This window comes from Actinomadura sp. NBRC 104425 (assembly GCF_030269545.1).
GTDB classification, from domain to species: Bacteria; Actinomycetota; Actinomycetes; order Streptosporangiales; family Streptosporangiaceae; genus Spirillospora; species Spirillospora keratinilytica.
In genome coordinates, this window is record NZ_BSTN01000027.1 from 1 (window position 1) to 55,691 (window position 55,691).

Below are 55,691 nucleotides of genomic sequence, written 5' to 3' on the forward strand. Positions count from 1 at the left end.
GCGGGTTGCGGGCGCGGTCGTGGGCGGACGGGCACGGGATGCCATCGCGGGTCAGGCCCTCGGCGATGGCGAACAGGCCCTTCTCGATGGAGTCCTCGAGGCCGAGGAACTCGCGGAAGATGCGTTGCGCCCCCTGTCGGTGGTGATCTCCACCCGGACCGGTGCCTGGTCCAGCCTCCCGACATCCGTGCAAAGGGCGCGGGGCGCGCGGGGCGCGCCCGGCGGCCGGGTGGAGATCACCATGACGACCAGGGCGGGACGGGCATCGGTGTCCGTCGTCGACACCGGCCCCGTCTCCACCCTTCAGGTCGTGCGCAGGGCCTCGGTTGGGGAGAGGCGGGCGGCGCGAAGGGCGGGCAGGAGACCGGCGACGGCGCCGATGAGGACGGCCGAGCCTATGCCGCCCACCCACGCCTGGACGGGAATGACGATGGTCCAGCCCCGCAGACCGGCGTACACCGCCGTCGCGGCAGCACCCGCCACCACGCCCGCGGCGCCGCCGAGTACCGACAGCAGGATCGCCTCCGCCAGGAACTGCGTGCGGATCTGGTTCCGGGTGGCGCCGAGCGCGCGGCGCAGGCCGATTTCCGAGCGGCGCTCCAAGACGGAGATGATCATGATGTTGGCCACGCCGACCGCCCCCACCACCAGGGCGACCACGCCGAGTCCCAGGAACAGGCTGTTGAAGGCCCCCTGCGCGGCGGCGCGGGCGGTGAGCGCGTCGGAGGGCTGGCTCACGTTGACCTCGTTCGGCGCCTCCGGGTTCGCGGTTTGCGCAAGCACCCGCTGCACTGCCTCCACCTTGGCGGTCTCGGACCGTACGTAGAGGGTGCTGGGCGGGCCGTCCACGGGTTCGCCGCGGACCATGGCGATGTGGCCGAGGTAGCGCCGTGCGGCCGGGTATCCGACCAGGGCGCTGGAGTCGATGTCCGGTGCGAGTGTCGCCGGGGTGAGGATCCCGGCGACGTAGAACCACTGCCCGCCCAGCCACACGCGCTGCCCCGGGCGGACGCGGTCGATGCCCAGCCGCCGCGCGGCCGTCGCGCCGAGCACGACGGCGGGCTGTGTCGCAGTGGCCTCGTTCAGCCAGCGGCCGTGAGCGACCGAGGCCCCCGCGACCTGCGGCAGGTTCAGGCTCGCCGCCTGCACCTTCAGCCCGTTGGTGTTGATCGCGGGAATGAGCGGGCTGCGGTACACCATGGCGTTCTCGACGGTGCCGGTGTGCGCCACCTCCTCCACGGCGCCGAGCCGCGCGACGCGGGCGGGCGCGGCGACCGGCATGACCGCCCGCTCCTGGGTGAAGCTCTGGCCGGCGCTGGCGGTCAGCAGGTTCGTGCCGAGCCGGTCGATCTCGGCAAGCAGCCCGGCCTGCGACGACGCCGACAGCCCGAGGACCGCGACGATCGCCGTGGTGCCGATGGCGATGCCGAGCGCGGACAGCAGGGCGCGCAGCGGCCGGGCGCGCAGCCCGGTGCCCGCCACCCGGAGCTGGTCCCGCAGGCTCAGCCGCGCGGGGACGGGTTGGGACGGATCCGGCATGTGATGCGGCATGTCAGTCCGCCTCTCCCGGTGCCGCGGCGGCCCCGGCGGGGACGGCGGGGCCGTCGTCGGCGACGATCCGGCCGTCGCGCACCTGCACCCGGCGGGGCAGCTGCGCGGCCAGGTCGCCGTCGTGCGTGATCATGACGATGGTGGCGCCCTCGTCGTTCAGCTCCCGCAGCAGGTCGAGGATCGAGGCGCCGGTGGCGCTGTCGAGGTTGCCGGTCGGCTCGTCGGCGAGGACGATCGCCGGGCGGCCCACCAGCGCGCGGGCGATCGCCACCCGCTGGCGTTCGCCTCCGGACATGGCCCCGGGGCGGAAGTCGCGGCGGTGCGCGAGCCCCACGCGGTCGAGGGCCTCGGCGGCGCGGCGCCGCCGCTCACCGGCCTCCACGCCCGCGTACAGCAGACCGTCCGCGACGTTCTCCAGGGCCGTGGAGTGCGCGGCCAGGAAGAACTGCTGGAAGACGAACCCGATGCGGCGGGCGCGCAGGGCCGCGAGTCCGCGGTCGTCCAGCCCGGCCGTGTCGACGCCGTCGATCCGGACCAGCCCGGTCGTGGGCCGCTCCAGCGTGCCCATGACGTGCAGGAGGGTCGTCTTCCCCGAGCCCGACGGCCCGACGACGGCGACCAGCTCGCCGTGCCGGACGGTGAGGCTCACGCCGCGCAGCGCGGGCACGGGCGACTGTCCCCCGTAGGTCTTGGTGACGGCGTCGAGCTGGAGCGCCGGAGGCCGGTCGTGCAGGTCGTGCGTCGTGCTCATGAGGCGGGCACCACCACTCGGTCGCCCACCGACAGGGCCCCGGACACCTGCACGAGGCCGTCGCCGCTGTCGAACATGCCGAGCGTCACGGGGACCAGGCGACGCTTGCGGGCGTCCGCCGGGTCTGCCACCTCGACGGCGTAGCCGCCGCCGTCCCTGCCGAGCAGCGCGGTGACCGGGACGACCAGGGCCTTCGCGACCTTGTCGGTGGTGATCTCCACCCTGACCGGTGCCTGGTCCAGCGTCCCCGCGTCCTTGGGACGGGTGAGCTCGATGGACACCGGGATCGTGGAGCCGGAGGAGTCCTTCTCCTCGTCGACGGGCTTGGCGACCGTCCCGATGCGGCTCACCCGGCCTGGGGTCGTTTTGTTGTCCGGGAGGGTGATCTGGACGCGGTCCCCCGCCTTGACGTGGGTCTGCTGAGCGGGGTCCAGTTCCACCGTCACCTGGCGCCCGGTCGAGGTGGCCTGGGCGACCTGGGCTCCCGGCGCCGCCGGCGCCCCGGTCTTGGCCATCGTCTTCGACACCCGAATCGGGCCGGGGAGGAACACCGCGTCCCCCAGGGCCAGTTCGCCGGTCTCGGCGGCGCCCAGATCGTCCTGGAGTGCGGCGACCGCCTCCGCCGTCTCCCACCCGTAGTAGTCGGAGTCGGGGTCGATCTCGGTCTTCTCGGCGTAGCCGAGCCTCACGAGGTTGGCGTTGAGATCGCGCACCTCGCGCCCTTTGGCGCCCACCGACAGGGCGCGGTAGACGGGGGTTTTGCCGCAGATCAGTACGACCGGCTTCTCGTCCACCCGGTAGAGGGTCCTGCCGCAGCCGATCTCCTTGCCCTCGCCCGGGAGGCGGGTGTAGACGCCCTTGGCCTGGTTGACGACGGTGTACGGGGTGCCGTCGCCCTGGGCCGCGTACGAGAGCGTCCCGCTCCGCGTCACCCGCGTGGACAGCGGCGCCTCCCGGACGGGGACCAGGGTGGTGCCATCGGTGGAGGTTGCGGGCGGGGTGTCCTCGCCGCCGAACGGGCCCGCGACGGCGGCGCCCGCCGCGGTCAGCAGCGCCAGGACTCCCGCACCGGCGAGGACCATCCACCGTCTGCGCCCCCGCGGCCTACGGCGTTCCGTGGCCGGCGGCGCGGGGTCGGTGCCGGCGGCGGTGTGCGGAGTCCGATCGACCATCGCGCTCATCCCCCGGCTCCCGCAGGCCGCAGCGACCGGCACTTCTGCTCGGCCGCCTTGAACTGGGGCGACTCGGGGTCCAGGTCACCGATGTCGAGTCGGCCGTTCTGGGGGTCGGGGAACTGCGACAGTCCGTTCTGGCGCATGCACTGGGCGTACTTGAGCATCTTGGCCTGCGCGTCCGGGTCCTGCCGTCCGCCGGAATGCCAGCCCGGCGGACGCACCGACTCACACGCCTTCTCCGCGGCCTTGAACTCGGGTGTCTCGGGGTTGACCTTCCCCCTCGGCATGAGGAACTTCGTCCCGTCGATGGGGTCGGGCCAGTCGGGGACGCCGTTGCGGCGCATGCACCGGGCGTACGCCAGGTACCGGTCGTCGGCCTTGGCGGTGGACCGCCCGCCGCCGCTGGCCGCCGTACCAGTCCCGCCGGACGAGGCGTCCGACCCGCCGCAGGCCGCGAGCCCCGGCAGCAATATCGACAGCGCCGCCAGCGGCAGCACCAGAGCCCGTCCCGGTCTCGTCGCGGACATCACCTGATCTCCTTCGCGTCGGTGGACGGCTGATGGCGACCAGTTCTACGCGGCGGGCGGTCACACCGCGGTCAGAGCGGCTGTGACCGGGCTGTGACCGCGCCGTTGGTTACCTTGGGGTTGCGATGAGAGTGCTGGTGGTTGAGGACCACGCCGAACTCGCGGCGTCCGTGGCGAGGGTCCTGCGCCGGGAGGGGATGGCCGTCGACGTCGCCCATGACGGCACGGCGGCGCTCGAGCGGACGTCCGTGGTGGAGTACGACGTCGTCGTGCTCGACCGGGACCTGCCCGTCGTCCACGGTGACGACGTGTGCCGGTCGCTGGTGAGCCGGACCCGCCGCACCCGCGTGCTGATGCTGACCGCGTCCGGCACGGTCGCCGACCGCGTGTCCGGGCTGAGCATGGGCGCCGACGACTACCTGCCCAAACCGTTCGCCTACGCCGAGCTGGTGGCCCGGATCCGGGCCCTGGGACGCCGCGCCCAGCCCGCGCTGCCGCCCGTCCTGGAGCGCGGCGACCTGCGGCTGGACCCGGCTCAGCGGATCGCGACCCGGGCGGGGATGCGGCTGGCGCTGAGCCCGAAGGAGTTCGCGGTCCTGGAGTACCTGCTCGGCGCGGACGGGCGTGCCGTGCCCGCCGAGGAGCTGCTGGAACGGGTGTGGGACGAGGCCGCCGACCCGTTCACCACCACCGTCAAGGCGACGGTGAACCGGCTGCGGGCCAAGCTCGGCCCGCCCCCGGTGATCGAGACCATCCCGCAGGGCGGCTACCGGATCGGTGACGACCGTGCGCCTTCCTGACGCCTTCCGCACCGTGCGGATGCGCCTCACCGCCCTGTACGGCGGACTGTTCATGATCTCCGGTACGTTGCTCCTGGCGCTCAACTTCTGGCTGTTCAGCCGTTCCAAGGTCGGACTGGTGGTCATCACCGACCACGGCAACCCGCGGCAGTTCCGCGAGCTGCTGCGGGCCGGCCGGGACGCACAGCTGCGGGAGCTTCTGCTCCAGTCCGGCACCGCCCTGGCGGTCATGGTGGTGGTCTCGATCGCGCTGGGGTGGCTGGTCGCCGGGCGCGTGCTGCGCCCGCTGCGCACGATGACCGCCACCATCCAGCGGATCTCCGCCAGCAACGTGCACGAGCGGCTCGCCTTCGCCGGGCCCCGTGACGAGTTGAAGGACCTCGCCGACACCGTCGACGGCCTGCTCGAACGGCTGGCGGCCGCCCTCGACGCGCACAAGCGCTTCGTCGCCAACGCCGCGCACGAGCTGCGGACGCCGCTCACCCTGGAGCGCGCGCTGCTGGAGGAGACCCTCACCGACCGGGAGGCGACCCTGCACTCGTACCGGGCGACCTCGGAGCGGCTGCTGGAGATCAGCCGGGACCAGGGGTCGCTGCTGGAGGCTTTGCTCACGCTGACCGGCAGCGAACGCGGCCTCGACCGCCGGGACCCCTTCGACCTGGCCGACCTCGCCCGCCGGGCCGTCGAGGCGACCCGCACCGAGGCGGACGGGCGCGGCATCCGCGTCCACACCCGGATCGAGCCCGCGGCGTCCACGGGCCACCTCGCGCTGGCCGCCCGCCTGGTCGCCAACCTCGTCGAGAACGCCGTCCACCACAACGTGCCCGGCGGCCGCGTGGAGGTCGCCACGGAGACCAGGGCGGGTCGGGCGTCGGTCTCCGTCGTCAACACCGGTCCCGTCATCCCGCCGGACCAGGTGGACCGGCTTTTCGAGCCCTTCCAGCGTCTCGGTGGACGCTCCTCGCACGGCAACGGCCACCACGGCCTCGGCCTGTCGATCGTCCGCGCCATAGCCACGGCCCACGACGCCACCCTCACCGCCCACGCCCTCCCCGACGGCGGCCTCCTTGTAGAAGTCGCGTTCCCCACCTGAACCGTGAGCCGAACAGCGGGCACTTGAGGTGGATCCGCTCGCCCTCCGTGCCGAGCGTCCTCCCCGAGCAAGCGGGGGTGTTTCGGCAGGCGGTCGGCCCGGACGGGACGGTGTCGCCGTCCTCCCTGCGCGAGCGGGGGGTTCCGTGCTCCGCAACGTGTCAGTGAGCTGGAGCAGAAGGTCAGGTTTCCCCTGCGCGAGCGGGGGTGCTCCGGCGTCAGGAGTCGCTGATCGTCAGGACCACCTGGACGACGGCGTCGGTGTCGGTCAGGTCGGGCAGCACCAGTTCGGCCCCCGCTGCTCGCAGCGCCGCCTCGTCGCTGGCGCCCGTCGCTACCGCCACGACCCGAGAGCCGCCCTCGTGCCCGGCCCGCACGTCGTTAGGGGTGTCTCCGATCAGGACGGTCGTGGCGGCGTCGAACGTCTCACCGTACTTACGGGCCGCGCGCTGCTGGGCGAGCTTCACCAACGGCGGTCGCTCAGCATCATCCAGGCCATACGACCCGATGTCGAAATCCATGAAGGGCGCCAGCTCGAAAGCGGCCAGTTTGTACAAGGCGATTTCCTTCATGTTGCCGGTCAGCACGGACTGGATCACGTCCGATTGATCGGCGAGCGCCCGCAACGCCGCCCGCGCCCCTGGCAGGACACGGCCGCGCGCCCTGATGTCTTCCTGGCGCACGGAAAAGGCCTCCGCCAGCATGCGCGCGAACCGGGCCATGATCTCGGCTGTCGGCTCGAGGCCGTGCAGTCGCAGCGTGTCCGCCATGATTGCGCGGTCCGTACGGCCTGCCATGTCCGCCAACCGCTCCAACGGGTGGCCGGTGACCTCGCGGAACACCTCCCCATAGATCTCACCGCTCAGTTGCCTGACGCTGACGAGCGTGTGATCGATGTCCCAGAGCACAAGCGTTCGCACGGACGCATGGTAGGCGACGCCCTCGCGAAGGTGGCCTCGCCCAAAAGCCCCCGACACGCCAACGGCCGACACTGAAGCTGATCTTCCACGTGTGACCGTGCACAGCCCCAACGCATCCTCGGCGTGTGCAAGCACTGGCGGTGCAGGAGGAGGCACGTGGCCTGGCGATCCTCGGCGACACAGCCGGCACCGACCGCGGGTTCGACGAAGCGCGTGAGCTGATCGCGCAGGCCGCCGCGCATCCTGAGGACGAACCGCCATGGATTCACCTCTTCGACCCCGACATGCTCACCATGCAGCACGGGCTCGCCTACCAGTACCTGGGCGGATAAAGAGGCGGTCGAGCTGCTGACGGCTGGACTCGACGGGCTGCCGGCCGAGGTGCGTCACGCCGTATGGGTGCTGTACTTCCGCCCTGATCAGGCGCGGTCTCTGCGAGCACTGCACGAGGATGCCGCAGCCGAATGAGTCATAGAGGAGGTCGCCGACCGCGCCGAGCGTCTCGGCGCGGCGGGGCTCGCCCGTCAGGCGGCGGCACTGCGCTGACACGGCGACGCCCCGCCGCAAGCATCGCGAAGAGCGTCGCCGCGATCCGTCATCAGCCGGTGTATCCGTGGGACCACACGCGGCACCGTGCACGTTGCCGGCGTTCCCCGACCCGGTCGCACGTCCGCGATACCGACGCTCGGCTACTGGCCACCGGCAGCCGGCCGACCGAGCAGGTCCGCGCTTTCGATCAACGATCCACCAGCACAATGACGAAACATCAGACGGTGCGACCGGCGCAGCCGGGCGGATGGGAAACAGCCGGGTCGCGGGCTTTTCGTAGCCTGGCTCATCCGTTGGTGAAGAAGTCTTCGTCGATCTTCTTGATCGTCACAGTCTGGGCTTCCTGGACGCCGCAGTCGTAGGCGACCATGAGCTCACCGAGGCGGCGACCGTCGATCAGGATAATTCGGGATGGCACCTTTTCGGCAAAGTCGATGGCGCCCGGCGAGAAGCGCGTGGTGGCGATGAAGATGCCCCTGGAGGCTTGGGCTCCTTGGAGCGCGCCGGCGAACGCCTGCACGTCGGGGCGGTGGACGGTCCGGTCGGCGGCGTAGCGCTTGGCCTGGACGTAGACGACATCCAGGCCGAGGGGGTCTTGGCGGATCAGTCCGTCCATGCCCTCGTCGCCGGGACCGCCGAGGTGACGTACCTCGCCTTCCGGGCCGCCGTAGCCCATCCGGGTCAGCAGCTTCAGAACGCAGTGTTCCAAGAAGTCCGGAGGTGCTTGCCGGAGCCGTTCCACCAGTTCGTCGGCCAGTGCGGTGTGGGCTTCGGCGACGAGTTGCGGAATGAGCTCCAATGGTGGCGCGTCGGCCGAGGACATGTCCGATTCGGCTGTCTGCCCGTTGGCCGGCTTGCCGGACCTGCGGCGTCGCACTCGGAACTCGCGGTACTCGGCGAACTGGTTCAGCACTTTCATGTCCAACCGGTCCGGGTACTCCGCCAAGACCTTCTGCCCGCGTACGGTGATGCGGGTGACGCCCCGGCGAGGCCGCTCCAACAGCCCGGCCTGTGCCATGTGGGTTACGGACCAGGCGATCCGGTTGTTGAACAGCTTCTGCCCGCCCGACGGCAGCATCTCCGCCCGCTCGTCCGCACTGAGCTCGAAGTGATCGGCCATCGCCGCGACCACCGCCGCCGACTCGTGATCAGCACCGTCGGCATGAAGCTCCAGGACAGGTCGCATCAGGGTCTGGAAGTCGGGGATCGGCACGGCACTCCTTCGGCGAGAGAACCTCCGCGATCAGGACAGCATCCTTCATTCTCGAGCCTCAGACCAGCGATCGGGCCGGGGTTGCCGCAATCGTCACCCACTTCCCAGCAAGTGCGGCAGGCCGGTCACCCGTGGGCAACTGCTCCCAGGCGGAGCGAGACGACATAAGGTGGTTCGCACCTTTCTCACCACTGTCTTCTATATCGCTACTTGTGCACGGTTACGTGCCGATCGTGTTGCCATATGGGGCACCGATGGAGGTGCCGGGGCATGTGCGAATGGTTGTGATCGCTTCCTCGGTCGTCGGCATGCGGGCCGACACGGCGTCGACGTGGTAGCGCTGCGGCGGCACCAGTTCCGCCGGCACCCGCGGGGGCGCCGCCGCGGATCCTGCCCGGCGCGGCGAGATCGGTGCCGCGCGCCAGGTCGAGCGGGTGGTACGACCAGTCGAGCTGCACCGGTCGGCCGCCGTGCCGAAGCAGGCGGCGGCGCAACAGGACCGGTTCGCCGGCCTCCAGCCCGAACGCTCTGCGACCTCCACCACTTCGTAGCAGTGGCCGCCCGGCGTCGGCGCGAGGTAGGTCTCGGCTTCCACCCGGTCGCGGACGAACACGCCCTTGCCCTGTCGACTGGTCGCTCGCGAAAAGCATCATGGCGACGCCGCACACGTCCGGCTGGGTGCGTGGTTTGGACGGTGAGGTTGCGTGTTGTGCGCGGGCGGTGGGGGTGTCCGGTGGGACGCAGAGGGGGGCGAGTCGGGGGCCCTGGATGAGCTGGGCGGGCAGGTGGACGGTGTTCACGGGTGAAATCAGTCTGCGCGAAACGCGCGAGGGGTATTGCGTGAATCGCGCAATCGTGCCATGGTGACCGACACCACAGCACATCCCACCCCTAGGGCGTGAAACGCCTGGTGGCAGTGCCGGACAGCGTCGACCGGCCTGCCCTCGACGTCGTGAGGTCTTCGATGAGCCGACTTCCTCCCAGCCCGGTGCTCAGCCGCCGCGCGATGCTCCGTCTCGGCGCCGGTGCGGGCGCGGGCCTGGCCCTCGGTCCGCTGACCGCCGCCTGCGCGGGGCCGACCGGGGCGCCCGGGCCGGGCACCATCTCGCTCGGGCTGAACCGGTCGCTGGTCAGCCTGGACAACAAGCTCAACCAGTTCGACGCGGCGGTCACCGTGCAGCGGGCCGTCCGGCAGGCGCTGACCAGCATCGGCACCGATCTCAAGCCGCGGCTGGTGCTGGCCGACCGGTTCGAGCTGACCCGGCCCACCGAGTGGACGGTGCGGCTGCGGCAGGGTGTGCGCTACTCGGACGGCACACCGGTCACGGTCGAGGACGTCGCCACGGCGCTGACGATGTACCAGCAGGTCAACGGCTCGTACATCATGGGGCTGTTCCCCGAGGTACCGACGGTCGAGAAGATCGACGACCGGACGTTCAAGCTGCACACCAAGGTGCCCGTGGCCACGCTGGACTACCTGATGGCCAACATCCTGATCACTCCGGCGGCGGCCAACCGGCCGCAGGAGCTGAGCAGCGGGGTCGGGACGGGGCCGTACCTGGTCACCGCGGCGGACGGCGGTTCCGGGGAGTACTCGCTGGCCGCCAACCGCGCGTACTGGGGGCCGCGGCCCCGCGTCGAGCGGGTGCGGGTGCGGTTCGTGCCCGAGGAGGCCGGCCGGGTCGTGGCGATCCGGTCGGGCGAGCTGGACGTCATCGACTCGATCTCCCCCGACTCGGCCGAGCAGCTGGCGGGCCTGCCCGGCGTGCGCATCGAGCGGATCGCCGGCACCCGCATCAACCAGCTGTTCTACAACTTCCGCAAGCCGCGCGGGCACCCGCTGGCCGACGCCCGGGTGCGCGAGGCCCTCACCTACGCCATCGACGGCAAGGCGCTGGCCGACGACGTCATGACCGGGTCGGTGGAGCAGGCCGAAGGCGTCGTGCCGCCCGCGCTGCAAGGGGCGGTCAAGGTCGGCCGGTACGTCCACGACCCGGCGCGCGCCCGGCGGATGCTGGACGCGCTGGGCGTCCGCGACCTGCCCATCACGATCATTTGGGAGTCGGGCGAGTTCCCCGCCGACACCTCGGTGATGGAGGCCGTCGTGGAGATGCTGCGCGACGTCGGCGTCCGGCCGAGCCTGCGGCAGTTCGAGCCCGGCGGCGACATCCTGCAGTGGCGGCAGGGCAGGCGGGGCGACTGGGACGTGCTCGGCAACGGCTTCGGCAACCAGACCGGGCTCGCGCTGACGTCGCTGCAGGGCATGTTCGGCGGGACGCCCGAGAAGGAGCGCACCCGCGACACCTACCAGGGCTACGTCTTCCCCGAGATCGCGGCGAAGCTGGCCGAGGCGTCGAGCGAGACCGATCCGCACAAGCGCGACCGGATACTCGCCGACGCGCAGAAGGCCATCTGGGCGACCTGGCCGTGCCTGTGGGCGTTCGTGCCGAAGGCGGTGCTGGCCCGGCGGGTGCGGGTGCGCGACCTGGCGCTGGCGCCGACCAACTCCTACGACCTCGCCTCCGTGCGGCTGGAGGGCTGAGCGATGCTGCGTTATCTGGCGCGCCGTGTCGGGCAGAGCGTGCTGACCGTCTTCCTGACGGTCTCCACGGTGTTCGTGCTGATCCGGATGGCGCCCGGCGACCCGGCGGCGGCGATGGCCGGGCCCAATCCGTCCACCGAGGACCTGAACCGGATCCGCGAGCAGCTCGGGCTGACCGAGTCGCTGCCCGCCCAGTACTGGATCTTCATCAAGGACCTGCTCGGCGGCGACCTCGGCACCAGCTACGCGTTCCGGGCGCCGGCGCTGGACGTGGTGCTCGACCGGGTCCCCTACACCGTCACCCTGGCGATCTCGGCGATCGCGGTGACGACGGTGCTGGCGGTGCCGCTCGGCGTGTGGATGGCCCGCCGCGCCGACACCAAGCGGGAGCTCGGCGCGAGCATCATGACGATCGCCGGGCAGTCCATGCCGGACTTCTGGATCGGCGTGATGCTGCTGACGATGTTCGCCGTGGTGGTCCCGGTGCTGCCCGCGTCCGGCTTCACCACCTGGGGCGGGCTGGTGCTGCCGACGGTGACGGTCGCGACGCTGCAGCTGGCGCTGATCTCCCGGCTGGTGCGGCGCGAGATGGCGGCGGCGCTGGCGTCCCCCTACGTCACCGTGGCCCGCTCGCGCGGGGTGTCGGAACGGGCGCTGACCTGGCGCTATGCGATGCGCAATTCGGCCATCCCGGTGCTCACGGCGCTCGGCACCCGGTTCGCCGCGCTGCTGAACGGCGTGGTCGTCGTCGAGGTGGTGTTCGGCTGGCCCGGGGTCGGGTCGCTGGTGGTGCGGGCGCTGGAGACCCGCGACTACCCGCTCATCCAGGCGACCGTGCTGGTGACCGCCAGCCTGGCGATCCTCGTCCAGCTGTTGATCGACCTGTGCTACCCGCTGCTGGATCCGCGGGTGCGACTCGGAAAGGCGGCCTGAGCCATGAGCATCGCTGCTGAAGGCGCGCCGGGCGCCGGGGCCCGGCCCGAACCGCGGCCCAGCGCCGTCACGCCCCGGCTGATGGCGAAGGCCACCGCGACCCGGCGGCGCCGCGCCGCCCGGCTGAAGCTGTGGATCGGCTCGGCGTGCACGCTGGTCGTGGTGGTGCCGATCGTCCTGGCCGGCGTCCTGCCGCTGCCCGGCCCCAACGAGCAGGACCTGTCGAAGCGGCGGCTGCCCCCGCTGACCGACGGGCACCTGTTCGGCACCGACCAGCTCGGCCGGGACCTGCTGTCGCGGGTGCTGCACGGCGGGCAGGTGTCGCTGTCGATCGGGCTGCTGGCCGTGCTGGTGTCGGGGATCATCGGGATCGTCGCGGGCGCCGCGGCCGGCTACTACGGGCGCTGGGTCGACACGGTCGTCTCCCGGCTGCTGGAGGCCCAGCTGTCGCTGCCGCTGCTGATGATGCTGCTGCTCGTGGTCGCGCTGTTCGGACCGTCGGTCACCGTCATCACCTGCGTGATCGCGGTCGCGCAGTGGCCCGAGGTGGCCCGGCTGACCCGCTCCCTGGTGCTGGTCGAACGGGAGAAACCGTACGTGGCGGCCGCCCAGGTGCTCGGTTTGCGCAAGTTCGCCATCCTCATCCGGCACATCATCCCCAACATCGTCCGGCAGGCCACGCTCGTGGTGCTGCTGCTGCTCGCGCAGGCGGTGCTGCTGGAGAGCGCGCTGAGCTACCTGGGCGCCGGGCCACAGCGGCCCTTCGCCACCTGGGGGCGCATCATCTCCGACGGCCAGGACTACATCACCACCTCCTGGTGGCTGGTCACGCTGCCCGGCCTGGTGATCGCGCTGCTGGTCATCGGCGTCAACCTGGTGGGCGACGGCCTGCGCGACCGCACCCGCCGCCGCACCCGGACGGAGGCCGACCGATGAGCAGACTGCTGGAGGTCGAGGACCTGCGGGTCGAGCTGATCACCGACCACGGCGTGGTGCGCGCGGTGGACGGCGTCTCCTTCACCATCGACCGCGGCGAGACCGTGACGATTCATCGGGGAGTCCGGGTCGGGCAAGTCCACCACCGCGATGGGCATCCTGCGGCTGCTGCCCGAGGGGCTGGCCGTGCTGTCCGGCAGCGCCCGGATCTCCGGCGTGGACGTGGTGGCCGACCCGAAGGCCGCGGCGAAGGTGCGCGGACGCAGCGTCTCGCTGATCCCGCAGGACCCGATGACCGCGCTCAGCCCCGTGCACACCGTCGCCGCCCAGCTCGGCGAGGCGATCCGGCTGCGCCACCCCGGCCTGTCCAAGGCGCAGGTGCGCGAACGCGGCGTCGAGCTGCTGCGGCAGGTGCGGATCCGCGACCCCGAGAAGCGGTGGAAGGCCTACCCGCACCAGATGTCGGGCGGCATGCTGCAACGCGTCCTCATCGCGATCGCGCTGGCCGCCGAGCCGGGCCTGCTGGTGGCCGACGAGCCCACCTCGGCGCTGGACGTCACCGTCCAGGCGGGCATCCTCGACCTGCTGCTGGAACTGCAGGAACGCACCGGCGTCGGCATCTGGATGATCACCCACGACCTGGGCGTGGCCCGCCTGGTGTCCGACCGCATCCACGTCATGCGCGGCGGCCGGTTCGTCGAGTCCGGACCGGTGGAGCAGATCGTGGACGCCCCGTCCGAGCAGTACACCCGCGACCTGCTGGCCGCCGTGCCCGCGCTGGGGCCGTGGGACGAGACCGTCACCGAGGAGGGCCCATGAGCGGGGAGCCGCTGCTGTCCGTCCAGGACCTGGTCGTGGAGTACCCGGTGCGCGGCGGGACGTTCCGCGCGGTCGACGGGGTCGGCTTCGACGTGCCGCGCGGCGGGTCGCTGGCGATCGTGGGCGAGTCCGGCTGCGGCAAGTCGACCACCGCCCGCTCGATCGTCCGGCTGCTCAAGCCGACGTCGGGGCGGATCCTGCTGGACGGCGTCGACCTGGCGGCGCTGCCGGAGAAGCGGCTGCGGCCGCTGCGCCGCCGGGTCCAGATGATCTTCCAGGACCCGTACGGGTCGCTGGACCCGCATCTGACCGCCGAGCAGATCGTCGCCGAGCCGCTGCGGCTGGCCGGGGTGCGCGACAAGGCCGAGCGGTCGCGGCGGGCCGCCGAGCTGCTCGACCGGGTGGGGCTGCCGTCCAGCGCGCTGCACCGGCGGCCCGCCGAGTTCTCCGGCGGGCAGCGCCAGCGCATCGGCATCGCCCGCGCCCTGGCCGGCGGCCCCGACCTGCTGGTGTGCGACGAGGCCACCTCCGCGCTGGACGTGTCGGTGCAGGCCCAGGTGCTGGACCTGCTGCGCGACCTGCAGGCGGAGACCGGCCTGACCTACATCGTCATCTCGCACAACCTCGGCGTCGTCCGCGAGATCAGCTCGCGGGTCGTGGTGATGAAGGAAGGAAGGATCGTGGAGGAGGGACCGACCGACGCCGTGCTGTCCGCCCCGTCCCACCCGTACACCCGCGCGCTGCGCCGGGCCGCCCTCGACCCGGCGACGATGCAGGGCCGCAAGCCCCGCGCGATCGTCTCGTCCCTGCGGAGCTGAGCCATGACCTTCGACGAGCGGTGGGAGACGTTCCTGCCCGCCCCGGCCGTGCAGAACCACGCCGCCAACCTGACCGTCCTGCCGTCCGGCGAGGTGGCGTGCGTGTGGTTCGGCGGCACCCAGGAGGGCATTCCGGACATCTCCGTCTGGTTCTCCCGGCTGTCCGGCTCCACCTGGAGCGAGCCCGTCCGGCTGTCGGACGACCCGGAGCGCTCGGAGCAGAATCCGCTGCTGTTCCCCACGCCGTCCGGCGACCTGTGGCTGCTGTACACGGCGCAGCGCTTCGGCGACCAGGACACCGCGGAGGTGCGAGTGCGGGTCTCCGCGGACGGCGGCGCCACCTGGTCGCCGCCGCGCACGCTGTTCCCGGCGGGCGAGGCCGGCGGGGTGTTCATCCGGCAGCCGGTGGAGGTGCTGCCGTCCGGCCGCTGGCTGCTGCCGATCTTCCGCTGCCCCCGCACGCCGGGCGCCAAGTGGGTCGGCGACCACGACACCAGCAGCGTGATGATCAGCGATGACGGGGGCGGTTCGTGGCGCGAGCGGCCGGTGCCGTCCAGCACGGGGCTGGTGCACATGAACGTCCACCGGCTGCCGGACGGCCGTCTGCTGGCGCTGTTTCGCAGCCGCTGGGCGGACTGGATCCACGCGTCCTGGTCGAGCGACGACGGGGAGACCTGGAGCGCGCCCGTCCCCACGGAACTGCCGAACAACAACTCGTCCATCCAGTACGTCCCGCTGCGGGACGGCCGTCTCGCCCTCGTCTACAACCACAGCAGCGCGGCGGAGGCGACCGGCCGCCGCGACTCGCTCTACGACGAGATCGACGACGGCAGCGGCGATGCGGCCGCGCAGCCGCCGGCCCGGGCCTTCTGGGGCGCCCCCCGCGCCCCGATGACGCTGGCCTTCTCGTCGGACGGCGGCCGCACCTGGCCGGACCGGCACGACCTGGAAGTGGGCGACGGGTACTGCCTGACCAACAATTCCCGCGACGGGCTGAACCGAGAACTGTCGTACCCGACCATCCGGCAGACCCCTGACGGCACGCTCCACATCGCCTACACCCACCACCGGAAGGCCATCAAGTACCTGCAGATCCCCCAGCCTTGATGACCTCCGCCTGCGTGCCCGGCCGCGGCACCGGGCACGCAGGCGGCGTCCACTGCGAAGTGATCCGGATCACTCGCTCATATATCGCGGGACGATGTATCGAATAGTGATATATCGTCCCGGGTATGGTCAGACGATCGACAGTGATGAGCGAGCCCACGTACTTCGTGCTGGCCGCGCTGCTCGACGGCCCGCTGCACGGGTACGGGATCATCAAGCGGGCTGGGGAGCAGTCCGGCGGGCGGGTGCGGCTCGCCGTCGGCACCCTCTACGGCGCGCTCGACCGGCTCGCGGGCGACGGGCTGGTCGCCGTGGACCGCGAGGAGACCGTGCAGGGCCGTCCCCGCCGCTACTACCGGCTCACCGAGGACGGCCGCCTGGCGCTCGCCCGGGAGGCGGCACGCATGGAGCAGGCCGCCCGGGTCGTCACCGCCCGGATGGCGCCGGGCACGGCGGGCGCATGAGCGGGACGTTCACCGAGGGCTGGTACCGGCTCTTCCTGCGGGCCTTCCCGCGCGCCCACCGCGAGGAGTACGGCGCCGAGATCCTCGGCACGCTGATGCACGACGCGCCCCGCCGCGTCCCGTCCCTGCGGGAGACCGCCGGGCTCGTCACGGCGGGCTTCGCCGCCCGGGCCCGCGCGGCCGCCGAGGGGCCTGCGCCGTGGTGGGCCGACGGCACGCAGCTCGGCCTGCTGACGCTCGCCCTGGCGAACCTGGCGTACGGCGTCGGCGACCACGCGTCACCGTGGTGGCTGGCCGCTTCCGCGATGCTGGTGATCGCGCTTCTGCGCGGCTGGGCGTCGGCGGCGCTGCCGTTGGCCCTGGCCGTGGCGTTCTCGACGAGCCGGGCCATGGTCTTCGGAGCCGAGGCGACGCACTGGGCGCCGTTCTTCGGCCCGGCATACCACGACTGGATCTCGCTGGCGCCCTACGGCCTGCTGGCGGTCGGGGCCGTTGTCCTCGCCGCCGCCCGGCCGGGGCGCCTGCGCACCCGGCCATGGTGGTGGCTGGCGATCCCGGCGGCCGCTTTCGTCCTCGTCTACATGCCCGGTGTGCGGGAGTACGGCACGGTCTGGCAGCTGGTCAGGGCGGGCACGGAAGGCGTCCTCCTGCTGGCCGGGGTGTGGGCGACGGCCGTCGCGCGCAGTCCGCGCTGGGCGCTGGCGGCGGCGGTCTACGTCCTGCCGGACATGGCCTACGCACTGCTGACCGGCCTGCCGACGAGCGCGCAGGACGCCGGGTACCGGCTGACCCTCGCCGGCCTCCTGCTGGTCATGACGGCGACCGCGATCAGGCCCGCGGGCAGGGCTCTGAACTCGTCCCCCGGCTGAGCGACACGACCCCCAGGCCACGAACGCCCCTGGCCCCGCGCCGTGCCCCGCGGGGGCGGGCAGTGGCGGCGCGGCATGTTCCGCGGCGGTGAGGGGGGCCGACCCGGCCGCCCCTCACCGCCTCGCACGGGGATCGTCCGTCGAGCGGGCGCGTCAGCCCACCGCGCGCTTGAGGAGGGCGGCGATCCGCTCCTCCACCTCCGGGGTCACCTCGGTCAGGGCGAACGCGGTCGCCCACATCGGTCCGTCGTCGAGCTTGGCCGGGTCGTTGAAGCCGAGCGTGGCGTAGCGCGCCTTGAACTTCGCCGCGGCCTGGAAGAAGCAGACGACCTTGCCGTCCAGCGCGTAGGCGGGCATCCCGTACCACAGCCGCGGCGCGAGGTCCGGGGCGGTGGCGGTGATGACGGCGTGGACGCGCTCGGCCATGATCCGGTCCGAGTCGGGCATCTCGGAGATCTTCTGCAGCACGTCCCGCAGCGCCTCCGCCGCCTTCTCCTCGCGCGAGGCGCGGCGCGCCGCCTTCTTGCGCTCCTGGGCGTGCTCCTTCATCGCGGCCCGCTCTTCGGCGGTGAAACCCTCGTAGCCGCTGTCGGCGCTGCTCATGAAATGTCCTCTTCCTGGTGTTTTGGGCGTTGATAGAGCACCCTATGGTCCTGTGCGTGGGCCGACCGACCCCGGGACGTGCGGTCATGCCGGGCGGCGCGCCCGGCCGGGGCGTCAGCCCAGCCAGACGCCGCCGCGCATCAGCTCGCGGCCGGGCAGCTCGTTGGCCTCGCGTCACGCCTGGACGCGGCGCGGCCGGACGCGGAACCACCGGTACGGCGTGTCCGGCCCGCGCGGGTCGAAGCCGGCGCGCGCGGCGAACCGGTCGCCCCGCTCCGGCGGCAGCGCGCCGATCTCCAGCACCTCGACCCGGCCGTCGATCACCGTCACGTCGCGGGTGTGGCCCAGCCCCAGCCGGACGACCCCGGTCGCGGCGAGGTTCCGGCCGGTCGGGCTGCCGGCCGGCGTGGCCATCAGCAGCGTCTCGCCGTCCCAGTCGAACGACAGCGGCACCAGATGCGGCGCGCCGTCCGGGGCGGCGCTGGCCACCCAGACGTCGGTGTCGTGGGCGAGCCGGTGCTCGGTGTCACGGCGGCGCCGGGTTCGGGGGCGGGGAGCGCCGCCCGCGGATGGGCACTCGGGGGCGGTCGTCATCATCACTCCTGTGGTCGTCGTGCCGCGATCGCCCCGGTCCGTCCCGCCGGGCCCGATCGCCGGAATCACAGCCTCGCCCGTCCGATATGCCGGACGCATCCGTGCCGACCACGGAGAACACCACGGATAATGAGTCGGTGTCCAGGCCAGCGATCTCGGCCCGGGAGGCCGACGTTCTGGCGCTGCTCGGGGAGCACCTCAGCAATGCGGAGATCGCCGCACGGCTGGTCATCTCCGTGCGCACCGTCGAGTCGCACGTCTCCTCGCTCCTGCGCAAGCTCCAACTCCCCGACCGGCGGGCGCTCGCCCGGTACGCGGCCGAGTTCATGCGCGCCGAGCCGGCACCCGCCCTGCCCGCACCGCTGACGACGTTCATCGGCCGGGTGCGGGAGCGCGCCGAACTGGCCGACGCGGTGAAGGCTCACCGGCAGGTCACCGTCGTCGGGCCCGGCGGGGTGGGCAAGACGCGCCTGGCGCTGGCGGTGGCGGCGGACGTGGCGGGCGACTACCCCGACGGGGTGTGGTTCGTCGACCTGGTGCCTGTCACCGAGCCGGGCCGGGTGGGCGCGGCGGTCGCGGCCGCCATGGGCGTGGGCGAGCAGCCCGGCCGCGACATCGACGACGCGGTGCTGGCCGCGCTGGCCGATCGCCGGGCGCTGCTGGTGCTGGACAACTGCGAGCACGTCCGCGACGGGGTGGCGCCGTTCCTGGAGCGGCTGCTCGCCGCCTGCCCGCGGCTGCGGGTGCTGGTGACGAGCCGCGCCCGACTGATGGTGCCGTTCGAGCGGGTCTTCCCCGTCCCGCCGCTGTCGCGGGACGGCGGCGACCGGTCCGAGGCGGTGGCCCTGTTCATGGACCGGGCGGCGGCGGTCGGCTCCCCGCCGGGACCGGCGGCCGGCGACGGCGTCGTGGCCATCTGCGAACGGCTCGGCGGCATGGCGCTGGCGATCGAGCTGGCGGCGGCCCGGTGGGCCACGCTCGGACTGGACGGCCTCCTGGCCGGCCTCGCCGACCCGCTGCGGATCCTCACCGGCGGCCCCCGCGCCGACGACCGGCACCGTTCGGTGCGCGCGGTGCTGGACTGGAGCCACGACCTGCTGGAACCGCGGGACCAGGCGCTGCTGCGCCGGGTGTCGGTGTTCGTCGCGCCGTTCACCCCCGACGCCGCGGCCGACGTCGCCGGATTCGCCCCGCTGAATCCGGCCGCGGTCGTCGACGGGCTCGGCCGGCTCGCCGAGCAGAGCCTGCTCGCCGTCACACCGTCGCAGACCGGAACCCGCTATCACGCGCTGGAGACCGTCCGCCAGTACGGGACGGAGCGGCTCGCCGACGCCGGTGAGCTGACCGACGTCCGCGCCCGGCACCTGGACTGGTGCCTGGCCGCTGCGGCCGCGCTCAACGGGGCCGCGGGCGCGGACTGGCGCGTCCGGTTCGACGCCGCGGCGCAGGACATGCGGGCCGCCCTCACCTGGGCCGCCGACCGGCCGGAGCGGCGCGCGGACGCCCACCGGCTCGCCCTGGCCATGGCCGAGCTGGCCTTCGCCCGCACCCTGCTCGGCGAGGCCCAGCAGCGGTTCGAGCAGGCGGCCCGGCTCGCCGACGCGGCCGAGGCGGCCGAGGCGCTGCGGCACGCCGCCGCGGTGGCCGGGTGCCGCAGCCTCGACGGCGACATGTACCGCCTGCACCGCGCCGCCGCCGACGCCGCCCGCCGGGCCGGTGACCCCGCCGGCGCCGCCCGCGACCTGGCGGCCGCCGCCACCGTCGCCTACCGCTTCTCCACCTCGTTCGCGCGGACTCCCCGCGCGGACGAGGTGGCCGCCATGCTCGCGCAGGCCCGGGAGCTGCGCGGCGACGACCCGGCCGCCGAGGCCGCCGTCGCGCTGGCCGAGGCGGCGGTGGAGGCCGACGCGTTCGGCGCCGTCCAGGGCGCCCCGGACAACACCGCGAAAGAGACGGTCGCGCGCGCCGAACGGGCCGTCGAGCTGGCCCGGCGCACGGGCGACCCGGTGGCGGAGTCCGCCGCGCTCGACGCGCTGTCCGGGGCCCAGAGCTGGGCCGGAGACTCCTTCGCCGCCGCGGCCGCAGCCCGCCGCCGCATCGACATCCTGGCCTCCGCACCGACCGCGCCCGCCGCCACGCATGAGCTGATCGACGCGCTCGCCATGGCCGCCGGAACCGCCGTCGGCGTCGGCGAACTGCAGCAGGCCCGCCGGTGGGGCAGGCGGCTCGCCGACCATCCGCTGCTGGCCGAGGCGGGCCACCACGCCACGTCCTGGCTGCTGGTCGCGGACGCGTTCACCGGCGACGCCGACGAGGCGCTCGCCGTCGGCACGCGGTTCCTCGACGCCTGGGAGCAGAGCGGCCGCCTGCGGTCGCGCTCCATCGGCCCCGCCGCCGCGGCCGTCGCGATGATCCACGGCCTGCGCGGCGACCGCGACGCGCGGGCCCGCTGGCTGGCGATCGTCGACGAGGCCGGCGTCGAAACCGACCACCGCCTCGGCTACGGCGCGGTCTTCGACGCCACGGTCCTGCTCCACCACGGGGACGCCGACGCGGCGTTGGAACGCGTCGCGCCGGCGCCCGACCAGGTGTGGAAGTGGGTGTGCTGGGTCTGGCTGCACTGGTACGCGGCGCTGCGCGCGGAGGCGGCCGTGCTCGGCGGGCACCCGGACGCCCGCGGCCGCATCGCCGCCGCCCGCGCCGTGGTCGCCGGCAACCCCGTCGCGTCCGCCCAGGTGGACCGGGCGGAGGCGGTGCTCGACGGCGACGTGCCGCGCCTGCTCGCCGCCGCCGAGAAGTTCGACGCGGCCGGCTGCCGCTACCAGTCGGCGCGCACGCTGCTGCTGGCCGGAGGCGAGCACGCCGCCGCCGGCGCCGCCGCGCTCGCCGGCCTCGGCCTCGCCCCCATGGCCGTCCGATGATCATGCCCGTGAGAAAGGTGAGTATGGAGCCGCACGTCTACGTCCCCCGGCTGCTGACCGACGCGGCGATGCGCGAGGTGCGCAGTCTCGGGCGCCCCGTCGTCGCGGGCGGGGAGGACCCGCCGGACCGGGCCACGCTGCTGCGGGACGCGGCGGGCGCCGCCGCCGTCGTGTGCACGTTGACCGAGCGGATCGACGCCGAGTTCCTCGACGCGGCCGGCCCGCAGCTCAAGGTGGTGGCGAACACGGCGGTCGGCTACGACAACATCGACGTGGCCGCCGCCACCGAACGCGGCGTCCGAGTCACCAACACCCCGGGCGTGCTGGACGGCGCGACCGCCGACCTGACCATGGCGCTCATCCTGGCCGCGGCCCGGCGCGTGCTCGACGGCGACCGGCTGCTGCGCGACCGCACGCCGTGGGTGTGGGGGCCGCGCATGCTGCTGGGGATGGACATCAGCGCGGGCGCCACCCTCGGCATCGTCGGCTACGGCCGGATCGGGCGGGCCGTGGCGCGGCGCGCCCGCGCGTTCGACATGAAGATCGTGGCGACGCCGTCGCGGTCGGCGCCGCCGGACGACGACGTGGAGTTCCTCGAACTGCCGGACCTGCTGGAACGCAGCGACGTCGTCACCCTGCACTGCCCGCTGACCGAGCGCACCCGGCACCTCATCGACGCCGACGCGCTGCGCCGGATGAAGCCGACGGCGATCCTCGTCAACACCGCGCGCGGCGGGATCGTGGACGAGGACGCGCTGATCGAGGCGCTGCGCTCGGGGACGATCGCCGCGGCCGGGCTCGACGTGTTCGAGGACGAGCCGAACGTCGACCCCCGGCTGACCGAACTGCCCAACACCGTGCTCACACCCCACCTGGGCAGCGCCGGCGTGGCGACCCGGGAACGCATGTGTCGCCTGTCGGTGGCGAACGCGGCCGCCGTGCTGGCCGGGAAGGAGCCCCCCACCCCGGTCAACTGACGCCGCGGGAGCCGGGCGCCTGCCCGCCGTGCACGGGTCGCCGAGCCCGCGCGACGACGCCGGCCGCATCCGCGCGCGCCGGCACCTCGACAAGGAGAAAGCCGCAATGAGCACGCAACTGCCGCCGTTCCATCTGGCCATCCCCGTCGACGACCTCGACGCCGCCCGCGAGTTCTACGGGACGGTGCTCGGCTTCGGCCAGGGCCGGTCCGACACCAGGTGGATCGACTGGAACTTCATGGGCCACCAGGTCGTCACCCACCAGGTCGGCGACGGGCCCTCGGACAAGCCCCGCGACGGCATCGCCGGGACCAATCCCGTCGACGGCCATCAGGTGCCCGTCCCGCACTTCGGGCTCGTCCTGCCGGTCGAGGAGTTCCACCGGCTCGCCGACCGGCTGCGGGCCGCCGGCACCAAGTTCGTGATCGAGCCGTATGTCCGTTTCGAGGGCGAGCCGGGCGAGCAGTGGACGATGTTCCTTCTCGACCCCGCGGGCAACGCCCTGGAGTTTAAAGCGTTCGCCGACCTGAACCAGCTGTTCGCCACCTGATCGCCGCACCGGCCGGGCCCGCCGTCCGGGCGGCGGGCCCTCCCGGGCGGCGCGGGTCGTGCGTTAGTGTCGTCGCCATGGCGGACGACGATTCGGTGCGGATCGACGTGTGGATCTGGGCGGTGCGGCTGCTGAAGACCCGTTCGATGGCCACCACCGCGTGCCGGGCCGGGCACGTCCGCCTCAATGACAAGCGCGCCAAGCCGTCCGCCCTGGTCAAGCCCGGCGACGAGGTGCGGCTGCGGCACGACGGCCGGGAACGCGTGGTGGTGGTGCGGCGCATCATCCGCCGCCGCGTCGGCGCATCCGTCGCGGCGGAATGCCTCATCGACAACAGCCCGCCCCCGCCGCCGCGCGAACTGCTCGCGCCCGTCGTCCGCCGCGACCCCGGCACCGGCCGCCCCACCAAGCGCGACCGCCGCGAGCTGGAACGCCTCCGCGCCCAGATGATGGCACCCCACGTCAACCGCCACCTGCCCCGCCCGCCCCGCCGCGGCTGACGGCTTGCGGCGCCCCCGGCTCGCCGTCCCGGACGGCCCGGTTCCTCGCGGCACATCGGGCGATGCTACAAATAGTAGCGATGTAGTCACTTTATGTGCTGATCGTGGGGGGAGCCATGTCTGTTCTGTCCGGACGTCTCGTGCGGTGCGGTCTCGCCGGGCCGCTCGTCTTCGCCGGCGTCACCGTCCCGGCCCCTGCGGCCGACTCCGCCCTCGCGTCCCCGCCATCGCCCGCCCAGCACCGGGCACCCGCCCGGTACGGGTCGCTGACCTGCGCGGCCGCCACCACGCCCGGCAGGCCGATGAGGTTCCGCCCGCCGATCCGGCTGCGGCGCCAGCACGTCACCACCCGCGCCAGGCTGGTCCTGCGCGACTGCACCTCGGCCGATCCCCGCCGGTCCCGCATCGCCTCCGGAGTCATGACACTGACCGGCACCGCCTATGCCAACTGCCTCGGTGTCAGCGACCTGCGCGGCCGCGCCACCGTCACCTGGTACGACGCCTACGGCCGTCCGCTCGCCCGGTCGGTCCTGCGCACCGGCGGCGCCCAGAGCAACCGCGCCCGCACCGACGCCCAGCTCAACGGCCGCGTCACCGCGGGCTACCTGGCAGGCCACTCCTTCTACGGCAGCGTCCGCCCGAGGGGCCGGGTGGCCCGCTGCTTCACCCGCCAGGGCATCCCTTCGATCCACGGCACCGGCCGCCTCACCATCGACTGACCGCAACCACCGCCCGAAACCGCACCAGCCCGCGCCCCCGAGACACCAGCGAAAGAAACCGCTGCTGCGTCGAGAGGGGGGCGGGGGCTGGTGGCGGTCGGGTGTCACATCGTCGTGGTGTGGACGGGGAGGCCGAAAAGCCTGGCTGCGTTCTCGTGGCACATGGCCCGCAATTGCTCGGCGCTGGGGGACACCTCCTCCAGGGCGCGCAGGCCGTCGCCGACGACGTCTGGCAGCGGCGGCGAGTCGGTGCCGAACAGGATGCGGTCGGAGCCGAAGACCGCCAGGGCGGCGCGCAGCGCCACGCGGCTGGGGGTGGCCGTGTCGACCCAGATCTGCCGCAGGAAGGTGCTCGGCGGGCGGCTGATCGGCCAGCCGCCCTCGCCGCGCGGGCGGCCGCCGCCCCAGTGCGGCGCGTGGTAGGCGCGGTCCAGCCGTTCCACCAGCAGGGCCAGCGCGCCGCCGGCGGCGGTGGCGATCAGCCGCAGCCCGGGGTACTTCTCCAGCCAGCCGCCGAAGATGACGCAGGCGGTGCCGGTGGACACGTCGTCGAACCGGCCGATCCCCTCCAGCAGCAGCGGGTCCGTCAGCCCCGCCCCGGCGGCGGGCCAGGCCGGGGCGTGCAGCATCACGGGCACGTCGTGCTCGGCGGCCATGGCGAAGAAGCCGTCGCAGCGCGGGTCGTCCAGGTAGCGCCCGGCGACGCTGGTGTTGATGATGAACCCGACGAACTCCGGGTTCGCCAGCGTGCGGGCGGCGGCCGCCAGGTGCGCGTCGTCGCCGAACGGGTTGACGTAGACCAGCGCGCGCAGGTGCTCGGGGTGGTCGGCGACGGTGCCGCCGAGCCAGTCGTGGAAGGCCGCCAGCTGGTCGACGGTCTGCGCGTAGTTGTCGACGCCCGGGATCGGCGCCATCACACCCGCGCCGACCGGGCTGCCGACGATCGACATCCGCACGCCCCTCGTCAGCTTGTCCTCGATCATGCCTTCGACGTCGCCGAGGCCCGGCGGCATCGGGAAGCGGCGCACCATGTCCGGCGGGCTGATGTGCGCATGGCAGTCAATGGTCATTGCATGCCTCCACAAGACGGGACGTTGCGGACGGTCCCCGCGGCGTATGCGCGGCGGTCGGCGGTCAGCGCGGCGTCTCGGTGGTGGCGTGCACCGCGAAGCGCAGCGACTCGCGTTCGGCGGTGTGCCTGATCATGGGTGCGACCATCCGCCGGTGCGCGGGGTCGCCCTCCCAGGCCAGGAAAAGCTCCTCGCTGGCCCACTCACTGGTGATCAGCCACTCCGACGGGTCGCGGGTGGACTGGCAGAGCTGGTCGCGCACGTGCCCGGGAACCTCGGCGACCCGCCACCGGATCTGCTCGTAGGCGCGGCGGAACGCCTCCTGCTCAGCGGGATCGACCCGCATGAAGAACAGGACGCGGTAGCGGGCGCCGGAATCGGCGCGGTAGGCGGACGGAACGGCCTGCTCGCTCGTGCTCATGTGCCCTTCTCCCTGCTGCTCGTTGCGAACACCGTCAGAGAATCGGGCGACCGGCCACGGAAATGCGTGCTGCGCCCGCGTGCGCGGAACCGGTCTCCCGGCGGCTCACTACCCCGCCGACCTGCCCCTAATCACGAACAGTCACCATCAACAACGACGTGTCACCGCGAACGGGAAATGACCGGTGAATACCGAGGCGGAGAAGGGGCACGGCTCGCCCGGCAGGTCAAAGATTGCGGAGATCCCACGCGGTCGGCCGATGCGTTCAGCGCAATATCCGCGCACGCGGGCGCACAACAAGACCCGCCGGGTTTGCGCGGGTCCTGTGACGTGCCGTCGTGCGAAGGGCCGGTCAGGCGATGGCCGGGGGAGCGGAGGCCGCCAGCGAGCGGGCCTGCGAGACCACCTGCGCCGCCCACGCACCGGACTCCGGTCCGGGCGGCAGCTGGACGGCGTGGTACAGCCCCTGACCGGTGACCGAGATCGTTACGAAACCGGTGTAGCGGCGCTGCTTCATCAGCAGAAACAGCAGCCCCAGCAGGCAGAACCACACGAAGATGATGGTCAGCACGATCGCGACCGGTGGAATTCCCTCGTGCACCTGGGTGGAGTCCTGCACGGCCCAGACCGTCCCGTGCAGCGGGTAACGGCCATGCGGGACTATCACGTGGGTCTGGGTGATCGCCATATCTCCGATGGTCAGCAGAACCTGTTCGTTGCCGGGCGGGTAATAGCCCACAGACCACCGTCCCTTGACCGAGGTGCGCTTCGGGGAGGAGGCAAGCATAGCCAGCCCGCAATGAACACGACCAGCGACGAACCACAAGCGCAGCGAAAATGGGATGTCCCGATTACGGGCGACCTGTACGGTGCCGCACCATGAGCGACGATGCACGGGAACTCCTGCGGGCCGGCGACATCCCCGGGCTGCTGCGGCACCTGCGGTTCAATGCCGAGGACATGCAGCAGGCCGAGGTGGCGCGGCTCATCGGAGAGGCCGCCGCCCGGTCCGGGTTCGACGACCTCAGGCAGGCGGCCGCCGCCGTCGCCACCGATCCGGACGACCCGAGGAAGCTTTACGACTACGGGTACGCGTGCGTCGAGCGAGGGGTGTCCTACCTCGCCGTTCCGGCGCTGCGCAGGGCCCTCGCCCTGGCGCCCGGGGCGCCGGCGCTGCTGACCGAACTGGTCGCCGCGCTGGAGGACGAGGCCCGGCACGCCGAGGCCGTCGCCGTGCTGGACGAGAACGCCGCCGCCCTGCAGCCCTGGCCCGGCCGCTACCTGCTGGCGTACAACGCGCTCATGGCCGGGGACCTGGACCGCGCCACGGCGGAGGCCCGGCGGCTGCCCGACCCCGAGGACCGCGACTGGCTGCCCGCCCGCGACCGGCTCAACCGCATGCTCGACCGCGCCCACGCCGTCCGCGCCGTCAGCCCGCTCGACCGGCGCGACCTGCGCGGCTGGCACTTCGCGCTGACCGGCGGCGTGCTGGCCACCCTGTCCCCGTTCGGGTTCGACGAGGGCATGACCGGCCGGTACGCCTACACGGGCGACGCGTTCGGCGGCTGCCGCCGCTCCCTGGACCGGCTCCGCCTGATCCTGGACGCGGCCGGGCGCCGGCCCGAAATCGTCGCGCTGCTCCCCGACCGTTCCAGCCACATCCTCGGCCTCGCGGCCGCGGGACTGCTCGGGCTGCCCGCCGAGCCGTTCGACCCGGCCCGCCCCGACGCCCTCGTCGTGGCCTACGACCTCAACGAGATCGACGCGGGCCAGCTGTGGGACCGCGCCCCGGGCCAGGTGCTGTTCGAGCACGCCACCTGCTGGACCGACCCGCCGCAGGTCAGCGCGGACGTCAGCGGCTTCCTGCACCAGACGGTGACGCCCCCGTGGGGCGAACGGCTGCACGCGGACCCGGACGGCTCGGTGCGGCGGCTCCCGCCCGACGAGCGGCCCGTGGAGGAACTGGCCGCCGAGATCGTCCACGCCGCGCCCCTCACACACGAGGGTGAAGACGGCGCGCCCCCCGACACCGACGAGGCGCTCGCCCACCTCGTCGCCTCCGTCCGCGACCAGTGGCTGACCGGCCCCCGCCACCGCGTCGGCTCCCCCGGCCCCGTCCCCAGCTCCCGCTTCCTGTGACCCGCGCCACCAGCCCCGCCCCCGACGCGATGGCACCGACGGCGGGTGGGCGAGCCAGTCCGTCAGCGCGACGAACCATCGCGAAGGCGGCCCCCGGCGAGCGGCGGCGGAAGCAGTTGACCTCCCGCCACTGACCCTGCCCGGGCTCAAGAGCGGTGTGTCTGGAACGGCAGCCGCCCCAGCCGCTGGGCCACGAAGCACGCCACGTACCCGGCGAACAGGTGGTACAGCAGCGGGGAGAACTCCTCGCGGACCTGCCCGTGCACGGGCAGCGCGGCAAGGGCATGGCGGGCGACGGCGGTGTCGCCGCGGCCGGTGACGGCGATGACCCGGCGGCCCAGGCCGCGTGCCCGGGCGGCGACTCCGGCGGCCAGGTCGTGCGAGCGGCCCGGCGGGGCGATGACGAACACGGGCATGTCGTCGGGGTAGGCGAACCGTTCGACATGGCTCCACTCCTCCAGGTCCTGGCCGACGGCGAAGACGCTCGCTCCCTCCACCATCTTGGCGGCGGCGAACAGCGCGGTGCCGTAGGAGGGGCCGCTGCCCAGCATCACCATGGCCGGGGCGTCGGCGACCAGGCCCGCCACCCGCCGGCACTCCTCCTTCAGCGTCTTGGCGGTGGCGTCCACCTGGTCGGCGAGCACGGCCGGTTCCTCGTGCGCGACGCCGGCGTCCCGGCCCAGCCGCGGCGCGATCGACAGCAGGCCCAGCAGGCTCGCCTGGTAGGTCCGGATTCCGGGGGACGGCTCGCCGTCGGGCAGATCGACCAGCAGCGTGCGGTCGGCGACCTGCGTCACCGGGCTGCCGGGCGTCCCGGTCACCGCCACGGTCAGCGCACCGTACCGGCGGGCGGCGTGCAGGGCCTCGATGACGCGTTGCGTCCCGCCCGAGGCGGAGATCGCGACCACCAGTACCCGTCCCGGCGCGGCGGGCCGCATCCACTCGGCCGCGTAATGCGCGAACCGCATGGCGCTCAGCGGCTCGCAGGCGACCCCGCCGATCGATTCGAAGGCCATTTCGGCGGCGCAGGCGGCATGGTAGGAGTCGCCGTCCCCGGTCAGGAACACCCGCTCGACCTGGGCCCACTGCGCCGGGTCCAGCAGGCCGCAGGCCCGTTCGCCGAACCGTCCGGCCGACGCGCGGATGTCCTCCGCCAGCGCTTCGACCTGCCGGACCATCACCTCGGCCTCCACCCGCACCCTCCCATCTCGGCAGCCTGGGGACTCGCGGCTCAGGGCTCCAGGGAGCGGACGATGTCCATGTACGCCTTGACCCGCTCCACGTCGATCCGGCCGCCCCAGCCGCCGACCTCCAGGCAGGTGCCGACGAACGCCCCGTCGGCCGCCGCCAGCAGCCGCGCGGCGTTGCCGTGGTCGGTGTACCCGGCCAGGATGACCGGCAGGCCCGGCGCCGCCCGGCGGACCGAGGCGACCATGTCCAGGGCGGTGGCCTCGTCGGGGTGGCCGACCGCCACCGCGTCCGCGCCCACCTGCATGGCCGCGCGCGCCACCTCCCCGGTCGGTTTGGGCTCGCCGAACCATGTGAAGTGCATCGAGTCCACGTCGGCGATGACCTTGACCTGCCGGGCGTTGATCTTCCGCCGGTATTCGGCCACCGCCAGCGGGTCGGCCTGCACCAGGCCGTGCGCGGTCAGCGTCGCGCCCACCAGCGCGCCGGCGCGGATGTAGGAGCCGCCCGCCACCTTCGCCACCGCCAGCGACGCCTTCAGCGCGTTGCGCATCAGCTGCACGCCGATCTGGAAGTCCGGGCGGGTGGCGGACGCGATGGCCGAGGTGATCAGCCCGATCGCCGTCGTGCGTGCGGGGTCGGAGTCCTCGCCGGTGCCGTAGACGCGGTCCACCGTCTGCACCAGGCACCCGTCCGCCCCACCCTCGTCCAGGGCCCGCGCCGACTCCACCGCCGTGTCGAGGATCTCCGGGAAGCTGCCCTCCTCGTACAGCGGCGTCCCGGGCAGCGGCCTCAGGTGGACCATCCCCAGGACGACCTTGCGGCGGCCGAGCGTGTCGAAAACGCGCATCGAGCACCCTTCCCCGTGGGCGGCGGCACGGGCATCGTAGGTTCGCCGACGTCGCCCGGCGCAAGCTTTCCACCGGACCGGAACCGGCCGCGGAAACCGCCCGAACACCCGGCAGGGTGCGTAAAAACGGAAGAGGGCCCCCTCACCCGAGGGAGCCCTCCCGGTTCATTTGCTCACTTCGCGAAGTACTTGGCGATGTACTGCTCGACCTGCTCGCGGTTGTAGACCGCCGACTCGCGGGCGCGTTCCTCCCAGGCGAACACGCACACCGTGAGGATGCCGTCGAAACCGATCTCCGCCAGGCTCTGGAAGGTCAGGTCCCAGTCGACCTCGCCCTGCCCGATGTCCAGGTGCTGGTGGACGCGGATCTGGTCGGCCAGGCTCGGCGGGTTGACGATGTACCGGTTGCCCGAGGACGCGCGGTGGTCGAAGGAGTCGGCCACGTGCACGTGCGTCAGCAGCGACCCGGCGCGCCGCATGATCCCGGCGATGTCGCCGCCCTGGTGGAAGGTGTGCGGCGCGCAGTACACGAACGACACGAACTCGGCGTCGATGGCCCGCACCAGGTCGACGGCGGCGTGCCCGTCCTCGACGAAGTCGTAGGGGTGCGGCTCCAGCCGCAGTTCCAGCCCCTCCCGCTCGAAGATGGGCAGCAGCTCCTCCAGCGACCGCCAGAACTGCCGTTCGCTCTCGGACGACGCCACCGCCCGGCCGTTGAACTCCGAGTTCATCACCGGGCAGCCCAGCTCCACCGTCAGCTCGATGGCGCGCTTCCAGTACCGCACGGCCGCCTGGCGGTTCTCCTCGTCCGGGCAGGACCACTCGTACACCGGCAGCACCGAGGACACCTGCACGCCGGCCGCGTCCAAGGCCTTGCGGAAGGCGCGCACGGCGGCCTTGTCGGCGCGCGGGTGCAGGTAGAAGGGGATGAAGTCCTCGCGGGGCGACAGTTCGATGTACTCGTAGCCCAGCTCGGCCACGACGCCGGGCAGCTCGGTCAGCGGCACGTGCCGCAGCATGAACGGGTCCAGGGCGATCTTCATCGCTGCTCTCCGGTGTAGAACGCGGGACGGGAGACCATGTCGACGGGGACGACCCCTCCGGTCTTGAGCGCCTCCACGGCCGCGTCGCCGACCGCGGTGGCCGCGTAGCCGTCCCAGGCGGAGGGGCCGGTGGCCGTGCCCTCGGACGCGGCGTCCACCCATGCCTGGAACTCGGCGTCGAACGCGGCGCCGAACCGCTCCCGCCAGTCCGCGGTGACGGCGGTGCTCTCCCGCCCGTCCTGGCGCACCGCGGGGCGGGCGGGGTCGGCCAGCCGGGCGGCGCCGGTCTCCCCGACGATCTCGCAGCGGATGTCGTAGCCGTACCGGCAGTTGACGAAGACCTCCACGTCGATGCGGGCGCCGCCGGAGGTCTCGAACAGCATGATCTGCGGGTCCTGCAGGTGGTCGAACCGGTGGCGGGTGGGCCGCGGGGTGAGCACCTGCGCCGAGACGATCTCCTCGTCCAGCAGCCAGCGCAGCACGTCCACCTCGTGGACGGCGGTGTCCAGCATGGCCATCTCGGAGGTGTAGGAGTCCGGCACGCCGGGGTTGCGGTGGGCGCAGTGCACCATCAGCGGGGTGCCGATCCGCCCGGCGTCGACGAGCTGCTTCAACTGCCGGTAGGCGTCGTCGTAGCGGCGCATGAACCCGACCTGGACCAGCCGCTTGCCGTGCTCGGCCTCGGCCGACATGATGCGCCGGCAGTCGGCCGCGTCGGTGGCGAGGGGCTTCTCGCAGAACACCGGCTTGCCGGCCGCGATGGCGTTCAGCACGTGCTCGGCGTGGGTGGGCCCCCACGAGGTCACCAGCACGGCGTCCACCTCGGCACTGGCGATCACCTCGCTGCCCGAGTCGTACACCCGGGCGCCGGTCTCGGCGGCGATCGCCTCGGCCCGGTCGGCCGCCAGATCGGTGACGGCGACCACCTCGGCGCCGGTGACGACACCGGACAGCCTGCGGGCGTGCTCCTGGCCGATCATTCCGGCCCCGATCACTCCGACGCGCAGTGGCATCGCGAGTCCTCCTGTTCGCAGTGGTCTGGGTGTGTCTCGGGCGGCCGCGGGCGGCGGCGCGGCGGCGGGAGCGGACCGGCCGCGCCCGCGCCGGAGCCGGTGCCCGCGGCCGCGGCGGTCATCGCGAGTACCTGGCGCGCAGTTCGGTCTCCAGCGCCTCCAGGGAGCGCCCCCGGGTCTCGGGCACGTACCGGGCGACGAACAGGATCGCGGCGATGCCCAGCGCTCCGAACAGGAAGAACGTGGTCGAAATCGTGATCTTGTCGACCAGCACCGGGAAGGTCAGCCCGACCAGGAAGTTGGTGATCCACAGGGTGAGGCCGGCCAGCCCCAGGCCCAGGCCGCGCAGCTTCAGAGGGAAGATCTCCGCGAGCATCAGCCAGGTCACCGGGGAGATGGCGCCCTGCTGGAAGGCCAGGAACGTGACGGTCATGGCCAGCACGACGTACGCGCGTCCCGGCCCCTCGGGCATGGCGAGGGAGATGACGCCGATCAGAAACAGGCTGCCGGTCGTGCCGATCTGCCCGGCCAGCAGCATGGGCCGCCGGTTCACCCTGCCCAGCAGGTAGATGCCGACGACGGTGGCCAGCACGGAGATCACGCCGTTGGCGATGTTGGCGGTGAGCGCGCTGTCGGTGTCCAGCCCGGCCTCGGTGAGGATGCTGGTGCCGTAGTACATGATCGAGTTCACGCCGGTGATCTGCTGGACGACGGCGATGCCCAGCCCCACCAGGACGAGCCGGCGGATCCACGGCGTGGCCAGGTCGGACCAGCGGCCGCTGCGGGCGGTCTTGTCCTCCAGGGCGAGCCGCTTGACCTCGTCCAGCTCGGCCGCGGCGCGTTCGGCGCCGCGCACCTGCCGCAGCACCTCCAGCGCCTCGGAGAAGCGCTCCCTGGAGGCCAGCCAGCGGGGGCTCTCGGGCATGACGAGCATGCCGAACCACAGCACGACCGCGGGGATCGACGCGATCGCGAGCATGTACCGCCACACGTGCCCGGCCTCGCCGAACGCGTTGCCGATGACGGCGTTGGTGGTGAACGCCAGCAGCTGGCCGCTGACGATCATCAGCTCGTTCTGGGTGACCAGCCGTCCGCGCCGTTCGGCGGGGGAGACCTCGGCCAGGTAGACCGGCACCGTCACCGAGGCGCCGCCGACGGCCAGGCCGAGCACGAACCGCGCCACCACCATGATCTGCGTGGTCGGCGCCAGGGCGCAGCCCAGCGCACCGACCAGGAAGATCACGGCCAGCATCAGGATGTTGCGGCGGCGGCCGCGGGCGTCCGACAGCCGCCCGCCGGAGACCGCGCCGAACGCCGCGCCCAGCAGCAGCGAGCTGGTGACCAGGCCCTCGGTGAACGAGCTGAGGCCCAGGTCGTCCTTCATGTACGGCAGGGCGCCGTTGATGACGCCGGTGTCGTAGCCGAACAGCAGGCCGCCGAAGGTGGCGATCACCGTGATCAGCTTCAGCCGGCGGGAGTGAGGCCCGGTGATGTCGAGCGGGATGGGTGGCGCCCCGGGGGCGCCGCTCTGGACATGGGACATGGGGACGGACCTCGCTACCGGATCGCGGGACGGCGGCTGCCGGACAGGCCCTGCCCGGCCAGGTATTCACGGGTGCGGACGGCGATGGGAAGCGGGACGTCCGGCTCGCACGGGTACAGGTCCTGCTCCACGATCACGAACAGCTCGGCGTCCAGCTTGGACAGCTCGGCGACCACCTCGGCGGGGTCGGGCACGCCCGCCGGGGGCGCGACGCACACGCCGCGCCGGACGGCCTCGCCGAACCCGAGGTTCTCGGCGCGGACCTGGACCAGCACATCCGGGTCCATCTGTTTGATGTGGACGTAGCCTATGCGCTCGCCGTACCGGCGGATGAGGTCGACGGCGTCGCCGCCGCCGTAGGCGACGTGCCCGGTGTCCAGGCACAGGTTGACGTAGCGGGAGTCGGTGCCGTCCAGGAGGCGTTCGATCTCCGGCTGGGTCTGGATGTGGCTGTCGGCGTGCGGGTGGACGACCAGCCGCACGTCGTGCTCCTCCAGGAGGATCTTGCCGAGTCTGTCGGCCGCGGCGGTGAGGGTGCGCCACTGCTCGGCGGTGAGGGTGGGCTCCTCGGTGAACTCGCCGGTCTTCTCGTCGCGGAACATCGGTGGGATGAAGACCAGGTGGTGGGCGCCGGCCGCGGCGGTCAGCGCGGCGACGCGGCCGACCTGGGCGAGCATCGCGTCCCACTCGCCGGGCCGGTGCAGGGCGCCGAAGGTGGTGCCGCCGGACACGCTCAGCCCGCGCGCGCCGACCTCCTCGGCGAGCCGGTCGGGGTCGGTGGGCAGGTAGCCGTACGGGCCGAGCTCGAGCCACTTGTACCCGGCCTGCGCGAGCTCGTCCAGGAAGCGGGTGAAGTGGACCTGGCGTTCGTCCTCGGGGAACCACACGCCCCAGGAGTCCGGGGCGGAGCCGAGACACAGGTTGCCCGCGACGGGGCCGGAGATCGTCGTCATCGTCCTTGTCCTTTCCGGGGGTGGGAGCGTTCAGCCGGCGGTCGGGAAGCTGAACGCGGCGGGGGACGCGGAGGTGTGGCGCTGCGGCCACCTGGAGGTGATGACCTTGGGGCGGGTGTAGAACCGCACGCCCTCGGGGCCGTGGATCGGGCTGTCGCCGATCAGCGAGTCCTTCCAGCCGCCGAAGGAGTAGTAGGACATCGGCACCGGGATCGGCACGTTCACGCCGACCATCCCGACGTTCACCGCGCGCTGGAACCGGCGGGCCGCGCCGCCGTCCGCGGTGAAGATCGCGGTGCCGTTGCCGTACGGGTTGGCGTTGATCAGCTCGATGGCCTCGTCCAGCGTCCGCACGCGGACGACGGCCAGCACGGGGCCGAACAGCTCCTCGCGGTAGGCGTCCATGGCGGGGGTGACGTTGTCCAGCACCGAGGGGCCGACGAAGAAGCCCTCCTCGTAGCCGTCCACCTTGAGCCCGCGCCCGTCGACGACCACGGTGGCGCCCTGCGCGGCGGCCTTCCCGACCGCGGCCTCGATGCGCTCCCGCGCCGCCTGCGTGATCAGCGGGCCCATGTCGGTCTCCGGGGCGTCGCCCGGGCCGACGCGGACCGCGCGGGCCCGCTGCTCCAGGACGGCGACCAGCGCGTCGGCGGCGTCCCCGACGGCCACCGCGACCGAGATCGCCATGCAGCGCTCCCCGGCCGAGCCGAACGCGGCGGAGGTGAGCTGGTCGGCGACGAAGTCCAGGTCGGCGTCGGGCAGCACGACGGCGTGGTTCTTGGCGCCGCCCAGCGCCTGCACCCGCTTGCCGCCCGCGGTGGCGCGCTCGTGGACGTACCGGGCGATCGGGGTGGACCCCACGAACGACACCGCGGCGATCCCCGGGTGGTCGAGGACGGCGTCCACCGCCTCCTTGTCGCCGTGCACGACGTTGAACACCCCGTCGGGCAGGCCCGCCTCGGCGTACAGGCAGGCGATCAGCGAGGACGCCGACGGGTCGCGCTCGCTCGGCTTGAGCACGAAGGTGTTGCCGGTGGCGATCGCGATCGGGTGCATCCACAGCGGCACCATGACCGGGAAGTTGAACGGGGTGATGCCCGCGCACACCCCCAGCGGCTGCCGGATGGTGTGCACGTCCACACCGCGTGACACCTGGTCGGAGTGGCCGCCCTTGAGCACCTCGGCGATGCCGCAGGCGTACTCGACGACCTCCCGGCCGCGGACGATCTCGCCGCGGGCGTCGTCGATCAGCTTGCCGTGCTCGGCGGAGACGATCTTCGCCAGTTCGTCCTCGTGCTTCACCAGCAGCTCGCGGAACGCGAACATGATCCGCGTCCGCTGCGACAGCGAGGACTCCCTCCAGGTCTCCAGCGCCGTGCTCGCGGCGGCCACGGCGGCGTCCACGTCGGCCGGGGAGGCCAGCGGCACCCGCGCCCGCTCCCGCCCGGTGGCCGGGTTCCACACCGGGGCGGTGCGGGTGGAGGCGCCCTGCGTGGGCGCTCCGTTGATCCAGTGGTCGATGGTCGTCACGGCGTCTCCTCCGGTGGCGCTGTCAGGTAGTGCCGCTGGGCCTGCTTGGCGGCGGCGTAGGTCTCGTAGGCCGTGCGGGTGCTGTCCAGCTCGGACACCTGGCTGACCGGCACGTCCCACCAGCCGGTGCCCGGCGGGTTCGGGCCGAGCGGGTCGGTCTCCACGTGCACCACGGTGGTGCGGTCGGCGGCCTTGGCCTTGGTGATCGCGGCGCGGAACTCCTCGACGCCGTTGGCGCGGATGACGTCGGCGCCCAGGCTTGCGGCGTTGGCCGCAAGGTCCACGGGCAGCACGCCGCCGTCGAGCAGGCCGCTGTCCGGGTCGCGGTAGCGGTACTGCGTGCCGAAGCGCTGGGATCCCAGGGACTCCGACAGCGACCCGATCGAGGCGAACCCGTGGTTCTGCACCACGATGACGATCACCTTGACGCCCTCGGAGACCATGGTGACGATCTCCTGCGCCATCATCAGGTAGGACCCGTCGCCGACCAGCACGAACACCTCGCGGCTCGGGTCGGCCATCTTGGCGCCCAGGCCCGCGGCGACCTCGTAGCCCATGCAGGAGTAGGCGTACTCGACGTGGTAGGCCTTGGGGTCGCGGGCCCGCCACAGCATCTGCAGGTCGCCGGGCATGCTCCCGGCCGCGTTGATCACCACGTCCCGGTCGTCGGCCAGCTCGTTGAGCGCGCCGAGGATCTCGGTCTGCGCGGGGAGCGGGCCGTGGCCCCGGTGGTAGCACTCGTCGGTCGTGCGCCGCCAGTCCTCGGCCAGGCGCCGGGCGCGCTCGGTGTGCGCGGGGTCGGTGCGCCAGCCGGACAGCTCGGCGGCCAGCGCCTCCAGGCCGCGGCGGGCGTCGGCGACCAGCGGCAGCGCCGAATGCTTCACCGCGTCCAGCCGCGCCACGTTGAGGTTGACGAACGTGACGTCCGGGTTGGCGAACACCGTGTGGCTGGCGGTGGTGAAGTCGCTGTAGCGGGTGCCGATGCCGAGCACCACGTCCGCCTCGGCCGCCAGCGCGTTGGCCGCGGCGGTCCCGGTCGCGCCGATGCCGCCGACCGCGCAGGGGTGGTCCCAGGGGACGGCGCCCTTGCCGGCGTGGGTGTCGGCGACCGGGATCCCCGTCGCCTCGGTGAAGCGGCGCAGCTCCTCGGCCGCCTCGGAGTACACCACCCCGCCGCCCGCCACGATCAGCGGCCGCCGCGCGGAGCGCAGCAGCGCGGCCGCCCGCCGGACCGTCTCGGGCTCGGGCGCCGGGCGGGGCACCTCCCACACCCGGCGGCGGAAGAAGTCGACCGGCCAGTCGTGGGCCTCGGCCTGCACGTCCTGCGGCAGGCACAGCGTGACCGCGCCGGTCTCCGCCGGGTCGGTCAGCACCCGCATGGCCGCCAGCGCGGCCGGGATGAGCTGCTCGGGACGGCTGATCCGGTCGAAGTACTTCGACACCGGGCGGAACGCGTCGTTCACCGACACGTCCCCGGCCCGGGCGTCCTCCAGCTGCTGCAGCACCGGATCCGGGGCGCGGGTGGCGAACATGTCGCTGGGCAGCAGCAGCACCGGCAGCCGGTTGGTGGTCGCCAGCGCCGCGCCGGTGATCATGTTGGTGGAGCCGGGGCCGGTCGACGCGGTGCACGCGAAGGCGGCCATGCGGTTGCGCATTTTGGCGAACGCGCTGGCGGCGTGCACCATGCCCTGCTCGTTGCGCGCCAGGTAGTAGGGAAGGTCGGCGTCCTTGGTGTGCACCGACTGCAGCAGCGCCTGGCCGAGCCCCGCCACGTTGCCGTGCCCGAAGATCCCCCACACGCCGGGGATGAGCCGCTGCGTGACGCCGTCGCGCGCGCTCCACTGGCCGGCCAGGAAGCGGACGAGCGCCTGCGCGGTGGTCAGCCTGATCGTTTCCATCGGTTCAGCCGTCCTTCCGGGTGGGCCCGGCGGCGGAGGTCAGCGGCACCCGCGGGTCGAGCGCGGCGGGGTCCCACGTGCTCCGCACCCAGGCGTGCGCCGGGTCGTCGCAGATGAGCCAGGCCCGTTCGGGGTCGGGGCCGGCCATCACGTTGAGGTAGTACAGGTCGTAGCCGGGGGCGGCCATGGAGGGGCCGTGCCAGCCGTGCGGGATCAGCACCACGTCCCCGCTGCGCACTTCCGCGAGCACGTCGATGGGGCGGTCGGGCGTCCCGTAGACCCGCTGGTAGCCGAAGCCCGGCCCGGCGGGGCCGCCCGCGACCTCGAAGTAGTAGATCTCCTCCAGGCGGCTCTCGCCCTCGCGTGCCTCGTCGTGCTTGTGCGGCGGGTAGGACGACCAGTTGCCGCCGGGCGTCAGCACCTCGCACACCAGCAGCCGGTCGGCCGGAAAGGTGTCCGGAAGGCAGTAGTTACTTACCTGGCGGCTGCAGTCGCCCGAGCCGCGCGGCTCGACGGGCACGTCCTCGGCCGCGCCGTAGCGCACCGGCAGCCGCCGCTCGCAGCGCGCCGACGGCAGCGCGAACCGGCCGCCGTCCCGGCTGCTGATCACGGCCTCGGCGTCGCGCGGCAGGTAGGCGAAGTCGGTGACGCGGGTGAAGACGCATCGTCGGCCGACCAGCTCCAGCGACTCGCCGTCGCACTCCACCCGGCAGCCGCCCGACAGCGGCAGCACCAGATGTTCGGCGTCCCCGGTGGTGATCGTGTGCGAGCCGCCCGGGGGCAGCTCCAGCACGCGCAGCCCGGAGAAGCCCCAGCCCGCCGACTCCGGCGTGATCACCGTCGGGAACGGCCCGTCGGCGGACCGCCCGGCCTTCACATGCAGCTCGACGTCGGCGCTCACAGCAGGCTCACCGCCCGGTCCACGGCGCCCGCCACGTCGTCGTCCGCCGGGTACAGCAGCGAGCGGCCCACCACCAGGCCGCGCACGACCGGCAATGCCAGGGCCTCCTTCCAGGACGCGAAGGCGGCGTCGGCGTCCTTGACCTCGCCGCCGAGCAGCAGCACCGGCAGCGTCGTGGCGGCCAGCACCCGCTCCATCTCCGGGACGACGGGCAGCTTCAGCCAGGTGCGAGCGGAGGTGGCGCCCAGCCCGGAGGCGATCGCGATCGACTTGATCACCGCGTCCGGGGTCAGGTCGTTGCGCAGCCGCCCGTCCTGCCAGGCCGACAGGAACGGCTCCACCATGGCCACCAGCCCCCGCTCGGTCAGCTCGTTCACCGCGCGCGCCGAGTTCTCCAGGATCGACGGGGTGGCGGGGTCGGCCGGCGCGATCCGGGTGAGCATCTTGCCGCCGTCGAAGCCCATCTCGGCGATGGTGGCGGCGTCGTAGCCGGTGAACCGGTCGTCGATCTCGAAGCAGGACCCGGCCAGGCCGCCGCGGTTCATGGAGCCGAACACGGCCTTGCCGTCCAGCGCGCCGAGCAGCAGCAGGTCCTCAAGGATGTCGGCGGTGCCCAGCACGCCGGTGACGCCCGGGCGGGCCAGCGCGACGCACAGCCGCTCCAGCAGCTCGGCCCGGTCGGCCATCGCCATCGGGTTGCCGCCGACCGCCAGGGCGCCGCGCGCCGGATGGTCCGCCGCGATGATCATGGCGCGGCCGCCGCCGCCGAGCGGGGCGGCCGCCTTCACCCGGCGCTCGGCCGCCCGCCTGATCGCGCCGGGGTCGTTCGCCCGGGTCTCGATGATCTCCCGCAGCCGGTCACGCATGGTTCACCTCGTCGTTCGCCTTTCCGTGCACGTCGCCCGGGCGCGCGTCGGGGCACGCGCCGACTCGCTCGTCTCGCCGGGCCTCTTGCCAGGCGCCGAGCCGCGCCAGGACCTGTTCCTCGGTCGGCATGGCGGCCGAGCAGGCAAGCTCGCCGGCGACGTGCGCCCCGGCGGCGTTGGCGAACGAGATCGTCCGCCGCAGGTCCCAGCCCGCCAGCAGGCCGTGGCACAGCGCGCCCCCGAACGCGTCGCCCGCGCCCAGCCCGTTGACCACCTCCACCGGCACGGGCGGGACCCGCACCGATCCGGCGTCGTCGACCGCCAGCACACCGCGCGGCCCCTGTTTCACCACGGCCAGGGAGACGCCGTGGTCGCGCAGCGCCGCGGCGGCCCCGTCCGGATCGCGCACGCCCACGGCCGTCGCGCACTCGTCGAGGTTGCCGACGGCGACCGTCACGTGCTCCAGCGCCTTGCGCACCCAGGAGCCCGCCTGCTCGCGCGAGTCCCAGAACATCGGCCGGTAGTCCAGGTCGAGCACGGTGATGCCGCGCCGTCCCCGGGCCTCCAGCGCGGCCAGGGTGGCCGACCGGCTGGGCTCCTCGCACAGGCCGGTCACCGTCACCCAGAAGATCCGGGCCGCCCTGATCGCGTCGAAGTCGAGTTCGTCCGGCGTGATGTCCAGGTCCGGGGCCTTGGGCGCCCGGTAGAAGTACAGCGGGAAGTCGTCCGGCGGGAAGATCTCGCAGAACGTCAGCGGCGTCGCCAGCCCGGCCGACTCGCCGACGAACCGGGCGTCGACGCCGTAGCCCGCCAGGGTCTGGCGGACGAAGACGCCGAACGGGTCCGCCCCGGTCTTGGTGATCACGGCCGAACGCCGGCCGTACCGGGCCGCGGCCACCGCCACGTTGGTCGGGCTGCCGCCCAGGAACCTGCCGAACGCGTCGACGTCCTGGAGCGGCACCCCGGACCGCAGGGGGTACAGGTCCACGCCGACGCGCCCCATCGTCAGGACGTCGAACGCCCCGGTCTCCTCGGACGGCGGTGGTTCGACCCGGTTCACGTAATGCCTCCCCTGGCGTTGGCCTGCGGCTGGGAACTGTCGCGATCTACTAGAGCGCTCTAGGACCGGTACTATGAGCCTGGTCACTCGGTGATGTCAAGAGTCGGAAACATCCAGTTCGGCGATTCGTAACAGCGGGAGAGAGCAGTGCGCGACGCGGAGGGGGCCGAGCCGGACAAGAGCAGAGGCCGGCGCCCCACGATGGAAGACGTCGCCGCACGGGCCGGGGTGTCGCGGGCGCTGGTGTCGCTGGTGTTCCGCGGCAAGCCCGGCGCCAGCGCGGCGACCCGTGAGCGCGTTCTGCGCGCCGCCGACGAACTGGGCTACCGTCCCGACAACGCCGCGCGCCTGCTGGCCAGCGACCGCAGCCGCACCCTCGGCGTCATGCTGACCGTGCACCAGCCGTTCCACGGCGACCTGGTCGAGGGCATCTACCCCGAGGCCGAACGGCTCGGCTACGACGTGCTGCTGTCGGCCACCGGGCCGGGGCGCGACGAGCGCAAGGCCGTCGAGGCGCTGCTCGGCCACCGCTGCGAGGCGTTGATCCTGCTCGGCCCGAGCGCGCCGGCCGAGCACCTCGACGAGCTCGGGCGCCGCACGGTCACCGTGGTCATCGGCCGCCGGGCGCCCGGCGCCCACGTCGACACCGTGCGCACCGCCGATGCCAAGGGCATCCGGCAGGTCGTCGACTACCTGGTCGAACTCGGGCACCGCGACATCGTCCACATCGACGGCGGCCGGGCCCCCGGCGCCGCCGAACGCCGCCGCGCCTACCGCGCCGCGATGCGCCGCCACGGCCTCGGCGACGCGCTGCGGATCATCCCGGGCGACCACACCGACGAGGCCGGGATCGCCGCCGGCAAGACCCTCCTCGCCGAGGGCCGGATGCCCACCGCCGTGCTCGCCGGCAACGACCGCTGCGCCATGGGCCTGATGCACGCCCTGCGCAGCTCGAACGTCGAGATCCCGCGCGACCTGTCGGTGGTCGGCTACGACGACGTCCACCTGGCGCACCTGTGGCCGTTCGACCTGACCACCGTCCGGCAGAACGCCGACGGCCTCGCCCAGCACGCGGTCCGCTGCGCCGTCGACCGGCTCGAGGACGGCACCGTCCCGCCCCGCGAGATCCTCCTCGAACCCAAGCTCGTCGTGCGGGGCACCACCGGCCCGCCGCCGGACGGGCGCCGGGGTTAGCCCCGGGGCGCGGCGGTGGTGCCGCGGACGACCAGGCGCGAAGGCGGGTGGTTCCGGGTCGGATAAGCCGGGATCGGGCAGGCTCCGGTAGGCGGCGATGACGCGTCCGGCGGCCGGCGACCGGTAGAGGGCGGCGCGCTCGGCCAGCCCGGACGGGATCCGCTCGTCGGGGAGCCCCAGCGCCCGGATGAAGCGCCCGAGGATCTCGGTCGGGCGCACGGGCCGTATGACCGTCCCGGTCATACGGCAACGCCGATCTCGTTGACGTGCCCGCGCAGCCGGTCGGCGCCGCGGGAGCTCCCGGTCATCGTGCTGCCTTCTGGGAGGGGGAAGGAGCTGCATGCCCACGTTCGGAAAACCGGCCTGTCAAGGCGGGGCGCGGTTCCCATGACGGCGTGTCTCAGCACGGCATGGGGGGTTTTCGAGGGGGCTGACGGCGCGGGCGCGGCCGGTCGCGGTCGCCGCCGTCGTGGATCTCAGCGGCGTCCCACGGGGAGGGCGATCGTGCGGGTGCGGCGGAACCTGTGATGAAGTGGGAAACCGTGACGAAGACACCGATTCATCCCGAGGCGCTGTTCGCCGTCGATGGCCTGCTGACCGACGAGGAACGCCAGATCAGGGCGACCGTGCGGAAGCTGTGCGACAAGGAGCTGCGCCCGCACCTGGCCGACTGGTTCGAGGACGGCCGGATCCCCGCGCGCGAGTTGGCCCTCCGGTTCGGCTCGCTCGGCGTCCTCGGCATGCACCTGACGGGGTACGGCTGCGCGGGGCTCGGCGCCGTCTCCTACGGGCTGGCCTGCCTGGAGCTGGAGGCCGCCGACTCGGGCCTGCGCAGCCTGGTGTCGGTGCAGGGCTCGCTGGCCATGTACGCGATCTGGAAGTACGGCACGCAGGAGCAGAAGAACGAATGGCTGCCCGCGATGGCGGCGGGCGAGCGCATCGGCTGCTTCGGCCTGACCGAGCCCGACTTCGGCTCCGACCCGGCGCGGATGCGCACCCGCGCCCGCCGCGACGGCGCCGACTGGGTGCTCGACGGCACCAAGATGTGGATCACCAACGGGAGCGTCGCCGACGTCGCCGTGGTGTGGGCGCAGACCGATGAGGGCATCCGCGGCTTCCTCGTCCCGGCCGGGACGCCGGGGTTCTCCACCCGGGACATCGGGCGCAAGCTGTCCCTGCGCGCCAGCGTCACCAGCGAACTGGTGCTGGACGGGGTGCGGCTGCCCGAAAGCGCGCTGCTGCCCGGCGCGCGCGGCCTGTCGGGCCCGCTGGGCTGCCTGAACGAGGCCCGCTTCGGCATCGTCTTCGGGGCGATGGGCGCCGCGCTGGACTGCCTGGAGACCGCGATCGCCTACGCGGCCGACCGGGAGGTGTTCGCCCGCCCGCTGTCGTCCTTCCAGCTCACCCAGCAGAAGCTCGCGGACATGGCGCTGGAGCTGGGCAAGGGCCTGCTGCTGGCGATCCATCTCGGCCGGCTCAAGGAGGCGGGCACGCTGACGCCCCAGCAGGTCAGCGTCGGCAAGCTGAACAACGTCCGCGAGGCTTTGCAGATCGCCCGCACCTGCCGGACCCTGCTCGGCGCAAACGGCGTGACGCTCGAATACCCGGTGATCCGGCACGCGGCCAACCTGGAGTCGGTGCTGACCTACGAGGGCACGTCCGAGATCCATTCCCTGGTCGTCGGCCGCGCCCTGACCGGCCAGAACGCCTTCGCCTGACGGCTTTCGACGTGCGCGAGTCCGGGGACGCCAATCCCCGGACTCGCGAACCGTCAGTTCACCTTGACGTCAGGTCGGATCAGCCGCCGGCCTTCCACCTGTAGGCGCCGTTCTTGTAGCCGCGGATGATGACGTACGGCTTGTAGGTCTTGCGGTTCCCCGTGTAGTAGAACTTGCCCTGCACGGTGGACGTCGCGTAGCTCCAGTTCTTGGGGTGGGTCACCGACTTCTTGGCCCAGCCGCGCCACACGTACACCTTCTTGTTGGCGGTGTAGGCGGTGAAGGTCGCCTTGTAGGAGCGGACGTAGCGGCCGTCCCAGCACCAGTACAGGCGGTTCTTGACGTAGAACAGCCAGTGGGTCTTCTTGGAGTTCTTGTAGCCGCGGGTGCGTTCGTAGTACCCGCACCGCTGGGCGGCCTTGATGGCCGCGGTCTCCTTGGCGCTGTACGGCTGCCCGGCGCGCTTGGCCTCGGCCAGGAGCTGCCCCTTGGAGATCGACCCCTGGGTCGTGGCGGTCACCTCCTTACCGGGGTTGTCCTGAGTGGCGGCCTGTGCGGCCGGACCCACGGCCAGGAGTCCGGCGGTGAGGGCGCCGGAGACGATCGTCAGCGTGGCAACACGCCGCATGCGTTTCTCCTCCATGCTCGGAGATAGGGGGTTTGAGTGGGCGGTACTACCGTAGAGCGCGCTCGGTACCGCTTCACTCGTTTTTCGCCTTCTCTGATGCGCGCGGCGGGCGGCCGGTTGCAGGCTCCGCGGAACTTTTTTCGTCCCAATCCGGACATATCAAACCTTGGAACAAATCACGGTCATAGCCCTTGCCAACCAACCCCGCGAACCACATCCGGCGCTCGCCGCGCCCGCGCCTCCCGGGACGCCCCGCACCGCGCCGCAAAGCGCGCGGATCTGTCCCAGGGCTCTACGGGACAGATGTCCCTGTCGCCCCGACTAGGCCCCCGCGTACCGTGATTTCGCTCTACGGAGGGAAATCGATGAGACGTACCGTCACGGCCGTCGTGGTGTCCGGTGCCCTGCTCAGCCTCGGCGCCACATGCGAGCCGACCGCGGCCCCGTCGCCCACGGCGTCGGCGACCGCGTCGGCGAAGGCGGCGGGCGCCGAGCCTTCCACCACCGCGAGCACGGCGTCGCCGAAGGTCGACAAGCGCACCGTCACCGAGACCGAGGTGATCCCCTACAAGACCCGGCGGGTGAAGGACCCGAACCTGGCGAAGGGCACCACCAAGGTGAGGAGCCGGGGCCGCAAGGGCATCAAGAAGCTCACCTACGAGCTCACCTTCACCAATGGCAAGAGGACGCGTAAGAAGCTGATCCGCCAGGTGGTCACCAGGGCACCGGTCACCCGGATCATCGCCGTCGGCACCAGGCAGTCCGCGCGCTGCGACCCTAACTACAGCCCCTGCGTGCCGATCGCCAGCGACGTCGACTGCGCGGGCGGCGGGGGCAACGGCCCCGCTTACGTGCGAGGTCCCGTCCGCGTCATCGACACCGACATCTACGACCTGGACAACGACGGCGACGGCATCGGCTGCGACGGCTGACCCCGCATGAGCGCGCCCCTTCCGGTCCGCCCCCGGGAGGGGCACAAGCGCCCAATCCCCAAGCACATCAACCCAGCCAAGACGCAAGCAGCGCAAGCGAACACGTCACACATGCCGCCACCCTGTCCCCGGCCGAACCAGAACAGAGCCGCACCCGTACCGGCCGGCCTGCAGCGCCGCACGCTTCCAGCGGCATGTGCGGCCCCGATCGCCGCAGCGCCATGCGGCGGGCGGCTTCCGCAGCGCACCCACGGGCGGCGGCGGTTTGCGCGGCGGCGTGGGTACGTCGTCCACAGCGCGGGCAGCCCGCAGCGGCGACGCGTTCGGCAGCGTCAGGCCCCGCGGGACGTGGGGCGGGCTCAGTTCGGTGCAGGGGCGACCTCGGATGGCGGGTCTCGGAGACCGCTGGATCGGCCCAGCGGCTCTGCCTTGCCGGTGCGGCCGCCTCGCACGGTGGGCGACGGTCGAAGCCTGGCAGCATGGCCACATGGACCGGATCGATCGCAAGATCCTCCGTGAGCTGCAGGATGACGGGCGGCTCAGCAACACCGAACTGGCCGACAAAGTGGGGTTGACTCCGTCGCCGTGCCTGCGGCGCGTGCGGCAGCTCGAACGCGACGGGGTGATCCGCGGTTACCGGGCGCTGCTGGACGGCGCGGCGCTGGGGCGCGGCTTCCAGTCGTTCGTCACCATCGTGATGCGGCAGGAGGACCAGGCCACGGTGGCCGAGTTCGAACGCAGGGTCGCCGAACTGCCCGAGGTGGTGGAGGCGCACCGGCTGTTCGGCGATCCGGACTACCTGCTGCGCGTCGCCGTGGCCGACATCGCCGCCTACGAGCGCTTCTACACCGACGTGCTCTCCGGCCTGCCCGGCATCGCCCAGCTGACCTCGCATCTGGCGATGAAGGTGGTCAAGTCCGACCGCGGCCTGCCGATCACGTGACGGAACCTGCGGCGCGTTTTGCGTTTCTGCGCAATTTCCTGCCATCGACGCGGCCGACGGCGGCATGATCGGTCATCGCGTGCCAAGCGTTCCCGGTTAGCTTCGGGGGGCATGGACACGCGCGAGCTGCTGCTGTTCCTCGGTGTGGACCTGCTGCTGGTCTGCACTCCGGGCCCCGACTGGCTCTACGTCATCGCCCGGAGCCTCAGGCAGGGGAAGCGGACGGGTCTGGCCGCCGTCGCGGGCATCTGCGCGGGCTATACCGTCCACACTGCGGTCGCCGCCGCCGGGCTGGCCTCCGCGCTGCGGAGCGTTCCGGCCGCGCTGCCGGTGCTGCGCTACGCGGGCGCCGCCTACCTGGTCGTGCTCGCCGTGCGCACGCTGCTGGCACTGCGCCGCCACGCCCCCGGTGAGGCGGACGGCTCCGCGACCGCCGACCCACGGCACCCGCTGGCGGAGCCGACGCGCGTCGTGCTGCGGCAGAGCCTGGTCATCGCCCTGCTCAACCCCAAGGGACTGCTGCTGTACCTGTCGCTGATGCCGCAGTTCGTCTCGCCGGACGCGGCCGTCCCGATCAGCGTGCAGTTCGCCACGCTCGGCTGCCTGCACGTCGCGCAGTGCGCCTGCGTCTACGGGGCGGTAGCCGTCGCGGCGGGACGCGCCGGCGCCGCGCTCACCGCCGACGCCAGGGCGTCCCGGCGCATGACCGCCGTCTCGGCGACGCTCCTGCTGCTGGTGGCCGCGTTCTCCCTCGGCGCCCAGTGATCCGGGCCGCCGGGGCCGCCGCCTGCTACCGGCGGTCGGGGTAGCGGCGGCGCAGGTCGGATTCGGTGTAGCGGCGGCACTTCTGGTGCCAGTTGAGGATTCCGGCGAGCCAGTTCTGCAGGTCCAGGACGTAGCCGTCGAGGAGGGCGCGCGCCTCTGCGTCGAGGTCGAAGTCGTCGTAGAGCACCGGCAGTTCGAAGTTGGCGGCGCGCTGGAACTGCCGCAGACGCGCGTTCAGCAGGTCGTGGACGATGAGCACGGCGGTCGGGTAGTCGCAGCCGAAGAAGTTCTCCACCACCAGGCCGGCGTTGTGCAGGTCGCCCTCGAACTCGATCTCCTTCTGGTAGGAGAACAGGTCGTTGAGCAGGCACGCGACGTCCATGGCGGCGTTCTCCAGCGACCGCATGGGGCTGGTGTCGTAGATCTCCGGGGGCACGTGGTACCAGCGGCTCAGCCTGCACAGCGAGATGGTCAGGTCGGAGCCGAAGGTGCGGCGCCGCATCTCGATGTAGTCGACCGGGTCGGGGACGCGGTTGTGCGCCTGGTTGTCCAGCTCCCACAGCCAACTGTCGATCATGTATTCGACGGCGGTACGGAGCCGCCGGCGGGCTTCGACGGCCATCGGGCCCGCGGTGCGCTTCCACAGGTCGGCCAGCGACCGCTCCAATGCGTTCACCGCATGCGGCACGGCCTCGGGGTCCTCCACCGGCATGAACAGGCGCAGGCGCTCGTTGCAGGCCTTGGCCCCCGCCAGGTCGCGGAACCGGCCGAACACCACGGGGTAGTAGTCGTCGCCGTAGGTGCCCCAGGTGAGCCAGCAGGACGCCAGGGTCAGCTCCTGCGGGGTGGCCCGGGGATGCAGACCGGCCGCGCACAGCGGGAGGTCGAAGTCGCGCAGGTCGCCCTCGCTCCAGATGTCGGAGAACGGGACGCCCGGCTGGGCCCGCAGTATGCCCATGCGTTCCGCCCACTCCACGACCTCTTCGCGCGACCGCTCCAGGTGGGGGCTCAGCGTGAGGGGGAACGGGATGTCGATGTCGGGGACCAGCGACGGCCCCGCCTTCCGCGGGGCGAAGGTGTATGTGCGGGCGCGGCGCAGCAGCGTTTTGAGGTTGAGCCCCGACGTGCCGAGGCCGCGCAGCGCCCCGGGACGGCCGACGTCCAGGTCCTTGTTCATGTAGCGGCTGGAGCGCATGTGCCACTCGTGCCCGCCCGCCTGCCAGTCCTGCAGGCCCTTGGCGTAGGCCAGGACGCGCGCGCAGCCCTCCGGGTCGAGCCCGGTGTCGGCGAACAGCGGCGGCAGTTCGGTGGCGGCGGTGTGCTCGAACTGCTGCAACCGCGACGTCAGTACGTCGTTGACGGCGTCGGCGGCCTCCTGCGTCGAGCATCCGAAGAAGGTCTCCAGCACCAGCACGCCGTTGTTGAGCTCGCCCTCCTGCTCGGTCTCGCGCTGGTAGGAGAACAGGTCGTTGCGCAGGTGCACGCCGTCGGAGAAGGTGTCGCGCAGCACCCGCAGCGGCCGCGAGTACGCCACCAGCGCGGGGACCTCGGCGTTGGCGGCGTGCTCCACCAGGCACGCCGACCAGGGCGCCCCGCCGACGCGGCGGCGCATCTCGATGTACTCGACCGGGTTCGGCACCCGGTTCTGGTCGATGTTGGCCAGCTCCCACAGCGACTCGTTGAGCAGGTGGTCGGTGTGCTCGCGGAACCGCACCCGCCAGGCGCGGGACATGGCGGGGATGGTGCGCGCCCACAGGTCGGCCAAGCCCGCCTCGACGGGGTTGCGCGGCTCGGGCGTCGGCCCGCCGTCCGGCGGCATGAACAGCGGCAGCCGGTCGAGGTGGGCCTTGCCGCCCTCGCGGTCGCGGGTGCGTTTGTACTTCTCCAGGAAGTGGTCGTCGAAGAAGAACACCCATACGTACCAGTCGGTGATGAGACTCAGTTCGTCGGCGTCGCAGTCGGGGTGGGTGTAGGCGCACAGCAGCGCGTAGTCGTGGTCTTCCAGGTCCTGGTCGGTCCAGACACCCGAGCCCTCCAGCATCTGCATGTCGCGGGCCCACCGGCGGGCGTGGACGCGTGCGGCGTCGACATGCGGGTTCAGCCGGGCCGGGTACGGCATGTAGAAGTCCGGCAGTTCGAACGGCTTGCCGCCGGCGGGCTCGCTCGTGCCCGCCTCCCGCCCCCGCGCGGCGAGGCGCGCGGCGGAGGTGCCCAGCCCGGTCGGCCCCGCCGGCCGGCCGTTCCGGACCGCCGTCTCCTCACCTGAGGTCGTCTGGAACACGCTCATCGCCACATCCCTGCCGATTCGGGGCCGCCGGACCAGTGATTCGCCTCAAGTATTGGCACGTGCGCACTCTGTGACCAGACGCGTAAGGGGCGGTGACGGTGACATTGCGCTGCCGTCCGCTAACGAACGTGTCACGCCGAGGTGATTGTGTGTTCCAACGGTGCAGGTGAGGCCGCCGTTGCTAGGGCGACGGGTGTCTACAGGCCTGGCCGCCATCCCACCTGGGACCGGCCGACCCACGTCACCTCGTCCCGGCCCCGGCACCACGCGGCGGGCTCGGGCCGCGGCGGCGGGCCGGGGGCGGTACGGCCCGCCAGGGTGAGCAGCACGGCGACGACGGCCGCCAGCTCCTCCTCGTCCGGGTGGCCGCGCACCACCTTCAGGACGGTCACTGCGGCTGGTTCCCGTGCTTGCGGCTGGGCAGCTGGGCGTATTTGGCGCTAAGCATCTCCAGCGCCCGGATCAGGGTCCTGCGGGTGTCGGCCGGGTCGATGACGTCGTCCACCAGGCCGCGCTCGGCGGCGTAGTAGGGGTGCATCAGCGCGGCCCTGTACTCCTTGACCATCCGGGCGCGCATGGCGTCGGGGTCGTCGGCGGCGGCGATCTGCTTACGGAAGATCACGTTGGCCGCGCCCTCCGCGCCCATCACCGCGATTTCGTTGGTCGGCCAGGCGTAGGTGAGGTCGGCGCCGATGGACTGCGAGTCCATCACGATGTACGCGCCGCCGTACGCCTTGCGCAGCACGACCGACACGCGCGGCACGGTGGCGTTGCAGTAGGCGTACAGCAGCTTGGCCCCGTGCCGGATGATGCCGCCGTGCTCCTGGTCCACGCCGGGCAGGAACCCCGGCACGTCCAGCAGCGTCACCAGCGGGATGTTGAACGCGTCGCACATCTGGACGAACCGCGCCGCCTTCTCCGAGGCGTGGATGTCCAGTACGCCCGCCAGTGTCATCGGCTGGTTGGCGATGACGCCGACGAGCCGGCCGCCCAGGTGCGCCAGCGTGCAGATGACGTTGGTCGCCCAGCGTTCGTGCACCTCCAGGTGCTCGCCGTCGTCGACGATCTCCTCGATGACCGCGCGCATGTCGTACGGGCGGTTGCCGTCCACCGGCACCAGGTCCAGCAGCGCCGCGCCGTCCCGGTCCACCGGGTCGGACGTGGGACGCGGCGGCGGGCTCTCCCGGTTGTTGCTCGGCAGCAGCGACAGTAGGTACCGCACCTCCGCCAGGCAGGTCTCCTCGTCCTCGTAGACGAAGTGGCACACCCCGGAGGTCTCGGCGTGCACGTCCGCGCCGCCGAGTCCGTTGTGGGTGATCTCCTCCCCGGTCACCGCCTGGACGACATCCGGGCCGGTAATGAACATTTGCGCGGTGCCCCGCACCATGAACACGAAGTCGGTCAGCGCCGGGGAGTAGGCGGCGCCCCCGGCGCACGGCCCGAGCATCACGCTGATCTGCGGGATCACCCCGGACGCCCGGGTGTTGCGCTGGAAGATGCCGCCGTACCCGGCCAGCGCCGTGACTCCCTCCTGGATGCGCGCCCCGGCGCCGTCGTTCAGCGACACCAGCGGCGCCCCGGCGGCGATCGCCATGTCCATGATCTTGTGAATCTTGCGGGCGTGCGCCTCGCCGAGCGCCCCGCCGAAGATGCGAAAGTCGTGCGCGTAGACGAACACCTGCCGGCCGTGCACGGTGCCCCAGCCGGTGACCACCCCGTCGGTGAAGGGCCTTTTGTCCTCCAGTCCGAAGCCGGTCGCCTGGTGCCGCCGCAACGGCTCGACCTCGTTGAACGACCCCTCGTCCAGCAGCAGCCCGATGCGCTCGCGGACGGTGAGCTTGCCCTTGGCGCGCTGCGCCTCGGTGGCCCGCTCGCTCGGTCCCTTGGCCGCCTCGGCCTTCAGCCGGGCCAGCTCGGCGACCCGGTTGCGCATCCGCGGTTCGGCCTGCTCTGCGGGCGGCGGGGAGGCGGTCTGCGGAAGGCGTTGTGTCGCGGTGCTGTCGGTCACTGAGATGGTCACCTGGCTCACACCTTTCGAGTACTGGTCGGGTCGTCAGACGGCGGCCGCCGTCCGGGCGGCGGCCGAGGGCGCGCGCACCACCGCGGCCGAGTTGAACCCGCCCTGGCCGCGGGCCAGCACCAGCGCCACCCGCACCTCGGCGGCGCGCGGGCGGCCGGTCACCAGGTCGAGTTCGTACTCGGCGGCGGGCGAGACGTTGGTGGTGGGCGGGATCAGCCCGTCGCGGATGGACAGCAGCGCGGCCGCCACGTCCAGCGACGCGGCCCCGGAGTAGAGCCGGCCCGTCATCGTCTTGGGCGCGGTGACCGGCACCCCGCCCGGGCCGAAGACCGCGTTGATCGCGTCCGCCTCGATCCGGTCGAGCTCGGGGACGGCCGCGGCGTCGGCGAACACCACGTCGACCTCGCCCGGGTCGGCGCCGGCGTCGGCCAGGGCGAGCCGGATGGCGCGCTCCAGCCCGGGCGGGCGTCCGCTGCCCGGCGCCGGGTCGAACGTGGCGCCGTACCCGGCGATCTCCCCGTAGACCTTCGCGGCGCCGCGTTCGCGTGCCGCGTCGGCGTCCTCCAGCACGAGCAGCGCCCCGCCCTCCCCCGCGACGTGCCCGCACGCCTCGGCGTCGAACGGCAGGTAGGCGCGGTCCGGGTCGTCGCGGAGGCTGAGCCGCCCGCCGGCGAGCTGGGCCACCCAGCCCCACGGGCAGATCGACCCGTCGACCCCGCCGGACATGATGAGCCTGCTGCCCTTGCGGATCTGCCGGCGGGCCTGCGCGATCGCGTCCAGGCCGCCCGCCTGGTCGCTGACGACCACGCCGCTCGGGCCGCGCATCCCGTGCCGGATGGAGATCTGTCCGGTGTTGACCGCGTAGAACCAGGCGAACGACTGGAAGGCGCTGACGTACCGGCCGCCCTTGCTCCACAGGTTCCGCAGCTCGCGCTGCCCGAACTCGAACCCGCCCGCGGAGCTGGCCGTGGTCACGCCCATGTCGAACTCGGGCACGTCGCCGGGGCGCACCCCGGCGTCCTCCAGCGCCCAGTCCGCCGCGACCAGTGCGAGCCGGGTCATATGGTCGGTCTGCGGCAGCAGCCGCGCGGGCAGCAGGTCCTCGGCGACGAAGCCGGGCACCTCCCCCGCCAGCCGCGCCGGATACCGCTGCGGGTCGAACCGCCGGACGCGGCCGATGCCGCCGCGTCCGGCGCGCGTCGCGTCCCAGAACGCCTCGGTGCCCAGGCCGTTGGGGGCCGTCACCCCGATGCCGGTCACCACCACGCACGCGCCGGTCACGCCGCCTTCCTCTCCTTCGCGGTCAGCACCATCGCGCTCTGGAAGCCACCGAATCCGCTGCCCACGGTGAGCACCGTGTCGGTCTTCCACTCGCGGGCGGTGATCGGCACGTAGTCCAGGTCGCATTCGGGGTCGGGGGTGTGCAGGTTGGCGGTCGGCGGAACGACGTCGTTCTCGATCGCCAGCACGGACGCGGCGATCTCGATCGAGCCGATCGCGCCCAGCGAGTGCCCGATCATCGACTTGATGGAGCTGACCGGGGTCGCGTAGGCGTGCTCGCCCAGGCTGCGCTTGAACGCGGCGGTCTCGTGCCGGTCGTTCTGCTTGGTGCCCGAGCCGTGCGCGTTGATGTAGTCCACGTCCTCGGGGTTCATCCGCGCCTCGGCCAGCGCCACGCGGATGGCCTCGGCCATCTCCCGGCCGTCGGGCCGCAGCCCGGTCATGTGGAAGGCGTTGCAGCGGGTGGCGAACCCGGCGATCTCGGCGTAGACGTGCGCCCGGCGGGCCTTCGCGTGGTCCAGCTCCTCCAGCACGAACACCGCCGAGCCCTCGCCGAGGACGAAGCCGTTGCGGGTGCCGTCGAAGGGGCGGGAGGCGTGCTCGGCGTCGTCGTTGCGCGGCGTGGTCGCCTTGATCGCGTCGAAGCAGGCCACCGTGATGGGCGAGATCGGCGCGTCGGTCGCGCCGGCGACCATCACATCGGCGGCGCCCTCCCGGATCAGCTCGGTGGCGTAGCCGACCGAGTCGAGTCCGGACGTGCAGCCGGTGGACACCACCGTGGTCGGGCCCTCGGCGCCGACCGCCCAGGCGACCTCGGCGGCGAACGAGCTGGGCACGAAGTAGTCGTACAGGTGCGGCACCGCGTACCGGTGGTCCACCAGGTCGAGGCGGCCGCCGTCGCTGACGACGTTGTACTCGCGGTCCAGGCCCATGGTGGCACCGACCGCGCTGCCGATGGTGACACCGGTGCGGTAGGGGTCGAGCTCGGCCGGTTCCAGGCCGCTGTCGGCCACCGCCTCGCGCGCGGTCACCACGGCGAGCTGCGCGGCCCGGTCCATGCGGCGGATCTCCTGCGGAGTGAGGCCGTGCGCCTGCGGATCGAAGTCGATCTCCGCCGCGACCCGCGAGCGGAACTGGGACGGGTCGAAGAAGGTGATGCCCCGGGTCGCGGTGCGGCCCTCGCTGAGCAGGTTCCAGAAGTCCTTGACACCGATCCCGCCGGGGGCGGTGACACCGATCCCGGTGATCGCTACCCGCCTCGTCATCGTGCCTCCCAGTGGTAGAAGCGCTGCGCCATCGCGTCCTTCGGCGACCGCCAGGTCTGCGGGTCGTAGGCCTGGATGAACGGCTTGAGGTTCTCGCTGATGCCGATGAACAGGGGGTGCGTCCTGGCCTCCTCGATGGCCGCGCCGCCGTGCTCGTCGTCGAAGTCCTGCAGGTGGAAGTACAGGTCATGGAAGGTGAACAGCTGCCGCCGCCGGGTGCCCATCCGGTGCGGCATCTCGGTCTGGTCGAACTCGGCGAACAGCTTGGCGACGTCGTCGCTGGTGCCGGGGCGGATACGCGCGACGATCAACGTGCTGTGCATGGGTGCTCCTTGCCGGTGGCGGAGGAATCGGTGGCGGAGGAATCGGTGGCGGTGGGACCGGTAGCGGGGGGGACGGTGGACGGCGAGTCCGGGCGGCGGTCAGCGGGCGGCGGGGCCGAACCAGCGGGTGAGCGTGTCGGCCAGGTCGCCGGCGCCGGGGGAGGTCCAGGCGACGTAGCCGTCGGGGCGTATCAGGACGGAGTCGGCGGGCGGGTCGAGGTCGGTGCCGGCGGGCTCGGCGGTGACCACGTCCACCCGGTCGGTCCAGCCCGCGGCGGCGCGCCGCAGACCGGCGTCGTCGGACAGGTCGAGCAGCACGCCGCGGCCCGCGTGCAGCAGCGCGGTTGTACTGGTCTTGCCGGACCCGGTGGCCAGCTCCTGGGGCGGCATCCGGCGGCCGAGCAGCGGGTGGTCGCCGGGACCGACGTCGTAGCGGATCTCCAGCCCGCTGACCATGCCGACCAGGTGGCGCGCGACCTCGGGGTACTCGGCCAGCTCGGTGAGCAGCTCGCGCAGCGGGCCGGTGTTCTCGCCGGTGAGGAACAGCAGGCCCTGCGCCTGGGTGTTCATCAGCAGCCGCGCGCCCACCGGGTGCCGTTCGGAGTGGTAGGTGTCCAGCAGCCCGTCGGAGATCCGGCCGCGCACCACCGCGGCCAGTTTCCAGCCGAGGTTGACCGAGTCCTGGATGCCGACGTTCATGCCCTGCCCGCCGGCGGGCAGGTGGATGTGCGCGGCGTCGCCCGCCAGCAGCACCCGGCCGCGCCGGTACTCGGTCACCTGCCGGGCGGCGTCGCCGAACGCGGTGGTCCACACGGCGGTGCCGCCGCTGATGTCCTCGCCGGTGAGGCGCCGCCAGCCCGCGGCGACCTCCGCGAACGGCGGCGGCTCGGTGCGCCTGCGCGGCGGGCGCCCCCGTTCGCACACCACGATGCGGGTCACGCCGTCGCCGAGCGGTCCGGCCAGGACCATGCCGCCGGGGACGGGCTCGCCCGCCCAGCGCGGCCTGATGTCGACGTCCTTGACGTCGGCGATGAACATCTCCACGGTCGCGGCGGTGCCGGGGAAGTCGAACCCGGCGAGTTTGCGCACCGTGCTGCGGCCGCCGTCGCAGCCCACCAGGTAGCAGGCGCGCAGCCGCCGGGGGCCGGCCGGGCTTGCGACCTCGACGTCCACACCGTCGCCGTCGTCGGACAGCCCGACCACCTCGTGGCCGCGGCGCACGTCGCCGCCGAGGTCGTCCACCCACCCGGCGAGCATCGCCTCGGTGCGGCTCTGCGGGATGCTCTTGCCGCCGAAATGCGCGCCCTCCAGCACGCCGAAGTCCAGCGGGATGCCGGCGAAGTGCCCGACGTTGCTGGTCTCGACCTCGCCCAGCCGGGGCAGCAGGCCGCGCTGGTCGAAGGACTCCATGGTGCGGGCGGTGAAGCCCAGGCCGCGGGACTCGCCGGTGGGCTCGGTCAGGCGTTCCAGGACGACGACGTCCACGCCCGCCAGCCGCAGTTCGCCGGCGAGCATGAGCCCCGCGGGCCCTGCGCCGACCACGACGACGGGGACGGTTTCCTTCTGCTCGGTCACCTGCTGTTCCTTCCAGGAGCGGGCGGAGGCCGGCCCGAGGCACGCCGAAGACCGGAAGCGCCCCGGGGGCGTCCGGTGGAAGGGCTCGGGAGGCCGGTTGGGCGGCGGAGCGCGTGCGGCGGCGACGCGGCGCCGAGACAGGGGTAGCGGTAGGCCCGGTTGCGGTAGGCGGAAATCCTTGCGGAATCAGCGGGAGCGCCCGTTTTCGGGCATGGCTCAACCGCGAGGAAAAGTGTGACATCGCCGCCGCGCGGCAGTCAAGGCGGCGGTGAAACGCCCCGGCATGCCGAAGGCCGGGCCCCGAGCCCGGGTCCCGGCCTTCGGCGCAGGTCAGACGGTCACACGACGACCTTGC

Annotated in this window: 54 protein-coding genes (1 of these 54 running past the window's edge); 22 read left to right on the forward strand and 32 right to left on the reverse strand. The window is 72.7% G+C overall.

The features are described from left to right. Positions 1-303 precede the first annotated feature (303 nt). From QSK22_RS27690 to QSK22_RS27705, 4 genes are all read right to left on the reverse strand, one after another. On the reverse strand, positions 304-1,539 hold the full coding sequence (locus QSK22_RS27690; RefSeq protein WP_285497347.1) for an ABC transporter permease: 1,236 nt from the start codon (positions 1,537-1,539) through the stop codon (positions 304-306). A gap of 13 nt (positions 1,540-1,552) precedes the next feature. Then, positions 1,553-2,302, reverse strand: a complete 750-nt coding sequence (locus QSK22_RS27695; protein WP_285497348.1) for an ABC transporter ATP-binding protein — start codon at positions 2,300-2,302, stop codon at positions 1,553-1,555. After that, positions 2,299-3,384 carry a peptidoglycan-binding protein gene (locus tag QSK22_RS27700; RefSeq protein ID WP_285497349.1) on the reverse strand — a complete coding sequence of 362 codons (1,086 nt, stop codon included), beginning with the start codon at positions 3,382-3,384 and terminating at the stop codon, positions 2,299-2,301. The genes QSK22_RS27695 and QSK22_RS27700 overlap by 4 nt, the downstream gene beginning before the upstream one ends. Before the next feature lie 95 nt (positions 3,385-3,479). Beyond that, positions 3,480-4,004, reverse strand: a complete 525-nt coding sequence (locus tag QSK22_RS27705; RefSeq protein ID WP_285497350.1) for a hypothetical protein — start codon at positions 4,002-4,004, stop codon at positions 3,480-3,482. A gap of 125 nt (positions 4,005-4,129) precedes the next feature. Here QSK22_RS27705 and QSK22_RS27710 point away from each other — a divergent pair, with 125 nt between their 5' ends. Beyond that, the gene (locus QSK22_RS27710) at positions 4,130-4,804 is read left to right on the forward strand and encodes a response regulator transcription factor (protein ID WP_285497351.1); all 675 of its coding nucleotides are present in this window, start codon (positions 4,130-4,132) and stop codon (positions 4,802-4,804) included. Beyond that, positions 4,791-5,897 carry a sensor histidine kinase gene (locus tag QSK22_RS27715; RefSeq protein ID WP_285497352.1) on the forward strand — a complete coding sequence of 369 codons (1,107 nt, stop codon included), beginning with the start codon at positions 4,791-4,793 and terminating at the stop codon, positions 5,895-5,897. The genes QSK22_RS27710 and QSK22_RS27715 overlap by 14 nt, the downstream gene beginning before the upstream one ends. A gap of 217 nt (positions 5,898-6,114) precedes the next feature. On the opposite strand, the gene QSK22_RS27720 is transcribed toward QSK22_RS27715, so the two are convergent. Next, entirely contained in the window at positions 6,115-6,816 is a 702-nt protein-coding gene (locus QSK22_RS27720) for an HAD family hydrolase (protein WP_285497353.1), read from the reverse strand. 125 nt (positions 6,817-6,941) lie between these two features. Here QSK22_RS27720 and QSK22_RS27725 point away from each other — a divergent pair, with 125 nt between their 5' ends. Beyond that, a complete protein-coding gene (locus QSK22_RS27725) occupies positions 6,942-7,148 on the forward strand; it encodes a hypothetical protein (protein WP_285497354.1) in 207 nt (68 codons plus the stop codon). Between the two features lie 503 nt (positions 7,149-7,651). On the opposite strand, the gene QSK22_RS27730 is transcribed toward QSK22_RS27725, so the two are convergent. Together QSK22_RS27730 and QSK22_RS27735 are read right to left on the reverse strand one after the other, a co-directional pair. Next, complete coding sequence (locus QSK22_RS27730) at positions 7,652-8,578, reverse strand: restriction endonuclease (RefSeq protein ID WP_285497355.1); 927 nt, start codon at positions 8,576-8,578, stop codon at positions 7,652-7,654. A 220-nt stretch (positions 8,579-8,798) separates the two neighbouring features. After that, positions 8,799-9,191 carry a hypothetical protein gene (locus QSK22_RS27735; protein ID WP_285497356.1) on the reverse strand — a complete coding sequence of 131 codons (393 nt, stop codon included), beginning with the start codon at positions 9,189-9,191 and terminating at the stop codon, positions 8,799-8,801. Positions 9,192-9,542: 351 nt separating this feature from the next. Here QSK22_RS27735 and QSK22_RS27740 point away from each other — a divergent pair, with 351 nt between their 5' ends. The 8 genes from QSK22_RS27740 to QSK22_RS27775 all read left to right on the forward strand — a co-directional run bounded on the left by QSK22_RS27740 (position 9,543) and on the right by QSK22_RS27775 (position 17,066). Then, positions 9,543-11,120, forward strand: a complete 1,578-nt coding sequence (locus QSK22_RS27740; protein WP_285497357.1) for an ABC transporter substrate-binding protein — start codon at positions 9,543-9,545, stop codon at positions 11,118-11,120. A 3-nt stretch (positions 11,121-11,123) separates the two neighbouring features. After that, positions 11,124-12,053, forward strand: coding sequence for an ABC transporter permease (locus QSK22_RS27745; protein ID WP_285497358.1), 930 nt, complete (start codon positions 11,124-11,126; stop codon positions 12,051-12,053). A gap of 3 nt (positions 12,054-12,056) precedes the next feature. Further along, a complete protein-coding gene (locus QSK22_RS27750) occupies positions 12,057-12,989 on the forward strand; it encodes an ABC transporter permease (RefSeq protein ID WP_285497359.1) in 933 nt (310 codons plus the stop codon). Between the two features lie 150 nt (positions 12,990-13,139). Continuing rightward, positions 13,140-13,808, forward strand: coding sequence for an ATP-binding cassette domain-containing protein (locus tag QSK22_RS27755; RefSeq protein WP_285497360.1), 669 nt, complete (start codon positions 13,140-13,142; stop codon positions 13,806-13,808). Then, positions 13,805-14,626, forward strand: coding sequence for an ATP-binding cassette domain-containing protein (locus tag QSK22_RS27760; protein ID WP_285497362.1), 822 nt, complete (start codon positions 13,805-13,807; stop codon positions 14,624-14,626). Before QSK22_RS27755 ends, QSK22_RS27760 begins: the two co-directional genes overlap by 4 nt. 3 nt (positions 14,627-14,629) lie before the next feature. After that, complete coding sequence (locus QSK22_RS27765) at positions 14,630-15,733, forward strand: sialidase family protein (RefSeq protein ID WP_285497363.1); 1,104 nt, start codon at positions 14,630-14,632, stop codon at positions 15,731-15,733. Between the two features lie 146 nt (positions 15,734-15,879). Beyond that, positions 15,880-16,197: a PadR family transcriptional regulator gene (locus QSK22_RS27770; RefSeq protein WP_285497364.1), complete on the forward strand. Its 318-nt coding sequence runs from the start codon at positions 15,880-15,882 to the stop codon at positions 16,195-16,197. Then, positions 16,194-17,066, forward strand: coding sequence for a hypothetical protein (locus QSK22_RS27775; protein ID WP_285497365.1), 873 nt, complete (start codon positions 16,194-16,196; stop codon positions 17,064-17,066). Before QSK22_RS27770 ends, QSK22_RS27775 begins: the two co-directional genes overlap by 4 nt. Positions 17,067-17,219: 153 nt before the next feature. Here the strand turns inward: QSK22_RS27775 and QSK22_RS27780 are convergent, their stop codons facing one another. Together QSK22_RS27780 and QSK22_RS27785 are read right to left on the reverse strand one after the other, a co-directional pair. Further along, positions 17,220-17,669, reverse strand: a complete 450-nt coding sequence (locus QSK22_RS27780; RefSeq protein WP_285497366.1) for an iron chaperone — start codon at positions 17,667-17,669, stop codon at positions 17,220-17,222. Between the two features lie 174 nt (positions 17,670-17,843). Further along, complete coding sequence (locus QSK22_RS27785; protein WP_352231493.1) at positions 17,844-18,263, reverse strand: pyridoxamine 5'-phosphate oxidase family protein; 420 nt, start codon at positions 18,261-18,263, stop codon at positions 17,844-17,846. Between the two features lie 137 nt (positions 18,264-18,400). Here QSK22_RS27785 and QSK22_RS27790 point away from each other — a divergent pair, with 137 nt between their 5' ends. The 5 genes from QSK22_RS27790 to QSK22_RS27810 all read left to right on the forward strand — a co-directional run bounded on the left by QSK22_RS27790 (position 18,401) and on the right by QSK22_RS27810 (position 23,930). After that, positions 18,401-21,184, forward strand: coding sequence for an ATP-binding protein (locus QSK22_RS27790; protein WP_285497368.1), 2,784 nt, complete (start codon positions 18,401-18,403; stop codon positions 21,182-21,184). An 8-nt stretch (positions 21,185-21,192) separates the two neighbouring features. Next, positions 21,193-22,161: a 2-hydroxyacid dehydrogenase gene (locus QSK22_RS27795; RefSeq protein WP_285497369.1), complete on the forward strand. Its 969-nt coding sequence runs from the start codon at positions 21,193-21,195 to the stop codon at positions 22,159-22,161. Positions 22,162-22,267: 106 nt separating this feature from the next. Then, positions 22,268-22,711, forward strand: a complete 444-nt coding sequence (locus QSK22_RS27800) for a VOC family protein (protein WP_285497370.1) — start codon at positions 22,268-22,270, stop codon at positions 22,709-22,711. Positions 22,712-22,788: 77 nt separating this feature from the next. Beyond that, positions 22,789-23,211 (forward strand): RNA-binding S4 domain-containing protein, encoded by a 423-nt coding sequence (locus tag QSK22_RS27805; RefSeq protein WP_285497371.1) that lies wholly within the window; start codon positions 22,789-22,791, stop codon positions 23,209-23,211. 116 nt (positions 23,212-23,327) lie between these two features. Then, on the forward strand, positions 23,328-23,930 hold the full coding sequence (locus QSK22_RS27810) for a hypothetical protein (RefSeq protein ID WP_285497372.1): 603 nt from the start codon (positions 23,328-23,330) through the stop codon (positions 23,928-23,930). Between the two features lie 104 nt (positions 23,931-24,034). Here QSK22_RS27810 and QSK22_RS27815 read toward each other — a convergent pair whose 3' ends face one another. The 3 genes from QSK22_RS27815 to QSK22_RS27825 all read right to left on the reverse strand — a co-directional run bounded on the left by QSK22_RS27815 (position 24,035) and on the right by QSK22_RS27825 (position 26,109). Next, positions 24,035-25,000, reverse strand: a complete 966-nt coding sequence (locus QSK22_RS27815; RefSeq protein WP_285497373.1) for an amidohydrolase family protein — start codon at positions 24,998-25,000, stop codon at positions 24,035-24,037. Between the two features lie 64 nt (positions 25,001-25,064). Further along, positions 25,065-25,421: an antibiotic biosynthesis monooxygenase family protein gene (locus QSK22_RS27820; RefSeq protein WP_285497374.1), complete on the reverse strand. Its 357-nt coding sequence runs from the start codon at positions 25,419-25,421 to the stop codon at positions 25,065-25,067. 352 nt (positions 25,422-25,773) lie between these two features. Then, positions 25,774-26,109, reverse strand: coding sequence for a hypothetical protein (locus QSK22_RS27825; protein ID WP_285497375.1), 336 nt, complete (start codon positions 26,107-26,109; stop codon positions 25,774-25,776). A 191-nt stretch (positions 26,110-26,300) separates the two neighbouring features. Between QSK22_RS27825 and QSK22_RS27830 the strand changes: the two genes are divergently transcribed. Then, on the forward strand, positions 26,301-27,560 hold the full coding sequence (locus QSK22_RS27830; protein ID WP_285497376.1) for a tetratricopeptide repeat protein: 1,260 nt from the start codon (positions 26,301-26,303) through the stop codon (positions 27,558-27,560). Between the two features lie 146 nt (positions 27,561-27,706). Here QSK22_RS27830 and QSK22_RS27835 read toward each other — a convergent pair whose 3' ends face one another. The 11 genes from QSK22_RS27835 to iolC all read right to left on the reverse strand — a co-directional run bounded on the left by QSK22_RS27835 (position 27,707) and on the right by iolC (position 40,348). After that, positions 27,707-28,753 (reverse strand): SIS domain-containing protein, encoded by a 1,047-nt coding sequence (locus tag QSK22_RS27835; protein WP_285497377.1) that lies wholly within the window; start codon positions 28,751-28,753, stop codon positions 27,707-27,709. Between the two features lie 38 nt (positions 28,754-28,791). Continuing rightward, on the reverse strand, positions 28,792-29,598 hold the full coding sequence (locus QSK22_RS27840) for a BtpA/SgcQ family protein (RefSeq protein WP_285497378.1): 807 nt from the start codon (positions 29,596-29,598) through the stop codon (positions 28,792-28,794). Positions 29,599-29,771: 173 nt separating this feature from the next. Further along, entirely contained in the window at positions 29,772-30,641 is an 870-nt protein-coding gene (locus QSK22_RS27845) for a sugar phosphate isomerase/epimerase family protein (protein WP_285497379.1), read from the reverse strand. Then, a complete protein-coding gene (locus tag QSK22_RS27850) occupies positions 30,638-31,654 on the reverse strand; it encodes a Gfo/Idh/MocA family oxidoreductase (protein ID WP_285497380.1) in 1,017 nt (338 codons plus the stop codon). Before QSK22_RS27850 ends, QSK22_RS27845 begins: the two co-directional genes overlap by 4 nt. Before the next feature lie 118 nt (positions 31,655-31,772). Continuing rightward, complete coding sequence (locus QSK22_RS27855; protein ID WP_285497381.1) at positions 31,773-33,197, reverse strand: sugar porter family MFS transporter; 1,425 nt, start codon at positions 33,195-33,197, stop codon at positions 31,773-31,775. Positions 33,198-33,211: 14 nt separating this feature from the next. Then, complete coding sequence (locus QSK22_RS27860) at positions 33,212-34,150, reverse strand: TIM barrel protein (RefSeq protein WP_285497382.1); 939 nt, start codon at positions 34,148-34,150, stop codon at positions 33,212-33,214. A 30-nt stretch (positions 34,151-34,180) separates the two neighbouring features. Next, positions 34,181-35,680 carry a CoA-acylating methylmalonate-semialdehyde dehydrogenase gene (locus QSK22_RS27865; RefSeq protein ID WP_285497383.1) on the reverse strand — a complete coding sequence of 500 codons (1,500 nt, stop codon included), beginning with the start codon at positions 35,678-35,680 and terminating at the stop codon, positions 34,181-34,183. Next, a complete protein-coding gene (gene iolD, locus QSK22_RS27870) occupies positions 35,677-37,578 on the reverse strand; it encodes a 3D-(3,5/4)-trihydroxycyclohexane-1,2-dione acylhydrolase (decyclizing) (RefSeq protein WP_285497384.1) in 1,902 nt (633 codons plus the stop codon). The genes QSK22_RS27865 and iolD overlap by 4 nt, the downstream gene beginning before the upstream one ends. Before the next feature lie 4 nt (positions 37,579-37,582). Continuing rightward, a complete protein-coding gene (iolB, locus tag QSK22_RS27875) occupies positions 37,583-38,479 on the reverse strand; it encodes a 5-deoxy-glucuronate isomerase (protein WP_285497385.1) in 897 nt (298 codons plus the stop codon). Beyond that, entirely contained in the window at positions 38,476-39,345 is an 870-nt protein-coding gene (locus QSK22_RS27880) for a Cgl0159 family (beta/alpha)8-fold protein (RefSeq protein ID WP_285497386.1), read from the reverse strand. Before QSK22_RS27880 ends, iolB begins: the two co-directional genes overlap by 4 nt. Next, a complete protein-coding gene (iolC, locus tag QSK22_RS27885; protein WP_502872383.1) occupies positions 39,338-40,348 on the reverse strand; it encodes a 5-dehydro-2-deoxygluconokinase in 1,011 nt (336 codons plus the stop codon). The genes QSK22_RS27880 and iolC overlap by 8 nt, the downstream gene beginning before the upstream one ends. Before the next feature lie 204 nt (positions 40,349-40,552). Here iolC and QSK22_RS27890 point away from each other — a divergent pair, with 204 nt between their 5' ends. Then, positions 40,553-41,599, forward strand: a complete 1,047-nt coding sequence (locus tag QSK22_RS27890; RefSeq protein ID WP_285497388.1) for a LacI family DNA-binding transcriptional regulator — start codon at positions 40,553-40,555, stop codon at positions 41,597-41,599. Between the two features lie 542 nt (positions 41,600-42,141). After that, a complete protein-coding gene (locus QSK22_RS27895) occupies positions 42,142-43,317 on the forward strand; it encodes an acyl-CoA dehydrogenase family protein (protein WP_285497389.1) in 1,176 nt (391 codons plus the stop codon). 79 nt (positions 43,318-43,396) lie between these two features. Here QSK22_RS27895 and QSK22_RS27900 read toward each other — a convergent pair whose 3' ends face one another. Then, complete coding sequence (locus QSK22_RS27900; protein WP_285497390.1) at positions 43,397-43,945, reverse strand: hypothetical protein; 549 nt, start codon at positions 43,943-43,945, stop codon at positions 43,397-43,399. Between the two features lie 365 nt (positions 43,946-44,310). On the opposite strand from QSK22_RS27900, the gene QSK22_RS27905 reads away from it, so the two are divergent. The 3 genes from QSK22_RS27905 (at position 44,311) to QSK22_RS27915 (ending at position 46,585) form a co-directional block, all read left to right on the forward strand. Further along, positions 44,311-44,877, forward strand: coding sequence for a G5 domain-containing protein (locus QSK22_RS27905; RefSeq protein ID WP_285497391.1), 567 nt, complete (start codon positions 44,311-44,313; stop codon positions 44,875-44,877). Positions 44,878-45,364: 487 nt separating this feature from the next. Further along, positions 45,365-45,820 (forward strand): Lrp/AsnC family transcriptional regulator, encoded by a 456-nt coding sequence (locus QSK22_RS27910; protein WP_285497392.1) that lies wholly within the window; start codon positions 45,365-45,367, stop codon positions 45,818-45,820. A 111-nt stretch (positions 45,821-45,931) separates the two neighbouring features. Next, positions 45,932-46,585 carry a LysE family translocator gene (locus QSK22_RS27915; protein ID WP_285497393.1) on the forward strand — a complete coding sequence of 218 codons (654 nt, stop codon included), beginning with the start codon at positions 45,932-45,934 and terminating at the stop codon, positions 46,583-46,585. Between the two features lie 25 nt (positions 46,586-46,610). Here the strand turns inward: QSK22_RS27915 and QSK22_RS27920 are convergent, their stop codons facing one another. From QSK22_RS27920 to QSK22_RS27955, 8 genes are all read right to left on the reverse strand, one after another. Then, entirely contained in the window at positions 46,611-48,872 is a 2,262-nt protein-coding gene (locus tag QSK22_RS27920; protein WP_285497394.1) for a terpene synthase family protein, read from the reverse strand. A gap of 197 nt (positions 48,873-49,069) precedes the next feature. Then, on the reverse strand, positions 49,070-49,264 hold the full coding sequence (locus QSK22_RS27925) for an acyl-CoA carboxylase subunit epsilon (RefSeq protein WP_285497395.1): 195 nt from the start codon (positions 49,262-49,264) through the stop codon (positions 49,070-49,072). Continuing rightward, positions 49,261-50,805, reverse strand: coding sequence for an acyl-CoA carboxylase subunit beta (locus tag QSK22_RS27930; RefSeq protein WP_285497427.1), 1,545 nt, complete (start codon positions 50,803-50,805; stop codon positions 49,261-49,263). Before QSK22_RS27930 ends, QSK22_RS27925 begins: the two co-directional genes overlap by 4 nt. A gap of 120 nt (positions 50,806-50,925) precedes the next feature. Beyond that, complete coding sequence (locus QSK22_RS27935; protein ID WP_285497396.1) at positions 50,926-52,173, reverse strand: ketosynthase chain-length factor; 1,248 nt, start codon at positions 52,171-52,173, stop codon at positions 50,926-50,928. Further along, positions 52,170-53,438, reverse strand: a complete 1,269-nt coding sequence (locus tag QSK22_RS27940; protein WP_285497397.1) for a beta-ketoacyl-[acyl-carrier-protein] synthase family protein — start codon at positions 53,436-53,438, stop codon at positions 52,170-52,172. Before QSK22_RS27940 ends, QSK22_RS27935 begins: the two co-directional genes overlap by 4 nt. Beyond that, positions 53,435-53,761 (reverse strand): TcmI family type II polyketide cyclase, encoded by a 327-nt coding sequence (locus QSK22_RS27945; protein ID WP_285497398.1) that lies wholly within the window; start codon positions 53,759-53,761, stop codon positions 53,435-53,437. Before QSK22_RS27945 ends, QSK22_RS27940 begins: the two co-directional genes overlap by 4 nt. A gap of 99 nt (positions 53,762-53,860) precedes the next feature. Further along, on the reverse strand, positions 53,861-55,336 hold the full coding sequence (locus QSK22_RS27950; RefSeq protein WP_285497399.1) for an FAD-dependent monooxygenase: 1,476 nt from the start codon (positions 55,334-55,336) through the stop codon (positions 53,861-53,863). Between the two features lie 338 nt (positions 55,337-55,674). Continuing rightward, a protein-coding gene (locus tag QSK22_RS27955) for an EthD domain-containing protein (protein ID WP_285497400.1) crosses the window boundary here: on the reverse strand, positions 55,675-55,691 show its 3' portion. Its footprint extends 718 nt past the window's final position; 17 of the gene's 735 nt are visible here — the last part of the coding sequence; the start codon falls outside the window, past its right edge; its stop codon occupies positions 55,675-55,677.

Excerpts from the sequence above, each read along its gene's own strand:
- QSK22_RS27775 (WP_285497365.1), top strand. The coding sequence starts at position 16,194 with ATGAGCGGGACGTTCACCGAGGGCTGGTACCGGCTCTTCCTGCGGGCC.
- QSK22_RS27850 (WP_285497380.1), bottom strand. The coding sequence starts at position 31,654 with ATGCCACTGCGCGTCGGAGTGATCGGGGCCGGAATGATCGGCCAGGAG.
- QSK22_RS27745 (WP_285497358.1), top strand. The coding sequence starts at position 11,124 with ATGCTGCGTTATCTGGCGCGCCGTGTCGGGCAGAGCGTGCTGACCGTC.
- QSK22_RS27770 (WP_285497364.1), top strand. The coding sequence starts at position 15,880 with ATGAGCGAGCCCACGTACTTCGTGCTGGCCGCGCTGCTCGACGGCCCG.
- iolD (WP_285497384.1), bottom strand. The coding sequence starts at position 37,578 with ATGGAAACGATCAGGCTGACCACCGCGCAGGCGCTCGTCCGCTTCCTG.
- QSK22_RS27860 (WP_285497382.1), bottom strand. The coding sequence starts at position 34,150 with ATGACGACGATCTCCGGCCCCGTCGCGGGCAACCTGTGTCTCGGCTCC.
- QSK22_RS27780 (WP_285497366.1), bottom strand. The coding sequence starts at position 17,669 with ATGAGCAGCGCCGACAGCGGCTACGAGGGTTTCACCGCCGAAGAGCGG.
- QSK22_RS27705 (WP_285497350.1), bottom strand. The coding sequence starts at position 4,004 with ATGTCCGCGACGAGACCGGGACGGGCTCTGGTGCTGCCGCTGGCGGCG.
- QSK22_RS27845 (WP_285497379.1), bottom strand. The coding sequence starts at position 30,641 with ATGAAGATCGCCCTGGACCCGTTCATGCTGCGGCACGTGCCGCTGACC.
- QSK22_RS27750 (WP_285497359.1), top strand. The coding sequence starts at position 12,057 with ATGAGCATCGCTGCTGAAGGCGCGCCGGGCGCCGGGGCCCGGCCCGAA.
- QSK22_RS27785 (WP_352231493.1), bottom strand. The coding sequence starts at position 18,263 with ATGACGACCGCCCCCGAGTGCCCATCCGCGGGCGGCGCTCCCCGCCCC.
- QSK22_RS27910 (WP_285497392.1), top strand. The coding sequence starts at position 45,365 with ATGGACCGGATCGATCGCAAGATCCTCCGTGAGCTGCAGGATGACGGG.
- QSK22_RS27765 (WP_285497363.1), top strand. The coding sequence starts at position 14,630 with ATGACCTTCGACGAGCGGTGGGAGACGTTCCTGCCCGCCCCGGCCGTG.
- QSK22_RS27700 (WP_285497349.1), bottom strand. The coding sequence starts at position 3,384 with ATGGTCCTCGCCGGTGCGGGAGTCCTGGCGCTGCTGACCGCGGCGGGC.
- QSK22_RS27880 (WP_285497386.1), bottom strand. The coding sequence starts at position 39,345 with ATGCGTGACCGGCTGCGGGAGATCATCGAGACCCGGGCGAACGACCCC.
- QSK22_RS27825 (WP_285497375.1), bottom strand. The coding sequence starts at position 26,109 with ATGGCGATCACCCAGACCCACGTGATAGTCCCGCATGGCCGTTACCCG.
- QSK22_RS27805 (WP_285497371.1), top strand. The coding sequence starts at position 22,789 with ATGGCGGACGACGATTCGGTGCGGATCGACGTGTGGATCTGGGCGGTG.
- QSK22_RS27830 (WP_285497376.1), top strand. The coding sequence starts at position 26,301 with ATGAGCGACGATGCACGGGAACTCCTGCGGGCCGGCGACATCCCCGGG.
- QSK22_RS27940 (WP_285497397.1), bottom strand. The coding sequence starts at position 53,438 with ATGACGAGGCGGGTAGCGATCACCGGGATCGGTGTCACCGCCCCCGGC.
- QSK22_RS27740 (WP_285497357.1), top strand. The coding sequence starts at position 9,543 with ATGAGCCGACTTCCTCCCAGCCCGGTGCTCAGCCGCCGCGCGATGCTC.
- QSK22_RS27920 (WP_285497394.1), bottom strand. The coding sequence starts at position 48,872 with ATGAGCGTGTTCCAGACGACCTCAGGTGAGGAGACGGCGGTCCGGAAC.
- QSK22_RS27905 (WP_285497391.1), top strand. The coding sequence starts at position 44,311 with ATGAGACGTACCGTCACGGCCGTCGTGGTGTCCGGTGCCCTGCTCAGC.
- QSK22_RS27710 (WP_285497351.1), top strand. The coding sequence starts at position 4,130 with ATGAGAGTGCTGGTGGTTGAGGACCACGCCGAACTCGCGGCGTCCGTG.
- QSK22_RS27695 (WP_285497348.1), bottom strand. The coding sequence starts at position 2,302 with ATGAGCACGACGCACGACCTGCACGACCGGCCTCCGGCGCTCCAGCTC.
- QSK22_RS27820 (WP_285497374.1), bottom strand. The coding sequence starts at position 25,421 with ATGAGCACGAGCGAGCAGGCCGTTCCGTCCGCCTACCGCGCCGATTCC.
- QSK22_RS27760 (WP_285497362.1), top strand. The coding sequence starts at position 13,805 with ATGAGCGGGGAGCCGCTGCTGTCCGTCCAGGACCTGGTCGTGGAGTAC.
- QSK22_RS27755 (WP_285497360.1), top strand. The coding sequence starts at position 13,140 with ATGGGCATCCTGCGGCTGCTGCCCGAGGGGCTGGCCGTGCTGTCCGGC.
- QSK22_RS27855 (WP_285497381.1), bottom strand. The coding sequence starts at position 33,197 with ATGTCCCATGTCCAGAGCGGCGCCCCCGGGGCGCCACCCATCCCGCTC.
- QSK22_RS27945 (WP_285497398.1), bottom strand. The coding sequence starts at position 53,761 with ATGCACAGCACGTTGATCGTCGCGCGTATCCGCCCCGGCACCAGCGAC.
- QSK22_RS27815 (WP_285497373.1), bottom strand. The coding sequence starts at position 25,000 with ATGACCATTGACTGCCATGCGCACATCAGCCCGCCGGACATGGTGCGC.
- iolC (WP_502872383.1), bottom strand. The coding sequence starts at position 40,348 with ATGGGGCGCGTCGGCGTGGACCTGTACCCCCTGCGGTCCGGGGTGCCG.
- QSK22_RS27800 (WP_285497370.1), top strand. The coding sequence starts at position 22,268 with ATGAGCACGCAACTGCCGCCGTTCCATCTGGCCATCCCCGTCGACGAC.
- QSK22_RS27915 (WP_285497393.1), top strand. The coding sequence starts at position 45,932 with ATGGACACGCGCGAGCTGCTGCTGTTCCTCGGTGTGGACCTGCTGCTG.
- QSK22_RS27840 (WP_285497378.1), bottom strand. The coding sequence starts at position 29,598 with ATGCGCGTTTTCGACACGCTCGGCCGCCGCAAGGTCGTCCTGGGGATG.
- QSK22_RS27690 (WP_285497347.1), bottom strand. The coding sequence starts at position 1,539 with ATGCCGGATCCGTCCCAACCCGTCCCCGCGCGGCTGAGCCTGCGGGAC.
- QSK22_RS27900 (WP_285497390.1), bottom strand. The coding sequence starts at position 43,945 with ATGCGGCGTGTTGCCACGCTGACGATCGTCTCCGGCGCCCTCACCGCC.
- QSK22_RS27810 (WP_285497372.1), top strand. The coding sequence starts at position 23,328 with ATGTCTGTTCTGTCCGGACGTCTCGTGCGGTGCGGTCTCGCCGGGCCG.
- QSK22_RS27930 (WP_285497427.1), bottom strand. The coding sequence starts at position 50,805 with ATGCGCAACCGGGTCGCCGAGCTGGCCCGGCTGAAGGCCGAGGCGGCC.